Source organism: Asaia sp. VD9 (assembly GCF_037150015.1).
Taxonomy (GTDB): domain Bacteria; phylum Pseudomonadota; class Alphaproteobacteria; order Acetobacterales; family Acetobacteraceae; genus Asaia.
The window spans coordinates 1-57,671 of sequence record NZ_JBBCQM010000005.1; the positions used below are offsets into that span (position 1 = coordinate 1).

42 protein-coding genes and 2 tRNA genes are annotated in these 57,671 nt (G+C 60.0%); 26 read left to right on the forward strand and 18 right to left on the reverse strand.

Annotated features, from left to right (window positions below):
* Window positions 1-83: 83 nt before the first annotated feature.
* On the reverse strand, window positions 84-698 hold the full coding sequence (gene purN, locus WFJ47_RS07775; RefSeq protein ID WP_336762092.1) for a phosphoribosylglycinamide formyltransferase: 615 nt from the start codon (window positions 696-698) through the stop codon (window positions 84-86).
* Window positions 695-1,753 (reverse strand): phosphoribosylformylglycinamidine cyclo-ligase, encoded by a 1,059-nt coding sequence (gene purM / locus WFJ47_RS07780; protein ID WP_336762093.1) that lies wholly within the window; start codon window positions 1,751-1,753, stop codon window positions 695-697. Before purM ends, purN begins: the two co-directional genes overlap by 4 nt.
* Window positions 1,754-1,848: 95 nt before the next feature.
* Here purM and WFJ47_RS07785 point away from each other — a divergent pair, with 95 nt between their 5' ends.
* From WFJ47_RS07785 to WFJ47_RS07820, 8 genes are all read left to right on the forward strand, one after another.
* Window positions 1,849-2,580 carry an HdaA/DnaA family protein gene (locus WFJ47_RS07785; protein WP_336762095.1) on the forward strand — a complete coding sequence of 244 codons (732 nt, stop codon included), beginning with the start codon at window positions 1,849-1,851 and terminating at the stop codon, window positions 2,578-2,580.
* Window positions 2,581-2,681: 101 nt separating this feature from the next.
* A complete protein-coding gene (locus WFJ47_RS07790; RefSeq protein ID WP_408868632.1) occupies window positions 2,682-4,976 on the forward strand; it encodes an RNA degradosome polyphosphate kinase in 2,295 nt (764 codons plus the stop codon).
* Between the two features lie 13 nt (window positions 4,977-4,989).
* A complete protein-coding gene (locus WFJ47_RS07795) occupies window positions 4,990-6,483 on the forward strand; it encodes a Ppx/GppA family phosphatase (RefSeq protein ID WP_233582098.1) in 1,494 nt (497 codons plus the stop codon).
* A complete protein-coding gene (locus WFJ47_RS07800; RefSeq protein WP_336762098.1) occupies window positions 6,477-7,247 on the forward strand; it encodes a CDP-diacylglycerol diphosphatase in 771 nt (256 codons plus the stop codon). The genes WFJ47_RS07795 and WFJ47_RS07800 overlap by 7 nt, the downstream gene beginning before the upstream one ends.
* Before the next feature lie 980 nt (window positions 7,248-8,227).
* The gene (locus tag WFJ47_RS07805) at window positions 8,228-11,032 is read left to right on the forward strand and encodes an ATP-binding cassette domain-containing protein (RefSeq protein ID WP_336762100.1); all 2,805 of its coding nucleotides are present in this window, start codon (window positions 8,228-8,230) and stop codon (window positions 11,030-11,032) included.
* A complete protein-coding gene (locus WFJ47_RS07810) occupies window positions 11,029-12,090 on the forward strand; it encodes an ABC transporter permease (RefSeq protein WP_336762102.1) in 1,062 nt (353 codons plus the stop codon). Before WFJ47_RS07805 ends, WFJ47_RS07810 begins: the two co-directional genes overlap by 4 nt.
* A 108-nt stretch (window positions 12,091-12,198) precedes the next feature.
* Complete coding sequence (locus WFJ47_RS07815; protein WP_336762103.1) at window positions 12,199-13,224, forward strand: rhamnose ABC transporter substrate-binding protein; 1,026 nt, start codon at window positions 12,199-12,201, stop codon at window positions 13,222-13,224.
* Window positions 13,225-13,282: 58 nt separating this feature from the next.
* Window positions 13,283-14,377, forward strand: coding sequence for a LacI family DNA-binding transcriptional regulator (locus WFJ47_RS07820; protein ID WP_336762104.1), 1,095 nt, complete (start codon window positions 13,283-13,285; stop codon window positions 14,375-14,377).
* Here WFJ47_RS07820 and ruvX read toward each other — a convergent pair.
* Window positions 14,335-14,802, reverse strand: a complete 468-nt coding sequence (ruvX, locus tag WFJ47_RS07825; RefSeq protein ID WP_127102496.1) for a Holliday junction resolvase RuvX — start codon at window positions 14,800-14,802, stop codon at window positions 14,335-14,337. The genes WFJ47_RS07820 and ruvX overlap by 43 nt on opposite strands.
* A 74-nt stretch (window positions 14,803-14,876) precedes the next feature.
* On the opposite strand from ruvX, the gene gatC reads away from it, so the two are divergent.
* From gatC to WFJ47_RS07850, 5 genes are all read left to right on the forward strand, one after another.
* On the forward strand, window positions 14,877-15,164 hold the full coding sequence (gatC, locus tag WFJ47_RS07830) for an Asp-tRNA(Asn)/Glu-tRNA(Gln) amidotransferase subunit GatC (RefSeq protein WP_127102495.1): 288 nt from the start codon (window positions 14,877-14,879) through the stop codon (window positions 15,162-15,164).
* On the forward strand, window positions 15,164-16,642 hold the full coding sequence (gatA, locus tag WFJ47_RS07835; protein WP_336762107.1) for an Asp-tRNA(Asn)/Glu-tRNA(Gln) amidotransferase subunit GatA: 1,479 nt from the start codon (window positions 15,164-15,166) through the stop codon (window positions 16,640-16,642). Before gatC ends, gatA begins: the two co-directional genes overlap by 1 nt.
* A complete protein-coding gene (gatB, locus tag WFJ47_RS07840) occupies window positions 16,639-18,096 on the forward strand; it encodes an Asp-tRNA(Asn)/Glu-tRNA(Gln) amidotransferase subunit GatB (RefSeq protein WP_336762108.1) in 1,458 nt (485 codons plus the stop codon). Before gatA ends, gatB begins: the two co-directional genes overlap by 4 nt.
* A gap of 88 nt (window positions 18,097-18,184) precedes the next feature.
* Window positions 18,185-18,277, forward strand: a tRNA-Ser gene (locus WFJ47_RS07845).
* A gap of 1,260 nt (window positions 18,278-19,537) precedes the next feature.
* A complete protein-coding gene (locus WFJ47_RS07850; protein WP_336762109.1) occupies window positions 19,538-20,206 on the forward strand; it encodes a hypothetical protein in 669 nt (222 codons plus the stop codon).
* 847 nt (window positions 20,207-21,053) lie between these two features.
* Here the strand turns inward: WFJ47_RS07850 and WFJ47_RS07855 are convergent.
* Window positions 21,054-21,127 (reverse strand) — tRNA-Cys (locus WFJ47_RS07855).
* A gap of 191 nt (window positions 21,128-21,318) precedes the next feature.
* Here WFJ47_RS07855 and WFJ47_RS07860 point away from each other — a divergent pair.
* Both WFJ47_RS07860 and WFJ47_RS07865 read left to right on the forward strand, forming a co-directional pair.
* Window positions 21,319-22,788 (forward strand): TolC family outer membrane protein, encoded by a 1,470-nt coding sequence (locus WFJ47_RS07860; protein ID WP_127102263.1) that lies wholly within the window; start codon window positions 21,319-21,321, stop codon window positions 22,786-22,788.
* A 235-nt stretch (window positions 22,789-23,023) separates the two neighbouring features.
* Entirely contained in the window at window positions 23,024-25,711 is a 2,688-nt protein-coding gene (locus WFJ47_RS07865) for a valine--tRNA ligase (RefSeq protein WP_336762416.1), read from the forward strand.
* Window positions 25,712-27,255: 1,544 nt separating this feature from the next.
* Here the strand turns inward: WFJ47_RS07865 and WFJ47_RS07870 are convergent.
* From WFJ47_RS07870 to WFJ47_RS07885, 4 genes are all read right to left on the reverse strand, one after another.
* Window positions 27,256-27,768 carry an EVE domain-containing protein gene (locus tag WFJ47_RS07870; RefSeq protein WP_336762110.1) on the reverse strand — a complete coding sequence of 171 codons (513 nt, stop codon included), beginning with the start codon at window positions 27,766-27,768 and terminating at the stop codon, window positions 27,256-27,258.
* An 8-nt stretch (window positions 27,769-27,776) separates the two neighbouring features.
* Entirely contained in the window at window positions 27,777-28,151 is a 375-nt protein-coding gene (locus tag WFJ47_RS07875) for a VOC family protein (RefSeq protein ID WP_336762111.1), read from the reverse strand.
* Between the two features lie 88 nt (window positions 28,152-28,239).
* Complete coding sequence (locus tag WFJ47_RS07880) at window positions 28,240-28,713, reverse strand: WYL domain-containing protein (protein ID WP_336762113.1); 474 nt, start codon at window positions 28,711-28,713, stop codon at window positions 28,240-28,242.
* Entirely contained in the window at window positions 28,658-28,924 is a 267-nt protein-coding gene (locus tag WFJ47_RS07885) for an HTH domain-containing protein (protein ID WP_336762115.1), read from the reverse strand. The genes WFJ47_RS07880 and WFJ47_RS07885 overlap by 56 nt, the downstream gene beginning before the upstream one ends.
* 245 nt (window positions 28,925-29,169) lie before the next feature.
* On the opposite strand from WFJ47_RS07885, the gene WFJ47_RS07890 reads away from it, so the two are divergent.
* The gene (locus WFJ47_RS07890; protein ID WP_408868633.1) at window positions 29,170-31,542 is read left to right on the forward strand and encodes a TonB-dependent receptor; all 2,373 of its coding nucleotides are present in this window, start codon (window positions 29,170-29,172) and stop codon (window positions 31,540-31,542) included.
* A gap of 47 nt (window positions 31,543-31,589) precedes the next feature.
* Here WFJ47_RS07890 and WFJ47_RS07895 read toward each other — a convergent pair whose 3' ends face one another.
* The 3 genes from WFJ47_RS07895 to WFJ47_RS07905 all read right to left on the reverse strand — a co-directional run bounded on the left by WFJ47_RS07895 (window position 31,590) and on the right by WFJ47_RS07905 (window position 35,162).
* The gene (locus WFJ47_RS07895) at window positions 31,590-32,888 is read right to left on the reverse strand and encodes a DUF1835 domain-containing protein (RefSeq protein ID WP_336762116.1); all 1,299 of its coding nucleotides are present in this window, start codon (window positions 32,886-32,888) and stop codon (window positions 31,590-31,592) included.
* 217 nt (window positions 32,889-33,105) lie between these two features.
* Complete coding sequence (locus WFJ47_RS07900) at window positions 33,106-33,921, reverse strand: DUF1868 domain-containing protein (protein ID WP_336762117.1); 816 nt, start codon at window positions 33,919-33,921, stop codon at window positions 33,106-33,108.
* A gap of 170 nt (window positions 33,922-34,091) precedes the next feature.
* Complete coding sequence (locus WFJ47_RS07905) at window positions 34,092-35,162, reverse strand: hypothetical protein (RefSeq protein ID WP_336762118.1); 1,071 nt, start codon at window positions 35,160-35,162, stop codon at window positions 34,092-34,094.
* 300 nt (window positions 35,163-35,462) lie between these two features.
* Here WFJ47_RS07905 and WFJ47_RS07910 point away from each other — a divergent pair, with 300 nt between their 5' ends.
* The gene (locus WFJ47_RS07910; RefSeq protein WP_408868638.1) at window positions 35,463-36,596 is read left to right on the forward strand and encodes a porin; all 1,134 of its coding nucleotides are present in this window, start codon (window positions 35,463-35,465) and stop codon (window positions 36,594-36,596) included.
* Between the two features lie 95 nt (window positions 36,597-36,691).
* Window positions 36,692-37,072 (forward strand): hypothetical protein, encoded by a 381-nt coding sequence (locus tag WFJ47_RS07915; protein ID WP_336762121.1) that lies wholly within the window; start codon window positions 36,692-36,694, stop codon window positions 37,070-37,072.
* A 123-nt stretch (window positions 37,073-37,195) separates the two neighbouring features.
* Here the strand turns inward: WFJ47_RS07915 and ilvD are convergent, their stop codons facing one another.
* Window positions 37,196-39,046 (reverse strand): dihydroxy-acid dehydratase, encoded by a 1,851-nt coding sequence (gene ilvD, locus WFJ47_RS07920; RefSeq protein ID WP_336762123.1) that lies wholly within the window; start codon window positions 39,044-39,046, stop codon window positions 37,196-37,198.
* Between the two features lie 227 nt (window positions 39,047-39,273).
* Here ilvD and WFJ47_RS07925 point away from each other — a divergent pair, with 227 nt between their 5' ends.
* Both WFJ47_RS07925 and msrA read left to right on the forward strand, forming a co-directional pair.
* Entirely contained in the window at window positions 39,274-41,175 is a 1,902-nt protein-coding gene (locus tag WFJ47_RS07925; protein WP_336762420.1) for a CocE/NonD family hydrolase, read from the forward strand.
* 7 nt (window positions 41,176-41,182) lie between these two features.
* On the forward strand, window positions 41,183-41,728 hold the full coding sequence (gene msrA, locus WFJ47_RS07930) for a peptide-methionine (S)-S-oxide reductase MsrA (RefSeq protein WP_336762125.1): 546 nt from the start codon (window positions 41,183-41,185) through the stop codon (window positions 41,726-41,728).
* Window positions 41,729-41,992: 264 nt separating this feature from the next.
* Here msrA and WFJ47_RS07935 read toward each other — a convergent pair whose 3' ends face one another.
* The 6 genes from WFJ47_RS07935 to WFJ47_RS07960 all read right to left on the reverse strand — a co-directional run bounded on the left by WFJ47_RS07935 (window position 41,993) and on the right by WFJ47_RS07960 (window position 50,639).
* A complete protein-coding gene (locus WFJ47_RS07935) occupies window positions 41,993-44,572 on the reverse strand; it encodes a Hint domain-containing protein (protein ID WP_336762127.1) in 2,580 nt (859 codons plus the stop codon).
* Window positions 44,573-45,101: 529 nt separating this feature from the next.
* On the reverse strand, window positions 45,102-46,439 hold the full coding sequence (locus WFJ47_RS07940; RefSeq protein ID WP_336762129.1) for a nitrate/sulfonate/bicarbonate ABC transporter ATP-binding protein: 1,338 nt from the start codon (window positions 46,437-46,439) through the stop codon (window positions 45,102-45,104).
* Entirely contained in the window at window positions 46,436-48,139 is a 1,704-nt protein-coding gene (locus tag WFJ47_RS07945) for an ABC transporter permease subunit (protein WP_336762130.1), read from the reverse strand. Before WFJ47_RS07945 ends, WFJ47_RS07940 begins: the two co-directional genes overlap by 4 nt.
* A gap of 36 nt (window positions 48,140-48,175) precedes the next feature.
* Window positions 48,176-48,637, reverse strand: a complete 462-nt coding sequence (gene dut / locus WFJ47_RS07950) for a dUTP diphosphatase (protein ID WP_336762131.1) — start codon at window positions 48,635-48,637, stop codon at window positions 48,176-48,178.
* A 6-nt stretch (window positions 48,638-48,643) separates the two neighbouring features.
* Entirely contained in the window at window positions 48,644-49,846 is a 1,203-nt protein-coding gene (gene coaBC / locus WFJ47_RS07955) for a bifunctional phosphopantothenoylcysteine decarboxylase/phosphopantothenate--cysteine ligase CoaBC (RefSeq protein WP_336762133.1), read from the reverse strand.
* 7 nt (window positions 49,847-49,853) lie between these two features.
* Window positions 49,854-50,639: a class I SAM-dependent methyltransferase gene (locus tag WFJ47_RS07960; protein WP_127102250.1), complete on the reverse strand. Its 786-nt coding sequence runs from the start codon at window positions 50,637-50,639 to the stop codon at window positions 49,854-49,856.
* Window positions 50,640-50,669: 30 nt separating this feature from the next.
* Between WFJ47_RS07960 and mutM the strand changes: the two genes are divergently transcribed.
* From mutM to WFJ47_RS07990, 6 genes are all read left to right on the forward strand, one after another.
* Window positions 50,670-51,530 carry a bifunctional DNA-formamidopyrimidine glycosylase/DNA-(apurinic or apyrimidinic site) lyase gene (gene mutM / locus WFJ47_RS07965; RefSeq protein WP_127102249.1) on the forward strand — a complete coding sequence of 287 codons (861 nt, stop codon included), beginning with the start codon at window positions 50,670-50,672 and terminating at the stop codon, window positions 51,528-51,530.
* A gap of 134 nt (window positions 51,531-51,664) precedes the next feature.
* Entirely contained in the window at window positions 51,665-51,934 is a 270-nt protein-coding gene (gene rpsT / locus WFJ47_RS07970; protein WP_127102248.1) for a 30S ribosomal protein S20, read from the forward strand.
* Window positions 51,935-52,218: 284 nt separating this feature from the next.
* Window positions 52,219-53,628, forward strand: coding sequence for a chromosomal replication initiator protein DnaA (gene dnaA / locus WFJ47_RS07975; RefSeq protein ID WP_336762135.1), 1,410 nt, complete (start codon window positions 52,219-52,221; stop codon window positions 53,626-53,628).
* A gap of 70 nt (window positions 53,629-53,698) precedes the next feature.
* Window positions 53,699-54,823 (forward strand): DNA polymerase III subunit beta, encoded by a 1,125-nt coding sequence (dnaN, locus tag WFJ47_RS07980; RefSeq protein WP_336762136.1) that lies wholly within the window; start codon window positions 53,699-53,701, stop codon window positions 54,821-54,823.
* A gap of 21 nt (window positions 54,824-54,844) precedes the next feature.
* On the forward strand, window positions 54,845-55,951 hold the full coding sequence (gene recF, locus WFJ47_RS07985) for a DNA replication/repair protein RecF (protein ID WP_336762138.1): 1,107 nt from the start codon (window positions 54,845-54,847) through the stop codon (window positions 55,949-55,951).
* Between the two features lie 482 nt (window positions 55,952-56,433).
* Window positions 56,434-57,582: a hypothetical protein gene (locus WFJ47_RS07990; RefSeq protein ID WP_127102244.1), complete on the forward strand. Its 1,149-nt coding sequence runs from the start codon at window positions 56,434-56,436 to the stop codon at window positions 57,580-57,582.
* Window positions 57,583-57,671: the final 89 nt, after the last annotated feature.

Below are 57,671 nucleotides of genomic sequence, written 5' to 3' on the forward strand. Positions count from 1 at the left end.
CTTTGTTCGCGGAACCCATCAGGGCCAGCAGTCCAAAACCGACTGCGCAAACAGGCCGGACAGAAGACTGCTCCTGATCAACGTCAGTGTGTCATTTTTCTCTTGCAACACGGGAGCCATCCACAGAAGGACAGAAAGGCCGCGAGCGCTGCCGGATAAAGCTGATGCTCCTGTTCGAGCACACGCTTTGCCAGGCTATCGGCAGTATCCCCAGACAGGACCGGAACTTCCGCCTGCTGAAGGATTGGGCCTTCGTCAACCCCATCCGTAACCAGATGAACGGTGCAGCCATGACGGGAATCGCCCGCTGCGAGTGCCCGTTCGTGAGTGTCGAGGCCAGGGTAGAGGGGGAGGAGGCTTGGATGGATATTGAGCATGTGACCACTCCAGCGCCCCACCAGATAGGGGGTCAGGACACGCATGTAGCCAGCAAGACAGACCACCTTCACGCCGGCCCTGGTCAGCGCCTCGTCAATGGCCTTTTCATGTCCCGTGCGATCCTTCGGAAAAAGGCGGTGATCGATCGCCAATGTCGCCAGTCCCGCCTGACGCGCCGTTTCGAGCCCCGCTGCGTCGGGATTGTTGCTCAGCACCAGAGCGATGCGCGCCGGGTATTCTGACCGCGCGCACGCCTCGATCAGCGCGTTCATGTTGCTGCCGCGCCCACTGATGAGAACGGCAATAGGCGTTTTGTTCATAGGGCGAAATCGACCTTGCCATCCAGGGCATAGCGCGGACCATTGGCGGTGACATCGCCGATCCGGTAACCTTTCTCGCCGCGCTCGGCGAGGAGCGCTAGGACCTTGTCGGGCTCGGGCGTGATCAGCACCATGCCGATGCCGCAATTGAAGACCTTGAGCATTTCGTCATGGGCGACATTGCCTGTCGTGGCAAGCCAGCGGAATACCGGCGGAACGGGCCATGTATCGGCCTCGATCTGTACGCCCAGACCCTCGGGCAGAACGCGGGGCAGGTTTCCGGGCAGGCCACCGCCGGTGATATGGGCGCAGCCATGAAGCAGACCGGCATGATGCAAGGCCATGACCGTGCGGACATAGAGCGCCGTTGGGCGCAGCAGCGCCTCTGCCAGCGTGCTGCCTGGCTCGAACGGGGCTTCGCTGTTCCATTCCAGACCACTCATCGCCTTGATGCTGCGCACCAGGGAGTAACCGTTGGAATGCACACCGCTCGCGGGCAGCGCGATCAGCGTGTCGCCCTCTGCAATCCCCGCAGGGAGCAAGGCGGAGCGCTCGGCAGCCCCGACGCTGAACCCGGCGAGATCGTAATGCCCCGCCTCGTACATACCGGGCATCTCTGCAGTTTCACCGCCGACCAGGGCGCAATCCGTATCGCGGCAGGCCTGGGCGATGCCCTTGATCACGCGCGCGGCGTCCTCCACCGAGAGTTTTCCGGTCGCGAGATAGTCGAGAAAGAACAGGGGCTGTGCACCCTGCACCACGAGATCGTTCACGCACATTGCCACGAGGTCGATACCGACCGTGTCATGCTGCCGGCTCTCGATGGCGACCATCAGCTTGGTGCCGACGCCATCGGTGCAACTGACCAGGACCGGATCGGTGAACCCGGCTGCCTTGAGGTCGAACAACGCGCCGAAACCACCAAGCCCCCCCATCGTACCGGGACGATCGGTGGATTTTGCGGCGGGCTTGATCGCCTCGACCAGCGCATCGCCCGCCTCGATATCGACCCCGGAGTCCCGATAGCTAGCTGAAGGAGAGATTGGGTCGGTCATGCTGTCGCCTCGCTCGAAAAACCTGGCCGGTTGCGTTATCATCAGTCCTTCTAATGGAGCCGACCCGGCTCGGAAAGGACCGGAACGGCTATTGGATGGACAAAGAGGCGGGAAATGACGGATTGCTGCCAAAGGCCAGTGCCTTGCAGCTTGCTCTTGCGCTGCGGCCACCCGCCAGCGTCGCCGAGCGCCATTTCGTTCCGGCGGCTTCAAATGCACAGGCGCGCCATTGGCTGAACCAGACAGGCTGGCCAGACCGGCGGCTGCTAATCCACGGGGCGGATAGCTGTGGGAAGTCGCACCTGCTGCATATATGGGCCGCCCGTCGTCAGGCGCGCGTGCTCGATGCCGCGGGTCTCGATGTATCGGATCTGGCGGAAATCGCGGCGAACGCACCCTTGGCGCTCGCCCTCGATCATCTGGAGCGGGTAACATCGGAACGCGCGGTTCTTCACCTGCTCAATCTGGCGCGCGAGCATCGCATCACGGTACTGATGGCGACCCGATTGCCGCCCAACCGTATGCCGATCATCCTGCCCGACCTGGCCAGCCGTTTGCGGGCGGTAACGCTCGTCCCGATCATGCCTCCTGAAGATACTCTGCGTTTCGCCCTGCTGCTCCGCCTGATCGCAGAACGGCAGATGGTGGTTTCCAAGCCGATTTTGGACTGGCTGATGTGTCATCTGCCTCGAACCGGAGATGCCATGGTCGAGGCGGTGGAGTGTCTGGACCGCGCGACCCTCGCGCATAAGAAGCCCCTGACAATCGGGTTGGCACGCGAGGCTTTGTCTGGATTGCTCTTCGCAGAAGATGAAAGCCTCTCATGACCGGCTTGTGTTTATGATGATTAGGTGAAGGGGTTTGACGCGGGGTGTCTTCTGCGTCGATGCTGCGTTTACTCATTGGATAGAAACAGGAAACGCATCGCGTGACGTCGTCTTCGGAAAAGGATTCGGTCAAGGATCCAAAGGCAGCCCCTCTCAAGGCTGCCCGACCAGCCGGAAACAGGCGCCCTCGTGCCTCTCGCGCTACGCGAGCGGTGGCGCGTATTCCCGATCCGGGAATCGTCACCTCACCGGCGCGTTTCATCAACCGCGAATTATCCTGGCTCGATTTTAACCAGCGCGTGATCGAGGAGGCTGAAAACAGCCGTCATCCTTTGCTGGAGCGGCTGCGTTTCCTGTCGATCAGTGCCAGTAATCTCGATGAATTTTATTCAGTGCGTGTCGCCGGTCTCGTTGGTCAGGTGCGGGAAGGGCTGGTCGCACCCTCGGCAGACGGGCTGACACCTGCGCGTCAGCTCACCAGCGTGCGTCGCAGCGCCGCCAAGCTTTTCGCGGCCCAGCAGCGCATCTGGCGTCTGCTCCGTGGGGAGTTGGCTCAGGCGGGGCTCAGGCTCTGCACGCGAGAGGAACTGACCGAGGCCGAACGCAAAAGCATTGCGGCCAAGTTCGAGGACGAAATCTATCCGGTTCTCACCCCGCTTGCCATTGACCCTTCCCACCCCATGCCGTTCATCCCCAATCTGGGCATGGCGCTGGCGCTCCGACTGATCGACCCGACCATTCCCGGTTTTTCAATGGATGCGCTCATCCTTCTGCCGCAACAGATCGACCGATTCATTCGTCTCCCTGCTCCGCATAGAGAGGAGCCCGAAATCCGCCCCGATGTGCGTTTCGTGGCGTTGGAAGATGTCATTCGCCTGCACATAGATCGTCTGTTTCCCGGCATGGAGATTGCTGAGGGCGGAGTATTGCGCATCATCCGCGATTCCGATGTGGAGTTCGAGGACGAGGCGGAGGATCTGGTTCTTTCCTACGAGACCGCGCTCAAGCAGCGCCGACGCGGCGTGGGCATCCATCTCGCACTCGACGCCTCCATACCGGAGAGCATGGGACGAGAGTTTGCCGAGGAACTCGATGTCGCCAAGGATGACGTCGTCGTGCAGCCCGACATGATCGGCGTGGTCGATCTGAAGCAGATGATTGTTTCGGATCGCCCTGATCTGCTGTTTAAGCCCTATAAGGCGCGCTTCCCCGAGCGTATTCGCGACTACGACGGTGACTGCTTCGCGGCCATCCGCGCCAAGGATATTGTGGTCCATCACCCCTTCGAGAGCTTCGATGTGGTGGTGCAATTCCTCAAGCAGGCAGCGCTCGATCCCAATGTCGTTGCCATCAAGCAGACCCTCTATCGCACGTCACGCGATAGTCCGATCGTGCGCGCGCTGATCGAGGCGGCAGAACTCGGCAAATCGGTCACGGCCATGGTCGAGCTGCGCGCGCGCTTCGATGAAGAGGCCAATATCCGTCTGGCCCGGTCCCTCGAATCGGCGGGGGTACAGGTCGTTTTTGGCTTTACCCATCTCAAGACCCACGCGAAGCTCAGCCTCGTCGTTCGTCGTGAGGCGGGGGGGCTGCGTTCCTACGCGCATTTCGGCACGGGGAATTATCATCCGATTACCGCGCGTATCTATACCGATTTGTCATTCTTTACCTGCGACCCCCAACTGGCCAGCGATTCGGCCAAGCTGTTCAACTATATGACAGGCTATGCGACCCCGGTGGACATGGAGGCACTGGCCTTTGCGCCCATCACGCTGCGCGAAACGCTGATGGATCTGATTGATGGCGAGATCGCTCATGCAAAGGCAGGGCGTCCCGCAAAGATCTGGCTGAAGATGAACTCGCTGGTCGACCCCTCGCTTATTGACGCGCTGTATCGCGCCTCGCGCGCCGGGGTGAAGATCGTCGGCATTGTGCGTGGCATTTGCTGTCTGCGCCCAGGCGTGCCGGGTCTTTCGGAGAATATCGAGATACGCTCGATTGTCGGGCGCTTTCTGGAACATGCGCGCATTTTTGCCTTTGGCAATGGGCACCGCATGCCATCGCACAAGGCGAAGCTGTTCATTTCCTCCGCCGACTGGATGGGACGCAACATGGACCGCCGGGTCGAGGCCATGGTTCCGATCTTCAATTCTACCGTCCACGCCCAGATCCTGGGTCAGATCATGACCATGGATTTACGTGACACGCTTCAAAGCTGGGTGCTTTCCTCGCGGGGGGATTGGCATCGTGTGTCTGCCGGGGCTAATCCCTTCTCGGCGCATGAGTATTTCATGCACAATCCCTCGCTTTCCGGGCGTGGCTCGGCGGCCAGGGAGAAACCGCAGGACAAGGATGCGGGTCGTCGTGAACGGCCCGATCGCATCCGCGAAGATTGAGGAAACGGGTAGAGTGACGGGTTCTGACGCACCGCAAGGCCATCATCGCGCGGCCATTGTCGATCTTGGATCGAACTCGGTTCGACTGGTTGTATTCGAGGGTGTCACCCGCAACCCCATCCCGATCTTCAACGAGAAGGCGACACTGCGTCTTGGGCGCGGTCTGGAGCAGACGGGCCGTCTGAATGAGGAAGGGTTGCGCCTTGCTCGCGACGTGATGAGCCGCTTCAACGCGATCGCTCGCGCCATGGACGCTCATCCTTTCGAGGTGCTGGCGACCGCGGCAGTACGCGATGCCAGTAACGGTCGTGAATTTGTCGAGACCTTGCATGAATGCATGCCGGATGTGCCCATCCGCATTCTTTCGGGTGAGGAAGAGGCTGATTACGCTGCCACGGGTGTGCTATGCGGCTTGCCGGATGCCGATGGCGTCGTGGCCGATATTGGCGGTGGCTCTCTCGAACTCATCCGCGTGGCCGGGGGGCGGCATCACGAGGCCTGCACCAAGCCGCTCGGCGTGATACGCCTGTCCGACCGCTCGGGTGGTGATCTCAAGCGCGCGCGTGAGGTTGTCGAGGCCGATCTGGACGATGTCGACTGGCTGCCAGCGCTCAAGGGCAAGCCGCTTTATCTTGTAGGTGGGGCTTTCCGCGCACTGGCACGGCTGCAGATCGCGCGCACGCATTATCCGCTCAACATCGTTCACCTTTACACGCTGGGTGCTGACGAGGCGCGGGAGATGGTCACCTGGCTGATCGATACGCCGCGCAAGATGCTGGAGAAGGTCCCGGGCTTTCCCCGTAAACGCCTCGATGATGTCCCGTTTTCGGCTACCGTGCTGCGTCGCTTGATGCGCATCGTGCAGCCATCCCAGATCGTCTTCAGCGTCGATGGCCTGCGCGAAGGCTGGTACATGCGCAAGGTTGGGCAGGCAGTGGCTGCGCTCGATCCCTGCCGTGCCCTGGCCGATGAGACCTCGCAGCGTCTGAGCCGCAGCATGGAATTGCCGGGCGATCTCGTACGCTGGACCGCCCCGCTTTTCGCGCATGAAACACCCTCCGAAACCGCCCTGCGCGACATGGCGTGCCGCATGTCCGATATTGGCTCCTTCGACCACCCGGAATATCGCGCCGCCCAGACCTATCTGCGCGTGATGCGGATGCATGGTGTCGGGTTCGATCATCAGGCACGCGCCTTCGTGGCCCTCACTCTAGCCGTGCGCTACGAGGCCGATCCCGCGGATCCACTGATGGAGGTTTCGCGACGGCTTCTCGCACCCGATGATTGCGATCGTGCCGTCCAGCTCGGTTTCGCGCTGCGTCTGGCCTATACAATCTGTGGTGGTACTGCCGCATTGCTCAAGAACACCTCACTCAGTATCGAGGATGGCGTGCTCTGGCTGAGCCATGATTCACAGAGCAGCTTTGCTGCCGGTGGCGGAGTAAAGCGCCGCCTCGAAAGACTGGGACAGAGCATGACTCTCGCTGCGGCGACACGTTCGTGCTGAAGAGCCTCGTGTGTCTGGCCCTGTCATGCATGTTGGGTGCCGGCAGTGCCCATGCTGCATCTTCCGGGGTCGTCATTCACAAGGATCACGATCCGGATGTGCTTTGGAAGCTCGTTCATCAGAAATGCGCGCATGGACTCAAGCCCTGTGCGGTCTATGACGACAAGCGCGGCATTGCACTCCTGCATTCGATCGAGGGGAAGGGGCAGTATCTGCTGATCCCTACCGAAAAGGTCACAGGGATGGAAAGCCCGGCACTGCTAAGGTCCGACCAGCCCAATTACTTTGCTTCGGCCTGGGCCTATCGCGAGCGCGTCGGGCGGGATTATCATCAGACGATCCCTGAATCCCGGCTTTCTCTCGCAATCAACTCGCAGAAGGGGCGCTCACAGAATCAATTGCATATCCATCTTGATTGTCTCGAGCCCCGCATGCGCGCTTTGCTGGACCGGGACGCGGCTCAGATCGGGCCGTCCTGGTCGGATCTGCCTGAGGCGTTCAATGGGCATCGCTACCGCGCACTCTATCTGGCGACACTGAACGGATCGCCTTTCCGGATCCTGGCAGCTACGCTGGCTCATCCCGAGCGGGATATGGGTGATCATACGCTTGTCCTCGCCCCGCTGGGCTCAGGCTTCGCGCTCCTCGATGACGTGGCGCAAGGGGATGACCGTGCTTCCGGCGAGGAGGTTCAGGACCATGCCTGTCATGGCATCGCCGCTTCTGCGAACGACGCATACGCGTCTTCGCATAACCAGCTATAGGCTCCAAGGGTAGCTCACCCATCGCGTGAGAAAAGGCCGACTAACGGTCTCTATTTCCCTAATATTCGCTCCCGGCTTGGGTGCTCATGCCCCGATGCCGAAAAGCCCGGCATGGCGAAGGGGCTTGTCTTCAGTCTTTCTGTTGGCGAGGCCCGTCGTTACCCCAGCATCGTTTCCCAGAGTGCCTGACCAAGCCTGATGTTCTGCGGAGTAATCGTGCTCGTTGCGTCTTGTTGAATGCCGTCTCGCGATGATCTGGTGAGGTCACGACAGAGAACGGCTTGGTAACCTGTCGAGCATGGCTTTTGCTCGCGTTCTACACACAGGCATACGCTGAGATGCGTGCGTCTCAGAATTATAACATTCTTTTGTTAGATATGACGTCCTAACCGCACTCAGCAAGGCTTTTTGGTCGGCATCATGCAGCCCAGGAGACGCGTGCCCGGAAGGGGATAACGGCTCTCTCCGCTTTAAGTCCCGCTCGTGATTCCATCTGGAATGGCTGGCTTTTCGGGTACCTGAGCCAGTTGCAGGCCGTGCATGCGGGACTGAGGCTGTCCAAAGCACACTCGAATGCTCGGCTTGAAGTCGATTATCATTTAAATCAGATAATATACTGATTATAAACATTTACTATAGTTTTCATCCTCCATGACGCGGCACTCGGCCTGAGCCGATGAGCAACGCAAAGGGCGTTACCTTCGTCCCCGAGGGCACATCCCGGCTGCAGCGCGCGGTAGAGCGCACAGGGCATGTTTGTCCTCACCGAGTGGCGCTGATGGTTCAGACTTCCTCGGGGATCCATACGCGCCGCGAGCTTCAGAAAATAACGCATCGATGATAATGAGAAACAAATAGTTGTGATTCTTTCAGGCAAGCGCTTGCGCAAGCGCTTCGATCTCCGTAGCGTCCAATTCTGTTCGGTGCAGGAACGGCTTTCGCCCTGTGTGCCGGGATCGGCCTCTGATCGGAGTTTCGTGATGGCTGACGTCGAGGTTGGAGCCAATTCTGAGATGGGAGATAGGGCGGGGACACCGCCCAGTATCTCTCCTCAGGGCATATATGATTCCCAGCAGGAAGCGGGAGGCGCTCGGATACCTGAGGTGGCTGCGGCGCTCTCTGGGGTGAGCAAGGTCTTTGGTGGGGTGATCGCTCTCGCCCATGCGGATTTTTCCCTCTACCGCGGAGAAGTGGTCGCCCTGCTGGGTGAAAACGGCGCCGGCAAGAGTACCTGCGTCAAGATGCTCGCCGGCGTTCACCGGCCTGATACGGGGAGTGTGCGGATCGGGGATGAGGATATCGTCCTGCGTTCTCCGCAGGACGCCTTGGCCCGCGGGCTGGCAGTCATGCACCAGCATCCCGGGCTGTTTCCAGATCTGACGATCGCCGAGAATATCGCCATCGGGCATATGCCGCGCACCGCGTTGCACACGCTCGATCGCACCCGTATCGACAGCGAGGCCGCGCGCCTGCTGAAAATCGTAGGGCTGGACGCGCCGCCTGACCGTCTTCTGGGTCTTTTGCGCTCCTCGGAGCAGCAGCTCGTCGAGATCGCGCGCGCCTTATCAGTGAATGCCAAGGTGCTCATCATGGATGAGCCCACGGCCTCACTCTCTCGTGGCGAGGTCGAGAAGCTTTTCGCAGTCGTGGATGACCTCAAGCGTCAGGGCGTGGCAATGATGTTCGTCGGTCATCGCATGGAGGAAGTCTATCGTATTGCCGATCGCATCGTGGTGCTGCGTGACGGGCGTCAGGTCGGGGAGGGACCGGTCGCAACGATCGACCCTGATACGGCCGTCCAGCTCATGATCGGGCGCGAATTGCAGAATCTTCACCCATCGCTTTCCCCGCCCGGTCAGGACGAGATTTTGCGCGTCGAGGGTCTATGCCGTCAGGGTGTCTTCGCTGATGTGTCGTTTGGTCTGCGCAAGGGGCAGATTCTGGGCTTTGGCGGGTTGGTTGGGGCGGGACGGACCGAGGTTGCACGCGTGCTGTTCGGGATCGACCGTGCCAGTGCGGGTCACATCGTGCTGGACGGTCGCGAAATCACTTTCGCAAGCGCAAGCGAGGCGATGAAGGCAGGGATCGCCTATGTTTCGGAGGACCGGCTTGGCCAGAGTCTGGTCATGGATTTTTCCATTCTGGACAATGCAGCGCTTTCGGTTCTGCCTCAGACCACGCGAAACGGATTGGTGAGTAGGGATAAGACACTCGATCTTGTCGCGCACCCTCTGGAGCGCATGCGACTGCGCTTTTCTTCCTATGATCAGCCTGTGCGCACTTTGTCGGGTGGCAATCAGCAAAAGGTCGTGCTGGCCAAATGGCTTGCAACCGGGCCGCGTGTCCTGATTCTGGACGAGCCGACCCAGGGCATTGACATCAACGCCAAGAGCGAGGTGCATGCCCTGATTGCCGATCTGGCCCGTCAGGGCATGGCTATCATTCTGATCTCATCCGACATGTCCGAATTGCTGGGCATGTGCCATGATGTTGCGGTGTTCCGCGAGGGGCATCTCTCTACCATCATGCCACGCGAGCTCGCCACGCAGGAGGCCGTTCTTCTTGCCGCGACGGATGCTGGGGCCGCGCGGCCGGTCATATCGGAACCCGATATGCCCCTACCACGAATTTCCGGCGCGGCGGAGAGCCGCGAGCCCTTGGCAGAATATGCGATAGAAGACAGCGCAGCCATTGTCGCCGCACGACGCGACCCAGCCACGAACCCACGTCCTGCGGGGCGGCATTGGCTGCTGGGGCGTGAGCTCGGGCTGCTCGCAGCCATTCTGGCGGTGATCATTCCCGCTGCGCTGATCAACCCGCGTATGCTGCAACTCGCCAATATAGAGACGGTTGGGATGGATCTGGCCCTGCTGATGATCGCATCGGCTGGCATGATGCTCGTAATGATCACGCGTAATATCGATCTTTCCGTGGCGTCGGTCATCGGGCTTTCGGCCTATATGGCGGCAGACTCGCTTCGGCTTTTCCCCCATATGCCCGTAGCTCTGGCGGTGATGATTGCCTGTCTGGTCGGGGCAGGCTGCGGTCTCGCCAATGGTCTGGTCGTGGCCTATGGCAGGGTTCCCTCGATTGTAGTGACGCTGGGAACACTCTCGCTTTATCGCGGCGTGAACAGCCTGATTGCCGGGGGGCGCCAGATCAGCTCCGAGCAGGTGCCGCAATCCTGGCTCGATATGACGGGTGCCCATGTTCTCGGTGTTCCGGGTATTCTCGTTCTGGCGGCGCTGGTCATGGCCGCTCTGGCGTTCCTCCTGAAACGCAGCTCGACGGGCCGCGAGCTTTTCGCCGTCGGCTCCAACCCGGATGGGGCCAGTCTGATCGGTATCCGGCGCGAACGCCTCGTGCTGATGGCCTTCATCGCCTCGGGACTCCTGGCAGGTCTCGATGGCGCTCTCTGGGCGTCACGTTATGCCGTCGTCGATGCTCGCGTCGCCTATGGGTACGAGCTGACCGTGGTGGCTGCTGTCGTCGTAGGCGGCACAGCGATCAGGGGCGGTGTCGGCACGATCACAGGTGTCATTCTTGGCGCACTCCTGCTCCTCGCCATACAGAACGGTCTGACACTGGTTCGCGTCAATCCGCTCTGGCTGCAAGGGGTTTACGGCCTTGTCATCGTGCTGGCCATCGCGCTCGATGCCTTCGTCTCCCGGCGGGCCACTCGTACGGTCACGCACCGCGCAGCCCAACAGGGACCCGACAGAAAACAGACCCCACTAGCGTCGTCCTCTCTCCCGACATCCGCACAGATCGGAGCCGTATCATGAGTGCGTCCCTTTCCCTGCAGGGCAGGAAAGCCGGAGCTGTACGCTCCCCGAGATTCTCTCTGCGCGATTTTGCGAGCTGGGATACGGGGCTTGGCATTATCACCCTCATTGCGCTTCTCCTTGCGGTGGTTTTCGTGCCGCGCTTTGCAACCAGTTTCAATCTGTCCCAGGCCATCGCCCTGGTTTCCGAAAAAGCCCTGATCGTCCTGCCTATGGCGCTGTTGATGATCGTGCGCGAGATCGACCTGTCCGTGGCCAGCATCCTGGCGTTGACGAGCTGTATTCTGGGCGTGCTGCTTCAATCAGGCTGGCCACTCATGGGCGCTATACCGGTTGTGCTTCTGGCAGGCGCTCTCTGCGGTGCGCTCAATGGCTGGCTGGTCACCCGGCTTGGCCTGGCATCGCTGCTGGTCACGTTGGGAACGATGGGGCTGTATCGTGGGCTGGGCTACGTGCTTCTGGGCGCGAACTCAGTGAATGAACTGCCCGATGCATTGACGGATTTCGGTATCGCGCCGTTGTTCACCGCCGCGATTCCACAGACGATCCTGCCTTTCCTGATCCTTGCTCCGATATTCGCGATCGTCCTGCATCGTACGGCCATCGGGCGGCGCATCTATGCGATCGGTGGTAGTCCCGAGGTGGCCCGCTATTCAGGCATTCGCAGTGACCGGCTGAGGCTGTGGCTGTTCACGCTCTCCGGTCTGGTCTGCGCCATTGCCGGGATCGTTTTCACGGCGCGCCTCTCGAATGCGCGCGCCAATAACGCACAGGGTTTCGAGCTAGAGATCATCACCATGGCCCTCCTAGGCGGGATCAGCGTCTTTGGTGGGCGCGGTCGCCTGTCGGGCGTGATCTGGGCGGTGATTCTCGTGGCCCTGCTGCGCGATGTGCTGGGTCTGGAAGGGGTAGGGGGGAATGCACAGGGCATTTCCATCGGGCTGCTCCTGATCCTGTCGCTGCTGCTTGGGGGCGTATTTCAGACGCGTCTCGATGCGGCACGGCGCCGGGCCCCACCGCCGCCACCCGAGGTGGTACTGCCAGAGCCCGCATCTTAGGTCGGGCCTGGCGCCGGGCCTTCAGAGCGCATTGATCAGCCGCCCGTCTCTAGGCCCGTTCAGGACATTTCTCTCTCTCGTTCCCGCTCTGACAAGGTTCAGAAGATCATGTCTCTTTTCTCTTTCCGTACCGCTTCACGTATGGCCTGCCTCTCGGGTGTCGCCGCTCTGGCCCTCGCGCTTGGGGCCACGGCACAAGCCGCCGAGTGCCGCAAGGGCCCGGTGACGGTCGGGTATATTCCCAAGCTCGATACTGATCCCTTTTTCCAGTCCGCCAATACGGGAGCGCAAAAGGCGCAGAAGGAGATCGGCGGCAAAATCGTGCTGCAGGCGCCTTCGGAGGCGACTGCCGAGGCGCAGATCGCGTTCATCAATAACATGGTGACGCAGGGCGTGGATGCCATCGTGATCTCGGGGAATGACGCCAACGCCCTGGCGCCAGCGCTAAGGCGCGCCCAGGCCCAGAATGTCTGGGTTCTCACCTACGATTCAGACGTGGCACCCAAGGCACGCTCGATTTTCATCAATCAGGCGCAATCGGAACTCCTGGGTCAGAGCATGCTCGAAAGCCTGGGCAAGGCGATCAACTACGATGGTGAATTTGCCATCCTGTCTTCCACTCCCACCGCGACGAACCAGAATCGCTGGATCGCGAACATGAAGCAGACCATCGCAAGCGACCCGATATTTGCGAAGATGAAGCTGGTCCAGGTCGCCTACGGGCAGGAGAGCGAACAGATCAACCAGCAGCAGACTCTCGCTCTGGTTCAGGCCTTTCCCAATCTCAAGGGCATCATCGTCCCGGCGGGGATCGGACTGCCTGCGGCCGCACGCGCCCTCGATCAGGCCGGGCTGTCAGGAAAGATCAAGCTTTCCGGCCTCGGTCCGGTGAGCCTCGTCAAGAAATACGTCAAGGACGGTTCACTGGCCGATGTGTGGTGGAACGTGCCTGACCTTGGCTATCTCTCCTATTACGCGGCTCAGGGTCTCGCGCAATGCACGTTCAAGCCAGAGGCCGGTGCGACCTTTACGGCGGGGCATCTCGGCTCGTACACGGTCGGGAAAGACGGGCTCGTCCTGCTTGGTCCGCCCAAGGTAGCAACGCCCGCCAATGTGGATGAATTCCCCTTCTGAGACGGGGAGGGCGGCCCCGGTCCTGCGGTATCGGGACGGGGCACGCCTTTGGACGGGAGTGACCGCCCTGGTTACGATGTCGGATGTAGCCCGCCGGGCCAATGTGGCGGTTTCAACGGTCTCTCATGTCGTCAACAATACGCGCCATGTTCAACCGGAAACGCGCGCCGCCGTTGAAGCGGCCATAGCCGAAACCGGCTATGTGCCCAACAGCCTCGCCAGGCAGCTCGCGCGTGGTGGCGGGCAGACCAACACGATTGGCGTGGCGCTGGCGGCGGTGTCCAATCCCTATTTCATCGATCTCGTGGGGGCGATCGTCCGCGGGCTATCGGCGCGGGGTAAGATGGTCTTTCTGGCCGATACGGCCGAGGACCCCGCGCGCGAGATCGAGATCATCAGATCCTTCCATCGTCGACGCGTCGACGGAATCCTGCTGGCCCCTGCGGGCGTCAGTGCTCCCTGGCCCACGCTGGATTATCTTGCCCGCAACAAGATACCGAGCGTTCTGGTCGACAGGCTGATTGCTCCGGCTTTCAGCCAGGCCGGATGCGATAATGCTCTTGGGATCACTCTCTTGTATGATCATCTGCGCCGTCGCGGGCACGAGCGCATCGCTCTCGTGGCAGGGCAGCCCCTCATTGCTTCAACCACGCAGCGTGTGGCGGCATTTCGGGCCTGTGCGCAGGCGGCGGGCGCCCCTGTGACGGGACTTATCGTGACCGGGACAAGCGATGTTGCGGCCGCACGACGCGCCACCTGCGCGCTGTTGGCTGCGCCGAAGCCGCCCAGCGCGATCATGGCAGGAAATAATCATGCGATGATCGGGGTGATGCAGGCGATCCGCGACTATGGGCTGACGGTGCCCGAGCAGATGGCGGTGGTCGGGTTTGATGATTTCGAATGGGCCGATTGCTTTCAGCCTCGTTTGACCGTGGTTCGTCAGCCGGTCGAGGCAATTGCCGAGGCCGCGCTCACCCTGCTGGATCAGGCAATGGAGACACCGGCCGCGCCGCCGCAGACGCGCATCTTCGCCCCGGAGCTCATCCTACGGGATTCTTGCGGCGCGCCTATAAAGCCATTCTCCCCGGAGAGCGCCCGGGTGAGGCAGGCTCATTCGGGTTTGGTCGCATCCAGCCAAGATTGCAGTGTATAGGCTGCTGCCATCTTGTCCACGACTTCGGCGCGACGCTTGCGCGTCATGTCAGCCTCCTGGATCAAGAAGCGATTGACCGCGCTTGAGGAGAGCCGCTCATCCCAGCAGCAGGCGGGAAGGTCAAGGCGGGTGGAGAGCTCCGTCATCCAGTCCTGGGCCGAGCGGGCCGCAGGGCCGAAACTGCCATCCAGTGAAAGCGGCAGACCACAGATCAGCCCTCCGATCCCTTCCTTGCGCACGATGCGCCCGATCTCCTCGGCGGTTTCCCCGAATTTCTTCCGCTTGAGACTCAGATAAGGCGAGGCAAGCATGAGCGTGACATCGCTCAAGGCGAGGCCGATCGTCTTCTGGCCTGGATCGAGCCCGAGCAACCGAGCACCTGAGGGGAGGGCGTCGCGCAGGGCGTATGGATTGAACAGAGTCATGGGAAGGCGTTATGATCTCGCGAAATTCTGGACACTCGGGATTATCCGCTCACTTTCAGGAAAGTCGATCCTTTATGTCGTTGGAAACGCGCACAGTCAGGCGCATAGCAAAACTGGCCCGAATTGGCCTCAGTGATCAGGAATGCGAGGCGATGCGCCAGGAGCTCAGCGGCATCCTGGGCTGGGTCGAGCAACTGAACGAGGTCGATATCACCGACGTGCCGCCCATGATCGGCACCGGCCTGGCTACGCCGCGTCTGCGGGATGATGTCGTGACCGATGGCGACAAGCGCGACGCCGTGTTGTCCAACGCCCCCGACTCTGTCGGCCCTTATTTCACTGTGCCGAAGGTGGTCGAGTGATGCATGATCTGACCCTGGCCTCCGCACGCAAGGCGCTGCGTGAGCGCCGCCTCTCGGCGATCGACCTGACCGATCACTTCCTGGGCGCGATCAAGAAGCTCGATGGCGACATCAACAGCTATGTGACCGTGACCGAGGATCAGGCACGTGCTGGCGCACGCGCTGCCGATGCGCTTCTGGCCACTGGCAATGCCCCATCGCTGTGCGGCCTGCCGCTCGGTATCAAGGATCTGTTTTGCACCAACGGTGTCCGCACAACGGCCTCGAGCAATATTCTGCGCGATTTCGTGCCTCCCTATGAGAGCACGGTCACGTCGAATCTGCTGGCCGACGGCGCCATCTTCCTGGGCAAGACCAATCTCGACGAGTTCGCCATGGGCTCGACGAACATGACCTCCGCTTTCGGTCCGGTGACCAATCCCTGGCGTCGCAGGGGCTCGGATGTGAGCCTGGTGCCGGGTGGCTCCTCTGGTGGCTCGGCTGCGGCGGTGGCGGCGGGGCTCGCCCTTGGCACGACAGGCACCGATACGGGCGGCTCCATTCGTCAGCCTGCTTCCTATTGTGGCATTACGGGTATCAAGCCGACCTATGGCCGCTGCTCGCGCTTTGGCACCATTGCCTTCGCGAGTTCGCTCGATCAGGCCGGGCCGATGGCGCGCACTATGGAAGATTGTGCCATCCTGCTCGAATCCATGGCCGGTTTCGACCCCAAGGACAGTACGTCCGTCGATCGCCCCGTTCCGCGTTACGAGGACGCACTCGAGCGCGGCGTGAAGGGGCTCAAGGTCGGTATTCCGCGCGAGTATCGCCCGGACAGTTTGCCCGAGGACATTGCAGCCCTGTGGGATCAGGGCATCGCCTGGCTGCGGGATGCAGGGGCCGAGGTCGTCGATGTCTCTCTGCCGCACACGAAATACGGTCTGCCGACCTATTATATCGTAGCTCTGGCAGAGGCTTCGTCCAATCTGGCCCGCTATGACGGTGTGCGTTTTGGCGAGCGTGTGGATGCGGCCTCGCTCGACGAGCTGTATGAGGCGACGCGCCATGCCGGGTTTGGCGAGGAGGTGCGACGTCGTATCCTGATGGGGACGTATGTGCTGTCTTCCGGTTATTACGATGCCTATTATCTGCGCGCCCAAAAGGTTCGCACGCTCATCCAGCGTGACTTCCTGAACGCCTTCGAGACGGTCGATGTGCTGCTGACGCCCACGGCGCCCTCTGCGGCCTTCGCCCATTCCGAGCGCCCGACGGACCCGGTGCAGATCTATCTGAACGACATCTTCACGGTTCCCGCCAGCATGGCCGGCGTTCCGGCCTTGTCGCTGCCCGCCGGGCTCGACCATGACGGTCTGCCGCTCGGTCTGCAGCTGATCGGGCGCTATTTCGAGGAAGAGACATTGTTCGCCGCCGGACGTGTCATGGAAAAGGCAGCGGGCTTCACGCACAGACCCGCCCTGCATGCGGGAGCGTTCGCATGAGCAGCTATCACATCGAAGGCACCACAGGGACCTGGGAGATCGTCGTCGGTCTCGAGGTCCACGCACAGGTCATCAGCCACGCAAAGCTGTTTTCGGGCGCCTCGGCCGAATATGGCGGTGAGCCGAATACCCATGTCAGCCTGATCGATGCCGGCTTTCCGGGCATGTTGCCGGTCATCAATGCCGAGTGCGTCGCGCAGGCCGTGCGCACGGGTCTGGGGCTGAATGCCGAGATCCATCTGATGAGCCGGTTTGATCGCAAGAACTATTTCTACGCCGATCTGCCGCAGGGGTATCAGATCAGCCAGTTCGCGCACCCGATTGTGGGTGAGGGCAAGGTCGAGATCGAACTTGTCGATGGCAGCGTGCGCCATATCGGCGTGACGCGTCTGCACCTTGAGCAGGACGCAGGCAAGTCGATCCATGATCAGGATCCGACGCGCTCCTTCATCGATCTCAACCGCGCCGGTGTGGCGCTCATGGAAATCGTGAGCGAACCGGATATCCGCTCGCCGGAAGAGGCTGGCGCCTATCTGCGTAAGCTGCGCCAGATCCTGCGCTATCTCGGCACCTGTGACGGGAACATGGAAGAGGGCTCGATGCGCGCCGACGTGAACGTCTCGGTGCGCAAGGCGGGCGAAGAGTATCGCACGCGCTGCGAGATCAAGAATGTGAACTCGATCCGCTATGTGATGCAGTCAATCGAGATCGAGGCGCAGCGCCAGGTCGAAATCTGGGAGGCTGGAGGCACGGTCGATCAGGAGACACGGCTTTTCGATCATGTGCGTGGCGAGACGCGGTCGCTGCGATCCAAGGAAGACGCCCATGATTACCGCTACTTCCCCGATCCGGATCTGCTGCCGCTGCTGATCGAGCAGGACTGGGTAGACAGCCTCAAGGCCGCCCTGCCGGAATTGCCCGAGGCCAAACGCGAACGTCTGGAAAAGACCTATGGCGTGTCCCGCTATGAGTCCGGCGTGCTCGTGGCCGAGCAGGCGATTGCCGACTTTTATGAGACCGTGGCGCAGGGCAGCGATGCCCGTCTGGCCGTGAACTGGATGCTGGGTGACTTCTTTGGGGCCCTCAATCGCACCGGGGCGAGCATCGAGACGAGCCCGGTCAAGGCTGACGGGCTGCGCGAGCTTTTGGCGCTGATCACGGATTCGACCATCAACGGCAAAATCGCAAAGGAAGTGCTCGAAGACATGTTCGAGACGGGCGAGTCCGCCTCGGCCATTGTCGAGCGCAAGGGGCTGCGTCAGGTCACGGATACGGGGGCCATCGAAGCGGAGATTCGCGGTATCCTTCAGACCCATGCCGACAAGCTTTCGGAGTACAAGAGCGGCAAGGATAAGCTGTTCGGATTCTTCGTGGGACAGACCATGAAAGCCATGAAAGGCAAGGCTAATCCGGCCATGGTGAACGAGCTTCTGGTCAAGCTGCTCGCTGAGTAAAAAATCTGCCGAAGGGGGGTTTGACGTGCGGTTCAAATCCCCCTAGAAGCAGTTCTGCAAACGCCGTGAAAACTGCGTCCCTCTAGGCGGAGGGGTGGCCGAGAGGCTGAAGGCGGCGGTTTGCTAAACCGTTGTACGGTGTCAAGCCGTACCGTGGGTTCGAATCCCATCCCCTCCGCCATTTTCCTATAACGACATAATCGCTTGTATTCGTCGATAGTGAGTCAGCTGGCCTCGAGGCTGCGGCCTGACGATTAACGTTATTCGATGCCTTAACAGGGCTGGATAAATGCGATTTCCTGCCAGCTATGGAGCAGGAATAGATCGTCTGAAGGCGGATTGTTGGTACGCTCGTCGCCTAAGAATTAAAAGAATCCTAAAATCGCGCTTCCGCTAGGTCTTTACTAGATAAGCCGATTTTTTGGGACGACCAGGAGGCCTCCCCCGAAACAGTTTTCGGGCGAAAAGAATGGGTTATTCTCCGGACCGTCCAGTCGCGATGGCCTATTTGACACCCGACCGATCGCGATTTTGAGGCTCATACCGATAATTCTACCGACTATAGGTTCGAAGCCAGAACATGAAGGGGATAGGGGGATCAGCTTGAGTAGGTGAACCTTGGACGTCTTTCATAGCGTGTTACGATCTGCCACCAATGATCATGTCCTCTTCCCGTAGCCGTGAGACGATCAGCGCATTCGCATCTCCGGTTGTTCTAATTCATCGCGTTCCGTTGGCCTTGCTGCCGCGGGACGCTGGCGCTGATGCTCTCTCCTAGAGGAGCCCCGGAAACAGTCAGAGACATTGCACCATCAACTTACTGACAGCTGCTCGCCGATAACAAACGCCAGATCTCGGATCGCTCGGAAGCGAGCGCGAAAAGGACGTAAGGCTAGGGACCCTAAGCGTTTCTCGAAGCACTCCGAAGTTAACGGCAAGCGGAATGCCTGATGTCAGCAGTATCGTGATGACATCACAGCTGACCTCGGCGCGGCGGATGGTGGATACCCAAAAGTCGCCGCCCACAATGTACTGAAAGCTCGGCCGAAGACAGGTAGAGCCTCCGGCCCGTAGTCTCCGCGCAAGATATGACAACGTCTTGCTATAAATCATCAATGCCTTGCGTAATGTAGAGGTGATCGACCGGCGCGACCCATGGCGATCGCTTGATAAGGTGGGATACGCTATCCATGAATAGGTCGACTGGTTCATCAGCTGCCGCATCCTTGACCCGATCTGTAACACCACGCTCTTTTGGGGCCGAACGCTGGTTTTGCGCTGCTATGGACCATATCCTCTTGGCTACTTAATCTGTGCGAACCTATCTCCGCTAATTTCGGAGTGGTTCACCTCTGGCTTACGCAGATGACGTCAATCGTTCTGCGAAACCTGCAACCTCGTTGATAGGTACCAAGTCCCGTAAGGCTTTGTGGAGACTGTTATGGATATCTCGAAGTTCGAGAGTATAGGTGACAACTGTGAGTTCGGTTTCCTGAAGCGATCTTTAGGCAACGAAGACGGTGGCCTTTTGAGGTGGGCCACGTCTCCCCCAAGAGTGCTGATCGAAGGCCTGCGGCATCGATTTGAAGGATTATATGCTTACGAAAATCTTACTCCCTATTGGGATAACGTCGTACTCGATTCACGCTATGGATTCCGATTTCACTCGCAAATGATCTCAAAAGATAAGCGCTGGCTGCAAAGTGAGGCCGAGCGTCAGGAAATCTACATAGGTGAAAAGCAGAAAATCGATTATCTCGTGCGTAAGTTCTTAGAGCGATTAGCGGATCGTGAGGTTATCTGCGTCTACAAAACTAACGACAACATCTCATCACGTGATGCCAAGGATTTGGCAGAGGCGATCAGGAGTATTGGCCCGGCAGGCCTCATGATTGTGCGCTCGACGACAAAGCGCATACTGACCGCGAGGGTTTTACGTAGAAGAGACTATCTCTGCGGATACATCGATCATTTTGCCCCATATGGTAAAGCCGACGATATCTCGCCAGTCTGGGCAGAGCTTGTTCGCGATGTGTCCCGTATGAAGTCGGGGCGCGGCGTGAACCCACTCGAGAACCTCTATCTCAGACTGCTTGCCTCTCTCGGATAGGGGGCGGGCCAATAAGTGACGGAAAGCGTAATTGCACCCAGCCCCTCTAATGCGGTCTCAAGACAGTACGGAGGACGCATTAACGACTTTCACATTTTTCTTGATCCTATCTCCCAAGATGAATGCCCGATCTTTGTGATGATGTGTCGACGGTTTGCGCCGTTTCCGCGCGCTGTTTGTCGCGCCTTGAGAGGTTTCAGATATCCCCAAGGTGTCCAATCGCGAAATATAATGCGCATGGTTATCGGGGGGGAGCATCGATATCTTGCTCGTCTGCATTTTTAGTGGTTATTCCGGCGACCAATTTACTTTCTTAGCCGCGCTCTGACGAATCTATACAATGCGACGTGATGTCCGACGCTATTGCCATAGGGAGATATCTGCGTGATGCGGCGCTTACCTGAAATGGGAAGGCAAAGCCTGATATGAGGTGCGATAATTCGATGAGACAGAGCAGATATCCGATTTACGGGACGGATGATCGAACGTTATCACAAAGTGCTCCCCTTCACACTCGCAGCGATTAGTCCCGATTTGTTCGATCGTAGGACAGCGTCACCCGATTCTGCGCCTCAAACGATCGACCCGTGTAAGAGAGTGATTTCCCCAGTCACAATGCGCGGTGACTGCACCCTGATAGGGCCTGAACCACGAGCTTCGCGAACGTCAGACCACGATCTTCGTGACATCCTGACGCATTACTCGATGGGACGTAATGCTGAGCTGCACATATCTCGGGATAGGCCCCAGGGAGTATACATCGTCCTGCCGAGACGAAACGCCTGAGGGGATAACGCTTCGAAACACCCCCCGTGAGGGTGACAATCAGGGGTCTGCGAAGGAAACATGGAGGTCCGGGCGGGAATCGAACCCACGTACGCGGATTTGCAGTCCGCTGCATCACCATTCTGCCACCGGACCGGCTGGTGTAGGGGCTATATCTCTTTCTGCGCGTCTGCGGTCAAGGGGGTAGGGCGCACAACGCGAAGAAATAAGAAGAAATTTCCGATTGCAGTCAGATATGGCATAGGGAGGGAGCAGGAGGCCTGAAACCGGACGATGGACACCATTGTCACGTTATTGCAGTGCCGTCGTCAGTCGAAAGGGCATCCATGAAGCGGGATCAGTTTAAGGCCTATACTTCTCTGGGCGTGGGTTTGATGGTCGTTCTCAAGAGCACGACTGTTCTGGCCCAGACCTATGACGGCAAGGGCTCTCCCGAATTCATTCCGCATACCCTTCAGGAAGCGCTCGCAACCGCCTATCTGACGAACCCGACCTTGCAGCAGGAGCGGGCGAAGCTGCGCGCAGCTGACGAACAGGTACCGACTGCGCTCGCCGGCTGGCGCCCCAAGATCCAGGGGCAGGCGGGGCTGACCTATTATCAGGGCAATAACGCCTACGGTGCTCAGGGGCCGGAGCCCGGCTCGAATTTCGGCACACCGGCCTATAACCGCAGCTATGCCACGCCCGGCTATCAGGGCGGTGTGACGGTCAGCGAGTATCTCTATCAGGGCGGCAAGACGACCGCTGCCACGCATCAGGCGGTCAATACCGTCATGGCTGAACGCGCCCAGCTGATCCAGACGGAGCAGGAAGTATTCACCGATGTTGTGAACGCTTATGTCGGGGTGATTCGTAGCGAGCAGATCCTGCAGATCAACATCAATAACGAGCATGTTCTCGAAGAGCAGCTCAAGGCCACTCAGGACCGTTTCCAGCAGGGTGAGATCACCCGCACGGACGTTGCACAGGCTCAGGCTGCTCTTGCAACCGCGAAGGCGACCCGCCAGCAGAGCGAAGGAACGCTACGCGCTTCGCAGGCAACTTATCTGCAGGTTGTTGGCGTCCCGCCTGCGCCGAATCTCGTGGCCCCGCAGCCGCTCAAGCTGCCGATCGAGGAAGAAAAGCAGATCGTCGCTGAGGCGATGAAGAATAACCCGACGATCATCAATGCGCTTTTCGTCGAGGCCCAGCAGAAAGACAATTTCTCGGTCCAGCTCTCGGCCATTCTGCCCAAGATCTCCGCTACGCTCGGTTATTCCTACGTGAAGAACCAGGGCTACGGTAAGATGATTACCGACAATAAATACGGCACTATCAATTTCGATGTCCCGATCTATCAGGGCGGGTCGGAATACGCAGCGGTAAGGCAGGCGCGCCAGCAATATCTGGCGGCACGCCGCGCCGTTGATATCGCGCGTCGTGGCGCTGCCCAGACCGCCTCATCGAACTGGCAGCAATTCCGCTCCTATAACGACTCGATTTCGAGCAACAGGACCGCCATTGCCGCAAACGTCATCGCGCTTGACGGTGTGGAGCGCCAGGCCATTGTGGGCACGAGTTCCACACTTGAAGTGCTTCAGCAGCAACAGACCCTGCTGCAGGCGCAGACGGCCTTGGTGCAAAATCTCAGCGGTCTCGTGCAATCTTCCTATGCCATCGCCGCGGCAATGGGGCGACTAACGGCATCCGATCTGAAGCTGAACGTCCCGCTCTACGACGAGAAGGCGTATTACAATGCCGTCAAGGACCGCCTGTGGGGCATCAATGATTACGCCGTTGGCCAACCGGGGCGCTGACTCAACCCCTAGGTAAGCGGTAACGGCAGACGTGGTCACGGCTTGAAACTTCGGCGCCGGCTGGCCATACGCTGTACTGAAGATGACCGTAGCCATGTTTCGCGTCATACCCGCTCTGAATTCCGGCCCTGCTGTGCAGAAACGGCGATCAGGGCAGGGGGCGAGAGCAGGATCGGTACAGGACGACCGGGGCGGTGCAGCGCCGTCTCGTGGCAAGACAGGTGACAGGAAGACGATGCTCGAAAAGACCTTTGACCCCGCAGCGTGCGAGGCGCGCCTTTATGCCCAGTGGGAACAGTCCGGTCTTTTCGCGGCGCATCCCGAGCAACCTGGCACATCTTTCTCGATCATGTTCCCCCCGCCGAATGTCACCGGGACGCTGCATTTCGGCCATGCGCTCGATTTCGTGCTTCAGGATATCCTGATCCGTTCGAAGCGTCTCGAAGGGTGCAACGTGCTTTGGCAGCCCGGCACAGACCATGCGGGCATTGCAACCCAGATGGTTGTCGAGCGTGTGCTCGACAAGGAAGGCCTGAGCCGCAAGGAAATGGGGCGGGAGAAGTTCCTCGAACGGGTCTGGGCCTGGAAGGAGCAGTCGGGCGGTCAGATCATCCAGCAATTGCGCACACTTGGCGCCTCGGCCGATTGGGAGCGCGAACGCTTCACCATGGATGAGGGGCTGTCGCGCGCCGTGCGTGATGTGTTCGTCACCCTGCATCAGCAGGGGCTGATCTATCGGGCGAAGCGCCTTGTGAACTGGGATCCAGCATTCCGCTCCGCCATCTCCGATCTTGAGGTCGAGAACCGCGAGACCAAGGGCTCGATGTGGTATCTGCGCTACCCTGTCGAGGGCGGCGGCATGATCGTGGTGGGGACGACGCGCCCGGAAACCATGCTTGGAGATACCGCGGTCGCGGTTCATCCGGAAGACGAACGCTATACCGGACTGATCGGCAAGTTCGTCACGCTGCCCCTGACCGGACGCCGAATCCCCATCGTGGCAGATACCTATTCCGACCCCGAGAAGGGCAGCGGGGCGGTCAAGATCACGCCGGGTCATGACTTCAACGATTTTGAGGTTGGCAAACGCCACGCCCTGCCTATGCCAAGCATCCTCGACGAGGCCGCTGCCATCTGGCTCGATGAGATCACCAGCGAGCTGCAGGACATCGAGGGGCTGTCCTCGATCGCCTTCGTGCGCTCTCTCGAAGGCAAGGATCGTCTCGAGGCACGCAAGTTGATCGTCGAGGAACTTGAGCGCCTCGAGCATATCGAGAAGATCGAGCCGCACACGCTTCAGGTGCCGTACGCCGAGCGTGGCGGGGCGATTGTCGAGCCGCGATTGACGGAACAGTGGTATTGCGATGCCGCTACTCTCGCCCAGCCCGCCATCAAGGCCGTGGAAGAGGGCCGAATTCGCTTCGAGCCTCAGCAATGGGAAAACACCTATTTCGCCTGGATGCGCGATATCCAGCCCTGGTGCATCAGCCGTCAGCTCTGGTGGGGCCATCGCATTCCTGCCTGGTATGGCCCGGAAGGCAGCGTGTTCGTCGCGCGCAGTGAGGAAGAGGCATTCGAACAGGCGCGTGCGCAATTCGGCGCTGAGGTCAGTCTCACCCGCGACGAGGATGTGCTCGATACGTGGTTCAGCTCTGCACTCTGGCCTTTCACGACGCTGGGCTGGCCCGACAAGACGCCCGAACTCGCCCGGTACTATCCGACCAGCGTACTTGTGACAGGCTTTGACATCATCTTCTTCTGGGTGGCCCGGATGATGATGATGGGTCTGCATTTCATGGATGACGTACCCTTCCATACGGTGCTGATCCACGGTCTGGTGCGTGACGAGCGCGGCCAGAAAATGTCCAAGAGCAAGGGCAATGGGCTCGACCCGCTCGATCTCGTGGCAGAATTCGGTGCAGATGCCACGCGTATGGCGATCTGCGCTTTGACCGGTCCCGGTCGTGACATCAAATTTGGCCGCAAGCGCGTCGAAGACTACCGTACTTTCATCACCAAGATCTGGAATGCTGCACGCTTCTGCGAAATGAACGGCGTCAAGCCGGTCGAGGGGTTCGATCCCTCTGCGGTCAAGAGTGTTCTGGGGCGCTGGCTCTTAGATGAAGCGTCAAAGGCTGTCAGCGCAGCCCGTGGCGCCCTGGATTCCTACCGCTTCGACGAATACGCGGGTAGCTGCTATCGCTTTGTCTGGAACGTGTTCTGCGACTGGTTCCTTGAACTGGCCAAGCCCGCCTTTGCCGCCGAAAACACGCCGGAACAGGACGAGATTCGGGCGGTTGCCGCCCATGTGCTCGGTATGATCCTGCAGATCATGCACCCGGTCATTCCCTTCGTCACAGAGGAACTCTGGCAGTCCTTCGGTTTCGGCGGCAGCGTTGCGCAATCGGCATGGCCCGCTCTGCCGCAGCCTCAAGGCGCAGGTGAGGCGTCTGCGGAGATGGATTGGGTGATCCGTCTGATCAGCGAAATCCGCACGCTGCGTTCGGAAATGAACATTCCTCCGGCTCAGATGGTGCCGGTGCTTCTGCGTGATGCGACTCCAGAAACCCTCGCGCGTGCCGAGAGCTGGGCTGCGGTCATCGGCCGCATGGCGCGTGTGGCCTCGGTCTCACCCTTGGCGGGTGAACCGCCCAAAACCGCAGCGCTGACCGTGATCGACGAAGCAACGCTCGTTCTGCCACTCGAGGGGCTGATCGATATTGCTGCCGAGATCCAGCGCCTGGAGAAGGAAATCGATCGTCTGGGCAAGGAAATCGACAAGGTCGAGCGCAAGCTGGGCAATGCCGATTTTGTTGCGCGCGCCAAACCGGAAGTCGTTGACGAGAACCGTGATCGTCTCACGAGCTTCACCCATGATCGCACTCGGCTACAGGCAGCCCTTTCCCGTCTCTCCGGCGTCTGAGATGAATGGGGCGTCCTCCATGGGACGCCCCTCTGGTCCCGAGGTGAGGCGCCCCGCACGGATCTTGGGAAGGCCGCGAATGGCGCTTTGATTGATTTGGCGCCGCTCGTCAGGACCGTTTCAGGCTCATGCTTTTCCACAAGTAGTAAGATTCATTTCCGAGGGCCTTTTTTGAACCTGCGATGATTCCCTCTCGGGAGAGAATTTCAACCGTCACTCGAGGCTGATCACACCGTTTGAGCCCGGCATGTCGACGGAATGGGTTCAATCTGCCGTCGTTATGGGGAGAGACGGCGCCTAGATGCCCACGCCTTTCCTGATTTATGCAGTGGAAAATGATCTGTCGCCCGCCCTGCGTCATTCGTGATCCGGAATGTGGCCGTGCAGCCGGTCCGTCCAGGGCTGTCGCCATGCAGGGGCAGAAATCTGATGACACGGTGTCGACGCTTCGCACCACCCCAAAACCTGCGGCTCCGCGTGGGGCGTTGAATGGACGCCGTTTCATTTGTTGCCGCCTCTTTCCTGCATTCCATCCATAAGCCCCCTCGCAGAGCGCCTACGTCCCTGATGCATTGTATTGCGGCGTCCTGAAACATGATTTGAGCCCGAGACCGTCGACCCGGCGTGCTTCGGGGACTCCGAACTTGCCTTTCGCAAGGGGAAAAGCAGTGTCGCGAGATGGCTTGACGACAAACCGAGCCAGCTTCGAGACTTCGTAATTTTCGCAGAGTGGCGGGCGCTGAAGTCTCTTTTCTGCGAACAGGACAAGGAAAACCGCACCTCATCGTCAGGCCTGCCTAGCGGCTTAACCGAGTATCAGGTGCACCGCGTGTAACGGATCGGGATCGAAAGGTAATAGGGCGGTGAAAGGATTTTCGAAAACCTATGCTCAGCATCGCACCACGTCTGATGCAGACGATGCGGTCTGAACCGCTCCCTAGGCTTGACGAGCTTGGCCCAGAGAGAGTCTTCAGTGAAGCCGATGGCGCCTCGGGCAATTCGTATATCCCGCCAAAGTGAGTGCGATCATTTTCGTCGAAAGGCTGCGGTAATTCGAGTGCAGCTTCTGGCTCGATCGAAGAGTCGCTGGTCATGCTGGAATGGGCAGCCCTGGGCGTGCGGGCTCGCACAATCAGTGCCACACCGCACCAAAACTGACGCAGCCAGCAACACAATTTGTTTCCCTCCGAGCGGTTCAGGCGGCAATCTCCGCACCCACTGTCAGTATCGATCGCATGCCTGTCCGCTCTAAGGCGCGCAGGACCGGACGGACTTCGATTTTGGCGCAATGTTCGCGGAACGTTGTCGGACGTGTGGCATAGCCAATAAGATCGATGATAGTGCACCCACCCCGCCTGGCTAGTAGCGCCAGTATCGCGTTGGGCGCCGCCTAGACTGCAATCAACGCGCGACCGGGCTGGCGTAGCTACGCGCCCGCCATGGCAGGGGGCCGCTTAAGATGACGCCTGCCTAGCCACGGCGCGCCCAAAAATCGATGGGCAAACCAGGAACCAGTGTCGCCAAGCTCTGCGCTGAACTCGGTATCAACCGCTGGACCCTTCATAGGTAAGGCACGCGAACAGGGGGAGATCAGGCCTGTCGGCGTGAAACTCATGGCGCGCAAGCTGCGCTTGCCCCGGAAAATTGGCGATCATCTCCGTCGCGATCAGCGCTGCATCTTCGTCATCGATCTCAAAAAGGCCGAAACGAAATCGATATCCCCAGTTCGCGCCATTACCAGCAAAGGAGAGCCGACCCAGCAACGGTCTGATTGAGGTTTCTCGCGCAGCCTGCCACTGCACATCGCGCCTCCAAGGCCGGAAACCCTCGCTCATCTCGACCTGATAAGGCATCGTATCGACGACAGTGCCAATCGCGGTGAACGCCTGGAGACGATCCTTTCCTCCAAAACGTGAAACGGGCGAGTAGTAGATAACACGATCACCTGGCGAGATCTGTCGAAGGGGGGCCGCCTTTCCGTGGCAGACCTGCATGATGCCGAGCGATTTACCGCGTTCAACATGCTCGGCCGAGGCGACAGCGATCCAGTGGCGCATGGCTCCGCTCACTTCTCATCTGCGACTGCGTAGACACGCAGCCGATGCCCATCGGGATCGAGCGCAACGAAACTGCGTCCGAAGCCGAGATCGGTGGGCGGGAACGCGACTGCCGCGCCCTTGGCAATCCAATCGGCATGTGCCTCGTCAATTTTTGCGGCGCAGCTAACCTTGAAACCAATCTCGCAGCCGCCCCCTCCTGTGGTGGGTGTCGGTTGTACGCCGCCCTTGCTCCATACGCCAAGCGTTAGCCCGGAGGGCAGGAGGAAGAGCGCAACGGTCGGACTGGCTTCAAGCGGTTTGATTCCAAGCAGATGGGTATAAAAAGCCGCACTCGCCTCCGCGTCGGCGACATAGAGAAATAAAGTATTGATCTCTGCCATTTTGGTGCTCCGGTCCGGAAGTGGACGAAGCAGAGGCTACTCCACCCTACTGCCAGATTCCGGCAGCAGGATGCGCATGTCGCCAAATCTATCGGATCCCCTCGGCTTCACGCCACTCTTTGAGTAGTGCCTGACGACGTCGGGGATACCGCGCGTCGATCAGTGTGGCCGAGACGATTCGATCGGTGCGGAACTGCCTGAAATCCTGCCGCAGCTCGCACCATCCAAGAAGAACGCGCACAGACTCGAAAAATGCGAGCGCGAACGGCCAGACGATACGCTCCGACGGCCTGCCGGTAGCATCGCAATAGTGAAGCGACAGCTTGCGTTCCGCACGGATTGCCTCCCGAAGCAAAGCTGGCTCAACCCTGTCTGCAAGGATCGTGGTTCCGGGCCCGACCAAAAGAGCCGACGTATCGAGTTCGTTCCGAAGGTGAGCGGGCAATACGGTCGCAATACGGGTCAGTGCGCTTCGCGCCGCATGTTGTAGCGGATTATCCGCACGATCAGCGACCCAGCGCGATCCGAGCACCAGCGCCTCGATCTCCTCCGGCGTGAACATGAGGGGGGGGCAACAGGAAGCCGGGTTTCAGAACGTAGCCGACACCGGGCTCGCCTTCGATTACGGCTCCCAGCGCCTGTAAGCTGACGATATCCCGGTAAAGCGTCCTGATGCTGACACCGACCTGCTTTGCGAGCACCTTCCCGCTTACGGGACGGCGATGTCCGCGCAGGACGTGAAGCAGATCGAAAAGACGTTCGGAGCGTGACATGCTCCACGCATACAGCCACGCCTTCCTGCCAGAAAGTGGCGGCAAATTTGTCAGACACTGCATGGGTCGCTTTACGCACGCTTTCAACCAATCTCTTATTCGTCCCCGTGAGGAGCGAGAAATCTGGTGTCGCACATTGGCAACACAAAGACATAAACGCATTGACTGCGATTGCGAGCGGATTGCACCGATCAAAAGCGGAAGATAGGAACCATTCTCAATTGCAGAATGATTACCCTGTCCGAATGTGGAGACCGCTTTTGTCCAAGAAATGGGTCCGCCCTGCCTATCCCGTGTCCCTGCTTGCCGGGATGACGCTTGCCTGTACCACGGCGCATGCGCAGCCCGTGCAACAGGATGACGATGTCCCGCATCGTGACAAGGTGAAGGGCACGGCTCGACCCGACATCAAGGCAAAACAGCCCGATACCGCTGATGCCGTGTCTGGCAAGGGAGGGGAGGAGCATCTGCTGGTACGTGGCACCGGCATGAATATTCTTCATGAGCCGATCGGGCTGGGGCGTATGCCTGAGGACATCATGCACACGCCGCAAACCGTCAATGCGGTTCCCCAGATCTTGATGCAGCAGCAGAACGTGAAGTCGCTCGATGAGGCTCTACGCAATGTCCCGGGCATCACGGCCTCTGTCGGCGAGGGCGAAGGCGGCATGGCGGGCGACCAGTTTCTGATACGTGGCTTTGCGGCTCAGAACGATATCTATGAAAATGGTCTGCGCGATTTCGGCGTCTATACACGGGACAGCTTCGATTACGACCATATCTCGGTCATCAAGGGCCCGTCCTCCGAGGTGTTTGGTAATGGCACGACGGGTGGTGCCATCAATATCGTAACCAAGGTCGCCCATCTCGGGGACAGCTATAACGCGCAGTTCTCGGGTGGGTCCGGCGAGTATTATCGCGGTACACTCGACGTCAACAAGCAGATCGGTGAGGCCTCGGCCATACGCATAACCGGCATGGGCAACGAGAATAACGTCGTCGGACGCGACAACATCTACTCGCACCGATGGGGCCTCGCCCCCTCTATCGGCTTCGGGCTTGGACGCCGCACAAGCTTCACCCTCGAGTATTTTCATCAGTCGGATAATCGTATCCCCGATTATGGCGTCCCGATCGTCACGAAGCCGGGCGGCACGATTGGTCGTCCCGCGACGGAATATGGACTGAACCGTCATAACTGGTATGGCACGAATTATGATCAGGATGTTTCCAATGTGAACATGCTGACTGCGCGCCTCAATTCCGAAATCAGCCAGCATCTGACGATTTCCGATGATCTGCGCGGCGGGTTGTACGATCGCTATTTTTCGGCATCGCAGCCGGGTTGCGATGCGACCTGCCAGAAGCTGTTTTTCACGAATCCTTCGGCCGCACAGGTCAACAGGCGTGGACATCTGGGCGGGCCCGAACCCTATCAGCAGAATGACTGGTCCGTGCAGAATGTGTTTTCGGCACGTGCCAATTTCCGCACGGGCTTTATCCGTCATCAGATCATCGCTGGCTGGGATGTCGAGCATATCTATGACCGTCGAAAGAACTACGCGTATAATTTCAATGGGCAGAACGGTACGCGCACCGATACGACGAGCCTGATCAATCCCTCGCATGTTCAGCCGGGTCTGCTGCTCGGTGGTTTCGGGCAATATCAGTACGACCTGGTCAATCTTTCCGGCGGGGCAGGGCGCAAACTCTATAAGACCGGGGATGCCACCGACGTGGGCGCGTTCTTCTCAGAGCAGATGTGGCTTGCCCCATGGTTCTCCATCCGCGGCGGGTTTCGCTGGGATCACTGGAACAGTCATTATTCCGCTACCGAGGGGGCGACCGCTTCCGATACGCGCCTGTCCCAGCAGCAGAACACCATCAACCCGACCGTCAGTCTGATGTATACGCCCAGCGACAACACGATGGTCTATTTCAACTGGGCGCGCTCGACCACGCCGCTTGGACTTTACGTGACCAATAGTGCCGAGCCGCTCAAAAGCTCGACCCAGGGATTCAAGCCGGAAAAGGCGAGTCTGTATGAAATCGGGGTCAAGCAGCAATTCCTGCATGGCCGACTGGGCGCGACGGCCTCGCTGTTCCGGCTGGAGAAGGGCAATGCCCTGATGACCGATCCCTCTACCGGAAGTGTGTCGTCGTCGAGCGACAGCCAGCGCAATCAGGGCGTGGAACTCAGCCTTTCGGGCCAGATCACCCGCAACTGGAGCCTGATCGGCACTTATGCCTATTACGATGCCACGACGACGGGCTCGCTGACACCGGCCGATATTGGCAAGCGCATCCAGTATGCGCCCAAGAACATGGCGACGATCTGGAGCACCTATACGATCGCGCCCGACAAGCCCTGGAACCTGACCTTCGGCGGCGGTCTGACCTGGCGTGACTCGGTGTGGCTTGACGCAGCCAACACAGCGCGCGTGCCTCATACGACGGAATGGGATGCCATGATGTCGCATATGGTCGGGCATCGCTGGCGTCTGGCGCTCAATGGCTACAATCTGGCCAATCGTCTGAACTATTCCAATCTGTTCAGCGACCGCGCCACGCCTTCTGTCGGACGCACTTTCCTAGGCAGTATTTCCTTCACCTACTGACGTTGTGGGTTGCGCCGGGATTTTGATTCCGGCGTGTCCGTACTATTTTATCGCCGGGTCGGGGAATCGTTTTCGCGGCGCTCGATTGTCTCTTCTGCCTCGTTCCAGACCCAGTCAGGAGCGCCGTGTCCGATCCTGACGCCTCCGAGCCAGCGTTCTGCCGGGCCAAGAGAGTGCCATTGCCGTTTCCCGGCGAGAACGTCTCTGCCAGAATCGGTGAGGGAGACTTCATCCTCTGCCCAGTTGTTGTTGTCATGACCCGGCTCAATGACGATCGCGGCCTCTGTAGAAGAGCTGAGCGTTTCGAGCAGATCGCGAAACATCAGATCGGCAAGCCACGGCAGGGGTTCAGCCTGTTGCGTGAGTGCTCGAAAAACGGCCCCGGCCGTGCGTGGTCGATCGGCTACGAGTTGCAGAACAAGCCGCTGTGACAGGGCGAGCCCGTCATGCGCCCAGGGATATTCGCGGGCAAACCTCGCGAGCGCACGCCCCAATTCGGGAAGAGGATCTGTCCCCTCGTGGGCAAGGCGCGACAGCGCGCCGGGATCGGGAGCAGAGATCGCGGCCCATGCCGCGCAACCTCTGTTCAGCGCGGCGGGCGAGACGGGCTTACGCTTCTCCCATAGAAGGATCAGCGCCTCGGGCGGAAGCTGCCCAAGGCCGATGAAACGCGCCGCACCGGGATAAGCACCGGCAGAAACCAGATCGAGATGACGCGGTCGATGGTGGGCAAGAACCGCAAGGATGCGCGCAAGGATAACCTGATCGTAAAGATCATGCTCGAACCACAATACCACACGGTCATAGCGTGCCGCCTGGGCTATGGCGTTCTCTTCGAGATGAAGTCGGGTCGAAATCGCCGTACGGTCGAGACCGACATAGCGCCCGACAGAGCCAGCAATGTAATCGGCCCTCAACTCCAGCCAGTCCGGTGTCCGGACTATGGGGCCGCCGCATAACGGATCGGTGTAACTCTGAAAATCCCCTTCGAAACCCGCCTCTCTGAGGGTCGGTTCAATGTCTGTTCCGCACCGCAGATGAAGAGTGGCCAGTCGCTTATCAGGGGCAGGTCTTCCTCGGTCGATACGGGCCCTGGTTGCGATAGATGCCTCGATATGGCGCAAAAGGCGGGGCCAACTGGCGAGACCCAGCTCTCGGGCTATGACGCATTGTGCATCGGCCAGCCGGACGCTGGAAAGGGTTGTCGGCCTCGGGTGAAACCGCGTCAGGCGCCTGGCAGCTTCAGGGTCCTGTGCCTGCAAGGCTTCGAGAAGTTCCTTCGCCCTTTTGCGCTGTTGAGTGAGGTTCAGGCGAAATGCGGCGTAACGGCTCGAATGATCGGACATATTCCGGCCCTTTCCTGAGCCTGTGTCCGCCTGTCAGGCCAGAAAGGGAGGGAGTATGAAAAGCGTATCTGTACTGCTCTGGCGCGGGCGCAGCCCTTTCCGCGGACACGGCGGCTTCGACAGAGCCGGTGCGTAATACTTGCTCAGGGCATTGCCCGAAGTCAATCAGGGGCGCGCTCACCGTCAGACGGCGTGTCGCATGGCGGGTTGGGCGCAATCAGATTTTGCGCTGCAGGGGGAGGATCGGCAGGAAGGCAAACATCGTCTCGAAACTGCAGAAAACTGGCGGCGGGATGGTGATGACTCCCAGCTTCTCAGCGTATTCGCGACGCCAGCCATGCACCCGCCGCCGCAGCACGTCTTTTTGCGAGCGTGGGATATGGCGAATTTTATAGCCATAGGTCGCATGGAACATGAATGTCATCAGGTTGTCGGGATGAAACCCGATGGCCTCAGCGAGTTGACGGCGCAAATCATAGAGAGCTGTGGCCATGGCGGCATTGGCCGGGCGCAGGGGGACCCCGACGAGCGGCGCATGAAAGCGATCCGCGTCGATTTCCATCTCGATCTTTTCCGGAAAATCGAAAGTGGTGGACGCGATGCGCTCGCGCAGGATCGGTGTCGTTTGCGCAAGCGTCACGGAAGGGGAAATACCTGACGGCCAGTTGTTCTTGGCTTTCTGCTCCGGATCGACCCCACCGAGGATGGTCATGTGATAGCTCGATGGTGGGGTCGGGACGATATGGTCCGACCAGTCGCGGCGTATCAGCGCATTCATCTCGAGCATGGCGACGGATAGGGGGTGCGTCTCAGCGAAGGGGCATATCGTCGTATTCCCTGGCCAGAGCCGAGGCTTGCCTTGTGCATCGAACTTGCCCTGGCGGTCTCCGCCGCCATCTGGCATGGGGGGGCCATCGCAGCTCGGCTCTTTATCCTCTGGGGAGGCCGGGGCAGCGCCAGTCAGAAGCGAAGCCCCCAAACCTAGCAGGAGGGTACGCCTGCGTGTGGCAGGTGGGGCAGGGAAGCGGTGCATGGAAGGTATTCCGATGGGCTGGGGCGCTTTTGCCCGCGGCGGGTAACGAGGAAGTATCTCCATGACACGAAATATCACTTTTGTGCATGACAGCTTCACTAAAGATCTGTGAGAAAATAGGGTCTCCGCCTCGGCAATCGTGCCGAAGCAGCGCCTTCCTCAGGGGCGGCTCAATTCGTCCCGGACTGCTCAGCTGTTGCCTGTCGGGGTGTGTCATGCACTGTGGCAATGCCTTCATGGGAAGCGTCGAAATGCAGTCCCAGATCAGGCTGGTTCACTTGCGGTGTCGCGGGTGCAAACAGGAACTTTCCATGATCGAAATCGATCAGCGTGACGTCATGACGGAAAAAGCTCGCGCCCAGAGCCCCCTCGTCGAGATTTTCCAGCACGAGGAATTCTGTCGCACCAAGGTCGCGCGAGCCCAGGCGCAGGCTTTTGAAGCTATGGCGCACCCCGCGCTCCATCGTCCCGAACTGCGTGACCACGGGCTGATCCTTTCCCAGATCCGCTGCCGTAGCCAGTGTGCCGAGCACCATGTCCCTGGGCAGGGCGCTGCGCACAAGGTCCGGGTCCAGCCTGATGCGGACGGGGTGATCATCGATGAGTGCCGTGATGCGAGCGTCCGCGTCCAGATCGATCACCACCGGTTTGTGGGTGAAGAGGCCCTGAGGCCCTGCTGCGCATAGTGGCGCATCGCGCCAGACAAGCAGCCCGAGTTTCTCGTGCGGTACGTCTAGCATGAGCATGAGCCTGAAATGCTGGAGCAAGGGGCGCCCGATAACACCCACCAAGGGGCGGCCCTTCACCAATCTGATCGGCGCGTCCTCCAGGCGTTCGGCAAGCAGGTCGTGAAGGACGATCGGTCCGATCTCGAGCGTGTCAACTTTCGTGATCTCTGTCAGCGTAACGGCATGATCCTGGGCGATCATCCTGTGTGTTGGCCCCTGGGCGAACCAGATCGCCCCCGCATTCCGGACAAAGAGATGGCCGAAGAGCGGGCTCACCACCATGGCAGCGTCTTTCCCCTCGATACGCACCGGAATCACCGGTGCATCGTCCGGCCCGCCAAGGAGCGGCAGGGTCGTGGCGCTCTCGACACAGGTTTCCGCCAATGAAGCCGCGAAACGGGCACGATCTCCTGACAGAGTCTGCGTCTCAGCCTGAGCAGAGGGGAAACCGCATGGGAGCAAACCGCATAGGGAGAGTATCAGCAGAAGAAGCGACGGCTTGGGGCGAGGCATGGGTGTGCTTCTCCTTCGCAAGAGAACGGTGCTTTCAGCCGACGCAGCGCGCCCATTCGGACAGGCCATAGACGAGACGACCGTCTCTCCGGACGGCTCACCTTGCTCATTGTCAGCATAGACGGAGTCGGCAATCGCTCCTGGCATAAGTAATTCTACGCATTTATTCGGAATGATCCCAAACCGTAATGTTTCCTCAGTTTCCGTTAACGCCTCGGGGCGATCAGGAGGATGGGAGACATGCAAAAGGGACGGGCTCGTACCCGCAAAGGTCCGATCGCGCGGCGGAGCGGCGTCATGATGGTCGCCATAATGGGCGCTGGCCTGTGCGCGATGCCGGAGGCCGAAGCATCGGTCACGGTCAATCTTGGGCCGGAACAGTCATTCACGATGGGGGTAGGTGTCAGGGGGCAGTATATGACTGCTGATCCATCGACCCCGGATGATGGCAGTGCGGCCGCTGCCAGCGATCTGCGTATCTACATGGGCGGCCAGATCATCAAGACCGTCAAGGCCACGCTCAATCTGGAGCGCATCCGCGACGGCAACTGGAACGTGCTCGACGGTATCCTGCAGATCGAGCCGTTGAAGGGGCTCAATCTCTGGCTTGGGCGCATGTTACCCGGCAGCGACCGATCCAATCTCGACGGACCCTATTTTCTGAGCACCTATGCATTCCCAATCGTGGCGCAATATCCCGGCATGTGGTCAGGCCGCAATGACGGCGCAACCCTCTGGGGCAAGCTCGCCCATGACAGGTTCCGGTACATGGCGGGCATCTATAAAGGGCATAACTGGGTCGATGGGGGTTCTGGAACAGGTCATAATCCGCTATTCGCTGGGCGTCTCGAGTATAATTTTCTCGATCCGGAACCGTCGCCTGCCTATTACACGGCAAGCACCTATTACGGTAAGGCCGATATCCTGGCCATTGGCCTGGCGGGGCAGTATCAGGTCAATGGCGTCGGCACAGCGTCCCTCAAGGGCGATTACAAGGCCTGGAATATTGATGGGCTTTTTGAAAAGCGCATTGGCAAGAAAGCACGCTGGGGCGTTTATACGCTCGAGGCCGCCTATTATCAGTACCATACCGATGGTGTGAAAGATGTCGCCCCCGGCTTTGGCAATCGCAACCCGGATTATGGCAATATCGGCGGTATCAACAGCGGGACGGCGTTTCTGGTCAGCACCGCCTATCTGATCCCGTGGCGTGTCGGGTGGGGGCGGATACAGCCCCTCCTGCGCTATCAGCAATTCCGATACGCTCATGACCTGTACGGACCAGGCAACCCCAAGACGCGTCAGCTGGATGCAGGCGCGAATTATGTGCTCGACGGACATAATCTGCGTTTCACGCTCGATTATGCCCGGTACACGCCAGCCGGGGCGGCGCAATCCAACGCCTTCCTGCTCGGCATGCAGCTTCAATATTAAGGGGGGCTCACATGATCTTTCGCTCTTATGCTCGCAAGGGCCGCCGCACCCTTTGCCCCGCGAAGCGCGTATGTTTCGGGAAGGGCGCGTTTCCCATGATGGGGGTTCTGATCCTGTCGGTCGTTGTTCCAGCCGCGCGGGCTGTGCCGACCCAGCCAACGCCGTCAACGAGCATTGCAACTCACACCGATCCGGTCGATTGCGCCCATATGCTGTCAGCCGAGGCGCGGCTGATCCATCGTATCAATAAGAGACGGCATGAGCCGCGTCTGCCCGCCAACGCGCCGGGCTATGCTGGTCTGGCGGTTCGGCTGGACCCGATGCCCGGTCTGGGGATCATGCAGGGCGGCCTCTGGACCCCCGAGGCGGGCTGGGAGTCCGATAAGGAAGTGGCCGAAACCCTTGAGGCGCTAGAGAGCCAAAGGCACAGGCTGCATGACTCAGAAGTCACAGCCCATTGTCCTGTCGCACCCTGATCAGGCGTTCAGGCGGTTTTGGCGCCCCGGTAGATATTTTGCAGGTAGAGCGCGAGGGATCCCGCTCTCGACGGCTCTGCCCTTGCGCGGCCTTGGGCTGCGCCCAGGGCCGCGATGAGCGCCTCAGCCCCGGCGCGTGATCTGGCTCAGATCGCGCACGGCGCCGTTGGCGGCGCTCGTGGTCAGCAGACCATAGGCACGCAGGGCCGGAGAAACCTCTCGGATACGGTCAGGCGTCCAGGCGGTATCGCCCCTGGCTTCCATCGCAACGCGGCGCGCTTCGAGCACGTCATCCGCGATGACGGCACGCAGAACGCGGTTCGGGATATCAATCTCGATCTGATCGCCTTCTTCGATCAGGCCGATCAATCCACCCTCAGCGGCTTCGGGTGAGATGTGACCGATCGAGAGGCCCGAGCTGCCTCCCGAGAAGCGGCCATCCGTGATCAGGGCGCAGGTCTCGGCAAGGCCTTTCGATTTCAGATAGCTGGTTGGGTAGAGCATTTCCTGCATGCCCGGTCCGCCCTTGGGGCCCTCATAACGAATGACCACCACATCGCCATCCACGATCTTGTTCGCCAGAATGCCCGATACGGCGTCTTCCTGGCTTTCGAACACACGCGCCCTTCCCGTAAAGGTCAGGAGGCCATCCACCACACCTGCCGTTTTCACGATGGCACCAGCCTCGGCGAGGTTGCCGTAGAGGACAGCCAGGCCGCCATCCTGCGAGAAGGCGTGAGCACGGTCACGCAGCACGCCGTGTTTGCGATCTGTATCAAGCGCATGATAGCGGCTCGATTGTGAGAAAGCCTGGGTGGTGCGCACGCCTCCCGGTGCGGCCAGAAAGCGCGTGCAGGCTTCCTCGTCGCCCTCCAGGATATCCCATTTCATCAGGGCGTCCCTGAGGCTCGGCGCATGGACGGTGTGGGCGCTTGTGTCGATGAGTTCGCAGCGTGCGAGCTCGGCCAGAATGGCTGGAATGCCGCCTGCGCGATGCACGTCTTCCATATGCACGTCGTTCTTTGCAGGGGCGACCTTGCATAGATTGGGCACCTTGCGAGACAGGCGGTCGATATCGGCCATTTGGAAATCGACCCCGGCCTCACGTGCGGCCGCGAGAAGATGCAGAACCGTGTTGGTCGAACCACCCATGGCGATATCGAGCGTCATGGCGTTCTCGAAGGCTGCCTTGGTCGCAATGCTGCGCGGCAGGGCCGTGGCATCGTCCTGCTCGTACCAGCGACGGGCCAGCGACACCACGAGACGCCCGGCTTCCAGGAACAGCTCGCGCCGGTCGGCATGGGTAGCCAGAAGGCTGCCATTGCCGGGCAGGGAGAGACCAAGCGCCTCGGTCAGGCAGTTCATGGAATTGGCGGTGAACATGCCCGAGCAGGATCCGCAGGTCGGGCAGGCAGAGCGCTCGATGGCTTCCGATTCTGCATCCGACACCTTCGGATTGGCGGCCGCAACCATGGAATCAACGAGGTCGAGCTTACGATTGATCTCGGGACCATCCAGCTTGCCGGCCTCCATGGGACCGCCCGAGACGAACACCACCGGGATGTTCAGACGCAGCGAGGCCATGAGCATGCCCGGCGTGATCTTGTCGCAATTACTGATGCACACCAGCGCATCGGCGCAATGCGCGTTGACCATGTATTCGATGGAGTCAGCGATCAGCTCTCGCGACGGCAGGCTGTAAAGCATGCCGCCATGGCCCATGGCGATGCCGTCATCCACTGCGATGGTATTGAACTCGCGCGCAATACCGCCAGCTTCCGCAATCGCCCCGCCAACCAGCGACCCCATATCCTTGAGATGCACATGACCGGGGACGAACTGGGTGAAGGAGTTCGCTACTGCGATGATGGGCTTGCCGAAATCCTTGTCCGTCATGCCCGTCGCGCGCCACAGGGCGCGGGCACCGGCCATGTTGCGGCCGTGGGTGGTGGTACGGGAACGATAGGCAGGCATGACACGGATCCAAAGCTGCTGGGGAGGGAGGGCGTGTTGCGCATGAAATGCAATGGCAACACGGCTGGGAACGCATTTTTATTACCCTGTGCGAAATAACGTGGCCAATCGCTTGCCGCAAGGGGAAGTCTGTTCAATCATCGCGCCGCTTGTCATTGAACCAGAGGAAAAACCGCGTGCGCGTAGGCCATTTGACCCGATCCCTGCTTCTTGTGACCTCCTGTCTGCTGGGGACCTCGCAGGCCCTCGCCCAGGGAGGAAACGGTCTTCCCGTCACGCCCGATATGGTGCAGCGTGGCTCCGATATTCCGGCTCACGTCCAGATGCCTGAGACGGCACGCGACTATGTCAAGCAGGATGTCATGATCCCGATGCGCGATGGGGTGAAGCTCCATACCGTCATCGTTATCCCCAAGGCGGCGAAAGACCACGAAGCGCCGATCCTGCTGACACGCACGCCTTATCACGCTTCCGAGCGCGCCGACCGCGTGTCGGGCGCTGCCGAAATGCGCAATGTCCTGCCTCAGGGTGACGGGGTTTTTGTCGAGGGCGGCTATATCCGTGTCTTTCAGGATGTGCGCGGAAAGTACGGGTCGGAGGGCGATTATGTCATGACACGCCCGCCTGTCGGCCCGTTGAACCCCAGCAAGACCGATGACACGACCGACGCCTGGGACACGATCGACTGGCTGATCAAGAACGTGAAGCAGAGCAACGGGCGTGTGGGTATGACCGGGTCGTCCTATGAGGGCTGGACTGTGGTCATGGCGCTGCTCGACCCACATCCCGCGCTCAAGGTGGCCGCCCCTGAGAGTCCCATGGTCGATGGCTGGATGGGTGATGACTGGTTCCATTACGGCGCATTTCGCCAGGGTAGCTTCGACTACTTCACCATGCAGATGACCAAGAAGGGGGAGGGCGACGGCATTCCCCGCCAGAATGCCGATGACTACACGAATTTCCTTGAAGCGGGATCGGCAGGGGATTTCGCGACCAAGGCCGGGCTCGACCAATTCCCGTGGTGGCAGCGTACCAAGGCTCACCCGGCTTATGACGCGTTCTGGCAGGATCAGGCGCTCGACAAGCTCCTCGCACGACATCCGCTGACCGTACCGACCATCTGGGAGCAGGGGCTCTGGGACCAGGAAGACATGTGGGGGGCGATCCATAGCTGGATGGCGCTGCGCAAGGATCACCCCAAGGTGCCGAATATTCTCGTCATGGGGCCGTGGCGTCATAGCGGTGTGAATTATGACGGCTCGACACTCGGCCCGCTCCATTTCAATGGCGATACGGCGCTGTGGTATCGCAGCCATGTCATGCGCCCGTTTTTCGATCAGTATCTCAAGCCGGGCAGCGCCAAGGTCAATTTCGACGACGCGATCATCTATAATACGGGTGATAACCGCTGGGATCATCTGCGCGGCTGGCTTGGTAATTGTGGCGAGAGCTGCATCGGCACAGGCGAGCGCCTCTATCTGCGCGAAGGCAACGGGCTGAGCTTCGAACGCGCGAAGCCCGGAACGGATAGTTTCGTGTCCGACCCGGCCCATCCGGTGCCGTTCATGACACGGCCCTACAGCTTTGCGGATGGCGCGCGGTGGAAGCCCTGGCTGGTGAGCGACCAGCGTTTCGCGGAATCCCGCCCCGATGTGCTGACCTATCAGACGCCCGTTCTCGACCACCCGGTGCGCGTGTCAGGGGTGCCGACGGCCGATCTGTTTGCAGCCACGACCGGCACCGATGCGGATTGGGTTGTCAAGGTGATCGATGTCTATCCGGGCGTCACCGCCGACCGACCCGAAATGGGCGGGTATGAACTGGCGGTGTCCATGGATATCTTCCGCGGGCGCTATCGTCATGATTTCGCGCATCCCGAGGCGATCCCCGCGAACAAGGTCGAGGAATACAAGTTCACCCTGCCTGCAGTGAATCACGTCTTCCTGCCCGGGCATCGCATCATGGTGCAGATCCAGTCGAGCTGGTTCCCCCTTTACGATCGCAACCCCCAGACCTATGTCTCGAACATCTTCGATGCCAAGGCAGCCGACTACAAGAGTGCCACTCATTCCATCGCGCATGGTGGGGCGCAGGCCAGCAGCATCTATCTACCTGTCGTGAACCAGTGAGGCGAGCGTGAGCGAGGCAAGTCTGGAAAAGGCCCTGATCGGGGGCGGGTGTTTCTGGTGCACCGAGGCGATCTTCACCGGGTTGCGCGGCGTCAAATCCGCGCAGCCCGGCTATGCGGGCGGTCGACGCGAAAACCCGAGCTATGAGCAGGTCTGTAGCGGCGCGACAGGTCATGCCGAGGTCGTGGAGGTTGTATTCGATCCGCGTGAGATCGATTACGGCGATATTCTTCGCGTGTTCTACACCACCCATGATCCGACGCAGCTCAACCGTCAGGGAAATGACGTGGGCACGCAGTACCGATCGGTGATCTTTGCGCTCGACGCCGCGCAGGAGGCGACTGCCCGCGCCGTAACGAAGGAGATCGCCGAGTCCGGTATCTGGTCTGATCCGATTGTCACCGAAATTGCCGGATCGGCCGTATTCTGGGAGGCGGAGGAAAAGCATCACGACTATTTCGCCCGCAATCCCGAGACCGCTTACTGCAGCGCCGTGGTGGCCCCGAAAGTGGCAAAGGCGCGCAAGCTTTATCGCGATCGTCTCAAGGCCTGAACAAGCGGCGAGGCCAGGAGGGGGCGCCACCTGGCCTCGGGAATAGAGGTGTGAAAACCCGTCAGGCGAGGCGCGCTATACCAACGCGATAGCGCGCCATGAGGGATTGTACTGCGGAACGGCCAGGTCTCCCGCCCCGGGAGGAAAGCATCGGCCCCTCTCTTTACCGTTAGACGCGATGCCAGAAACCGTTTCGGATTGCCCGAAAGGGTTTTGGCATTTCCTCACGGCCGTGAAGAGAGACCGAAGGGCGGGCGCAGGGCCTCAGGCCTGGCGCCGCATCGGGGGCGTTTCGATCTCGTCAATGAGATAGGGTCCTGCGGCGCGTATCTCGATCGCGATCAGGGCCATGCTGTTTGCTGGACGCTCACCCAGAGGTAGCCAGCCATTTCCGTTCGTCCAGCGCGCAGTCTCCCCATCTGGGCGCGCGTGCCAGCCCTCGAGACGTTCCTCTGTCAGATGGGTCAGAACAGGCTTGCCGCTCTTGCTCTCGAAGATGGCGATGTCGCCCACCAGCACGCCCAGTCTGCGCCTGTCATCCACGAAAGGACCGATCACGTCGCAGGGACGGCTTGCGAAGGAGCAGATCCGGATGGCTATGGTGCCGGCGGGCAGCATGAAGATGACCTGCTTGTTCTGATTGCGCAGGGGGCGGATGATCGAACCATTATCTGCGATCAGATGCAGATTGCTGTCCGATGTCGTATGCGGGGTGAACGACGCCAGGGGCAGGCCATGCGTGTCGCATAGAGCCCTCAAGCGCTCATGGATAGGCTCGACGATTTCCCTCTCGACGCTGAGTGGTGCCGCAGAATCCTCTCCCCAGGTAAGATGGCGGGAGGCCAGCATCGTAATGCCGTCATGAGACTGCAGACGCCTGCGGTTTCCTGTGTCGAGATAGCTCTCGGTCAGTGCACCGATGGCGATGATGACGGAATGTGTTTCGGTCTCGATATGATGATAGGTATAGGCGGTGATCGCCCTGTCGTAGTGGATTGAGCGCCCGTTCACCAGCATACGCGCCGGAATGAATCTGCCGTCCAGGAAGAGACAGTGTTCCGCTGTCACCAGCAGGTCCTCGAAAGGATGATGGGCGCCGAGTGCGTCTTTCTTGATACGGACAGGATAGCCTGCCTCGTCGTCGGGCAGGTCGGTGCGGACGATACAATGGGCCGTCCCGGCCCAGGACAAGGGACGAACTTCGTTCACACCATCGATCTGCACGATGACGTCCTGACCGATGCGGAGGTTCTCGACGGCCACGCGGCCTTCTGGCGTCTCAATGAGCGTACCAGTGAGGAAGCACACATCGATGACACCTCCCTGGTTGATCATGAAACTGCCACGCCCATCATAGGTCGGGTTGGTGATCACTCCCCCATTATAGACGATGACCTGTTGAGCGCCGTTGCCGACCTTTATGGCGCTGCCGTTCAGGGTGCCGGCCACATCTCCCGGCTCGGAAAAGCTGTCATTGATAGAGCTCCCCCAGATATCAGCATATTCCGAGAAATATCGGTTGTCCTGAGAAATACCTCCGGCGGAGACGACCAGATAGCCGTCATAAACGTTCGAATTCTCAATCACGCCGCCACTGAGCACATTGATATGAATGCCCGTCGCGTTATCGGCAGCAGTAAGGCCGGAGACGATCGCTCCCGAGGTGACGGTCAGCGTTGCACCGCCTGTCAGGTTTACCGGGCCACTCACGACCGTCGTGCCGCTCATATAGCGCGTGACGCCGTTTGCACCTGCGGAAGCCGTCCACATTCCGCCAGATATCGTGCTGGCGCTGTTGCTGAAGGCATAGAGGCTCTTGGGCTTTTCGAGATAGCCACCTGCATCGACCACCGGATTGATTCCGGCGACCGTACCACCCGATACGGACCCACCGGATTTGACGTTGAGTGTCGCCGCTCCGTTGCCGATCTTGATGGGCGCACCATTCAGGGTGCCGTTGACGCTGCCGGGCTCCTGGAAGAAGTCGTTGGTCGAACTGCCATAGAAATCGGCATATTCAGAATAGTAGAAATTATCGTGCGAGTAGCCCCCCGCCGAGACGACGAGATAGCCGTCATAGACAGATGAATGCTCGATGATACCGCCACTGAGTACGTTGATATGGATACCTGTCGCATTATCGGCAGCGGTCAGGCCGGAAACGACAGCGCCGGAGGTGATCGTAAGCGTTGCGCCACTGGTCAGATTGACGGGGCCGGACACGATAGTCGTGCCACTGACATAGACCGTGTTTCCTGTCTGGTCACGCGTGGCAGACCAGAGACCTCCGGAAAGGGTGGGCGCGTCGTTGACGATGGTGAAAGGGGCTACGCTCTCGCCAGGGCCAATATAGCAGCCATTGGCGGTATTGACCGTGGTATTGGACGTGGTGGAGCCAAGCAGCGATCCACCATTGGCGACGTAAACCGATCCGACATTATTGCCCACCGTGAACGGCGTGCCATTGAGCGTACCCTTGACGTTGCCAGGCTCCTCGAAGGTGTCATTCACCGAAGAGCCGTAGATATTCGTTACCTCCGAATAGTAGTGGTTGTGCTGCGATATGCCGCCGGCCGACACGGTCAAGAACCCGTCGAACACCGTCGAATGCGCGATGGTGCCGCCGCTGCTGACTGTAATCGTGATGTCGCTGCCATTATCCGCCGCAACGAGCCCCGACACCACTGCGCCGGAAAGCACAGCCAGGGAACCGCCAACAATGTTAACGGGTCCGGAGATCATTGCTCCACTACTGACATAGAAGGTTTGAGTCCCGCTGAGTACGGCACTCCACGTTCCAGAGATATTCGGAGAATTATTGATGATGGTGTAGGAGTCAGCCACGAATTTGCTCCGCGTTATGTTTGTTAATGGCGATCATACAAAGAAAATTTTATCTGTAAACTAATTATTGACGCAAATATCTCGATATTTACTGAAGTTTGTTTTGTAAAAACTTTTATGTATACCAGTATGGGAACGGTCTGGTTGCCAGCGCGATCGTCATCGCTGTGCGCGATTGAGGCACCTCGGATGAGAAAGAGGAGATCGCGTGAACGGTGTGTTCCGGGCGAAGCGCAGCGCAAGGGCGTGGCGGTGTTTACCCGGGGGAGACAGGACGTAACGTTCTGTTCTGATTTTTCCCCGGGGTCACAAGGATCTTGCGCGCCTGTCCGCGTGCCGCGTCAGATCGCCCGCCGGTAGGAACGGATCGAGGAGGTGCTTCGCGCATGGTACCTCCGGAAAGGTTCCGGGGATTGCCCACCCTGTCGCTCAGAGGCGCTTGCAGATTTGCCGAGGCATGTTGTGCCCACGACCCCTAGATAGCGGCAGCAAGAGCGAAGCGGATGCCTCGGCAAGGGCTCACGCGTTGTCAGTAACTGCCGTTCTCGCGATCAAGCATGAACTGATCGGCTTCCTCATCAAAATCGAAGAGTTCGGTGTAACGTGCCCAGTTCGTCGCGGTCATGAGCGTCTGTTCGGCATAGCTTGGAGACATTGTGGCCTCCAGCTCCTCACGGAAGCGATCGGCACCCGTGCGGTGACCGGATCGTTCGTCCAGCACGGCCCGTATGGAACGGATGAGCGGGATGTGATGCAGCAGGGCGGCCCGCATGATCTCGCGTCGTTCGTCCTGGTCGGCCTGCACGAATCGTGCGCCCGCTTCGGTCATGAGGATATCCCCGTCTTCCAGTTCTGCCAGTTCGAGAAGTTGGAGCGACTCTCCGAGCGGAAACAGATCGTCCAGCGCCATCTGGAGACGCTCGGCCAGATGTGGCAAGTCGGCCCGTCCGTTGAGCGGCGCTGCGGCCAGTGTTTCCAGTAGCCCGACCAGCACATTGATCGGGATCGGTGGTAGCACGAGCGCCATGGGGTTGGGGGGCGGTGCGGCAATGCCGGTTTCCAGACTGGCCTCGGACACCAGAGGCGCGCGACGGGTCATCAGCGTATAGATGTGATCCACGAAATGCCTGAATTCGGCGTCGTCACGGTTACGCGGGTGGGGGAACGGAACCGCGAGTTCATGCGAAACGCGTCCCGGATTGGATGAAAAAAGCAGGATTCGATCGCACATCAGAACAGCTTCTTCCACGTTATGTGTCACAAGCATCATCGCGCGTGTCGGCAATCGCTTTTCTGACCAGAGTTCGATCAGATCGGTCCTCAGATTTTCCGCAGTGAGCATGTCGAGCGAGGCAAAAGGCTCATCCATCAGCAGCAGATCGGGCTGCATGACCAGGGCTCGGGCCAGCCCCACGCGTTGCTGCATGGCTCCCGAGAGCTCTTTGGGAAGGGCATTCTCGTAGCCATTGAGCCCGATCAGATCGATGATCTCGTCGCAACGTTGCTCGCATTCGAGGCGGGGAAGTCGTTTTGCCTCAAGACCCAGAACGATGTTTTGCTGAACGGTCAGCCAGGGGAAGAGTGCGAAAGACTGAAACACCATCGCGATATCAGGCGTGGGACCAGAGAGAGGCTTGCCTTTCCAGATGATCTCGCCGGCACTTGGCGCCGTGAGACCCGAGGCGATCCGAAGCAGAGTGGATTTTCCCGAGCCCGAGCGCCCGACCAGCCCGACGATCTCACCCGCATGGAGGTCGAAACTGACATCCTCCAGCACAGGGAGATCTGTACTGCTCTCCTTTTGATAGACCTGAAGGCAATGGCGGATCGAGAGCAGGATCTCCTGCATGACGGACTCCATGGTCATTTGAGAGAGGTCTGGATACGGCGCCTGATCTGCATCCGCAGGGGATGCCATACCAGGAACTCGCCCAAGGCAATGCAAAGGGTCAGAACGGCCGCGCCCAGCACGACGCGAGGCAGGTCGCCAATCTCGATCGCCCGCGCCACATAGGCGCCGATACCGCCGCCATCCTGGCTCTGCAGTGCCCAGGAGGATCGCTCCGCGAGGATAAGCATGGTCCATCCAGTGGCGGAGGCCATACTCACAGCGTCGAGGAGCGCAGGTGCCAGACCCGGGAGCAGTACGCGGCTCCACCAGAGCCAGCCACGGATCTGCAGGTTTCGTGAGGCCTGAAGCAGGTCGGGCGGATAGCTTCTCATACCGCGCAGGATTTGCGCCAGCAGAAGCCACTGAATGAAGAAAAAGCACAGGACCAGTGGCCAGATCATCCTGGTAACGCCAAGAGCGACCATCGCAAGGCACAGAACAGGAAAGAGCGCATTTTTGGGATAAAGTGTCAGGAAACGGGCGAGTCTCCTTGCGGGTCCGGCACGGCGCGCTGAAAGACCCAGCCAGACCCCCACCGGCACCCAGAGCGCCATTGCCAAGATCAGCGCCAGCGTCATGCGTAGCGCCGAAACAACGCTCTGTTCCGCGACGATCAGCAGGTCGCGCAGGTCGAGCGCATGGTGCCGATAAAAGAACGCCACCACGATCAGAAGCAGGAAGAGGACCGAACTGAGGGTGAGCCATCGTGAGGGCGCGCGTGTCAGAGGGGCCGGGCGAAAGCCCGTGCCGCCCAGCCTCAGATCCCCCAGCCAGGCGAGGCCGCGCCTCAGTGTCTCGCCAGCGCGTTTCAGCGCGCGGGTGCGCCGCCAGAATCTGAGCATCCAGGGATCCGCAGCCTGATCGAAGATCGGCCTCAGCCGGTAGCGGTCGGCCCAGATCTGCCAGGGGAAGACGAGGCAGGTATCATAGAGAAAGGCGAGCACACCGATGAGTAGGGCTGCAACTGCCGTCTGCCAGAATGAGCCCATGGCGGCGGCCTGCGCTGCGTGGGTGCCAAGACCCGGGCGGGACGGGAGCGCGCCATCGACCGGAAGCATCTCAGCCGCAATCAGCAGGCACCAGGCGAGAGGCATGGCGCGGGCAAGGGCAGTCACGCTGTCTGGAATGGCGTAAGGGGCCTCGAGCCGCCACAGGCGCTGCCAGCTTGTAAGGCCCAACGCGCGGGCTGCTTCGTCGAGCGCCCTCGGGATGCTCGCCCAGGCAGAAAGCGCTGCGCTGGCGACGGGTGCGGCCAGACAGAGTGACGTGACACCGATGGCGGAAGCCTCAAAGCCTAGCAGATGCAGGAAAGGCAGGAGGCAAAGAAGGGGCAGCATGTGCAACCCGCCAAGGGCGGTACGCATCCCCCCCCCGACGAAGGGAATCTTGGCGGCGGTAAGCGCCATGATGGCGCCGATCAGCACCCCGAGAAGGGTCGCCCCAAGCATGCGCAGGAGGCTGTGGCCAATATCTCCCATAAGGACGCCAATCCCGGCGAGCGACCTGAAATGGGGCGCCATGAGGGGGTGGTGATGAAAGGGGACGAGATGAACCGGCAGGAAGCGGGAGAAAATGGCAAGAGCGGCTACCACGACCAGCGTGCCGACGAGCGATGCCGTCAGCCCCGTTTTTCTGTCCGGCCCGCGTGTGCCGCGTCGCGCCCGTAATGGCGACATGCTCTCCTTCCTCGCGCCCGTGGCGTATCGCTCGTGTCAGGGGGTACGGGCAATACCCGTGCTACCGAAGCCACCAGCGCCGCGCGCGGTTTCATCCAACTCGGAAACCTCGACCCATGTCAAACGAATGACGGGGGCCAGCACGGCCTGAGCGATCCGCATGCCTCTGGTGATGACGAAATCCTCATCACTCGTATTGAGAATGATGATCCCGATCTCTCCCCGGTAATCCTCATCGATCGTGCCTGGCGTGTTTGGCAGTGTAATGCCGTGCTTGAGTGCCAGTCCCGATCGTGGGCGTATCTGCAGCTCATAACCAGCCGGTAGGCCGATTTTCAGACCTGTCGGGATCAGCGCGCGCGCACCGGCCTTGACGATCATGTCGATGTCGATGGCTGCAAGCAGATCCATGCCTGCAGCCCCGCTGCTGGCATAGTGAGGGAGGTCGAGCCCCTGGGCGTGAGGAAGCCGGACGAGTTCGACGGGGAGCGGTGACATGAAGTCCTACCTCGGGGATGAAGAGAGATGATCGGCGATAAGACCGGCCAGCTTTGCCGCGATATCGACCTTGGGCATCGAGGGCCAGGGCTGGGCGCCGGTTTCGGTAACGAACAAGATGCGGTTATGATCCCCGCCGAAGATACCGGAATCAGCTCCGACATCATTGGCCAGCAACCAGTCGCAGGCTTTGCGGGCACGTTTGGCGCGAGCATGGGCTTCGAGTGTTTCCGTCTCCGCCGCAAACCCGATGACGAGGGCAGGGCGCGCGGGGCCGGGGCTCGCAAGCGTAGCGAGGATGTCGGGATTTTCGACCAAAGCGAGGCTGGGCGTCGCGCCCTCCTGCTTCTTACGCTTGTGCTGCACGGTATCGGCCACACGCCAGTCGCCGACGGCAGCTGCACATATGACAACATCGGCAGGCAGGGCGGCCCCACAGGCCGCCAGCATCTCCTGTGCGGTCTGGACCGGTAAACGGGTCACGCCGGCGGGACAGGGCAGGGACGTAGGGCCACTCACCAGGGTCACACGGGCCCCGAGGCGGGCACATGCGGCCGCAATGGCGTAGCCCTGCTTGCCCGAGGAATAATTGGCGATGAACCGTACCGGATCGATCGGCTCATGGGTCGGGCCTGCTGTCACGAGGACATGCCTGTTGGCAAGTGGCCTTTTCGGAAACAAAGCGGTCTCGATCGCTGCCAGGATCGTTTCGGGCGCGCAGAGCCTGCCTGGTCCGTACTCACCGCAGGCCATTTCCCCCTCGTCAGGACCGACAAATCGGCAGCCATGGCGGTGCAACCGCTGCAGATTCTCCTGCGTGGCAGGATGCTGCCACATCCGCACATTCATGGCCGGGGCAAGCAACACGGGCGTATCCGTTGCCAGGAGCAGGGTTGTCGCGAGGTCGTCGGCAAGCCCATTGGCGAGACGGGCCATGAGATTGGCCGTGGCGGGGCAGACCACGATCAGATCGGCACTGCGTGACAGTGCGATATGATCCATCTGACTATCCTCGGCCAATGAAAGCAGCTCGGTATGGACCGTATTGCCCGAGAGCGCCTGAACTGAAAGCGGAGTGACAAAATGCCTGGCCGAGTCAGTCAGGACACATTCGACCGCGATGTCACGCTTGCGCAGCAGCCGGATCAGTTCCAGCGATTTATAGGCGGCGATACCACCGCCAATGATCAGGATGACCCGCGCGCGCATGGTGCGATCAGAGCTTCCAGCCCGAATGGATGGCGGCAATGCCACCAGACAGGTTCTGATAGCCCACCTTTTCGAGTCCGGCGGTGCGCATCATCTCCGCCAGGACATCCTGCTCGGGGAAGGTGCGAATGCTCTCGGCCAGATAGCGGTAGCTTTCTGCATCCTTGGCGATGATCTGGCCCATTTTGGGCAGAACCCCGAAAGACCAGGCGTCATAGACAGGGGCGAGCGCTGCCACCTGCACGCGAGAAAATTCCAGGCAGCAGAATTTTCCACCCGGACGCAGCACGCGGCGCGCCTCGCGCAAAACAGCATCCTTGTCCGTGCAGTTGCGCAGCCCGAACGCGATCGACACGCGGTCAACGCTGCGGTCCGGCAAGGGAATGGTTTCTGCGTCCACCACCGAGAATTCGATATCGCTCAGATAGCCTTTACTGGCCGCGCGTGTGCGCCCGACTTCGAGCATGGCGGCATTGATGTCGGTCAGAAGCACCGGACCACCGTTATTCTTGAGCCAGCCAAAGCTGATATCACCCGTGCCGCCTGCCAGGTCGAGAAGCTTGAGGTCGCGTCGCGGTGCGAGCGTATTGATGAAGATACGCTTCCAGACGCGATGAATGCCGAGCGACATCACATCATTCATGACATCATAACGGCCGGCCACGCTGTCGAACACGGCGCGCACCAGTGGCTTCTTCTCTGCTTTCGGAACAGAGCGATAGCCGAAATCGGTTGTCTCCTCCCTCTCGCCATGGGCTGATTCGGGATGGGGAAATGATGCGTTGTCGGTCATGTCTCTCTGGATATAGTGTCAGCACCCAAGATGCCAGAGCTACCAGAAGTTGAAACGATCCTGAATGGGTTACAGTCGGCGCTCGCGGGGCGCCGCATTATCAGCACCGAGGCGCGGCGCGGGTTGCGATGGCCGGTACCCGACGATCTCTCCATAAGGGCCGATGGCAAGAAGATCCGCGCAGCGAGCCGTATCGGGAAATATATCCTGATCGCCCTCATGCGCGGGCCTACCATACTCATCCATCTGGGTATGAGTGGGCGCATACGGATCACGGCCGGACGGGCACGTTATCAGCCCCAAAAGCACGAACATGTCACACTGACTCTCGATAACGGGACGCGTATTGGCCTCGTCGATCCGAGGCGTTTCGGTTGCTTTCTGCTGCTCGAATCAGGTCGCGAGCGTGAGCATCCACTCCTGCGGGCCCTGGGAACCGATCCCCTCGAACAGGATTTCGACGCGCGCTACCTCTCGGACAAGCTCGGCCGCAAACGGGCGCCCATCAAGACAGCGCTGCTCGATCAGCATGTGGTGGCGGGGCTCGGCAATATATATGTGTGCGAGATTCTCTATCGCGCGCATATCAATCCTGAACGCCTTGCGTTGTCCCTCGATCAGGAGGAAATCGAGCGACTGGCCGCGGTGACCCCCGATGTCCTGCGCGAGGCGATCGGTGCCGGGGGCTCGACTCTCCGAGATTACGTGGACGCGCAGGGCAAGCCTGGGGCGTTTCAGGAATTGCATCGTGTCTACGGGCGTGAAGGGGAGCCCTGTCCGGACTGTCCAGGCTATCCGGCCTGTGCGGGAATACGGCGTCTGGTACAGTCGGGACGCTCCAGCTATTACTGCCCACGCCTTCAGCCGCCACTTTCTTTAGAGGACGCTTGACTGGCAGAGTGAAACTGGACTAAAGGCGAGCCCTCCGCTGGCTCTGCGTCTCTTACGGGACGATTGGCCGGTATGCTTTATCGTCGTCGCAAGGCGACCTAACAAGCCGAACAGAACAGGGCTGAAGAGTAGAAATGGCTAATACCGCCTCTGCGCGCAAGCGCATCCGTCAGAACGAGCGTCGCCGTGAGCGTAACGTTTCCCGCATGTCCCGCGTCCGCACCTTCGTGAAGAAGGTCGAGAGCGCCATCCTTTCGGGTGACAAGTCTGCTGCCAACGATGCCCTGCGTGCCGCTCAGCCGGAAATGCAGCGCGCTGTCGGCAAGGGCGTTCTGGCCGCCAACACGGTCAGCCGCAAGCTGTCGCGCCTCTCCGCGCGCATCAAGGCTCTGGCTTCGGCCTGATCAGATACTCGGGCGGGCCCATGATTGGGGCTGTCTGGTCTGAGCCTCAAGAAAGAACGGGTGTGGTCACGCGACCATGTCCGTTCTTTTTTTTCGCCGGTGGTCCAGCTTTCTGACCTGCCGGTTGAGCTTGCCTCCCGCGACCCGTTTGCCGTATCCTGTCCGCCCTTTAATCAGGCCTCAGGTCGGTCGAATGCAATGGTTCGTGCTGGCTCCTGTCGTGTCTTTTCTTGCAACTCGGGGGAGTGATGGCAGACGAAGGGTCTCATACGGATCTTCCTGCAATGACGGAGACGGTATCCTGCACGACGGGAACCGAACCGGCTCTGGCCTCTCAATGGGTCAAGGTGCGCGAAAGACTGCGTGTCGAGGTTGGTGACGTCGAATACCGTACCTGGCTTCAGCAGATCGTCCTTGGCCCGCTTGAGGAGGACGAGATCACGCTTTTCCTGCCCACGCGCTTTCTGCGTGACTGGGTGCGCGGGCAGTATGGCGACCGTCTGCAGGAGTTGTGGCGTAACGAGAATCGCGCCGTTCACCATGTCGAGCTGCAGGTGCAGCGCGTGGGCGACGCACTCGCCGCGCCGGTTGCCGTCGAGGCGGCTGCACCAGTCGTTGAAGTCGAGGCGCCAGCGTCTCCCGCCGTTGCCGTGCAGGATGCCCGCCACGATCTGGCGGCGCCTCTCGACCCCCGGTTTACCTTCGACAGCTTCGTGGTGGGCAAGCCGAACGAGTTCGCCTATGCGTGCGCCCGTCGCGTCGCCGAGAAGCCTTCGAGCCCCGGCTTCAATCCGCTCTTCCTTTATGGCGGGGTCGGTCTGGGCAAGACCCATCTGATGCACGCCATTGGCTCTGAGCTGACGAGCGGGGGGCGTGTATCGGTGGCCTATATGTCCGCCGAAAAGTTCATGTACCGCTTCATTGCGGCCATTCGTTCACAATCGACCATGGAATTCAAGGAGCAGCTCCGCTCGGTCGATGTGCTCATGATCGATGATCTTCAGTTCCTGATCGGTAAGGACAATACGCAGGAAGAGTTCTTCCACACCTTTAATGCCCTGGTCGATGCCGGTCGCCAGATCGTGGTGAGCGCCGATAAATCGCCCTCCGATCTGTCTGGTCTCGAGGACCGCCTGCGTACGCGTCTTGGCTGCGGCATGGTGGCCGATATCCATGCGACGACGTTCGAACTGCGGATTTCCATTCTGGAGGCGAAGGCCCAGGCTTCTGGTGTGGCAGTGCCGGCGAAGGTGCTCGAATTCCTGGCGCACAAGATCACCTCGAATGTGCGCGAGCTCGAGGGGGCACTCAATCGTCTGATCGCGCATGCCAATCTTTTTGGTCGTCCGGTCACGCTTGAGAGCACGCAGGACGTGCTGCACGATATCCTCAAGGCGCATGATCGACGCGTGACCATCGAGGAGATCCAGCGCAAGGTTTCCGAGCATTGGAACATCCGTCTCACGGATATGTCCTCAGCCCGTCGCGCGCGCGCCGTCGCCCGCCCACGTCAGGTCGCGATGTACCTGGCCAAACAGCTTACGAGCCGCTCTCTGCCGGAAATCGGACGCAAATTCGGTAATCGTGATCATACTACGGTCATGCACGCCGTCTCACGCGTGCAGGAACTCATGGAACGCGACGTCGCTTTCGCAGAAGACGTGGAATTGCTCCGTCGTATGCTTGAGGGCTGATCTTTGCCGCAGCATACGGCTCTGCTAGACTGATTTTTTGTTATTCGGGTGTTCGAGGGTCTACGATCATATGAAATTCCAGGCTGACCGCACAACGCTGATCCGTGCCCTTGCCCATATCCAGAGCGTTGCGGAAAAGCGCAACACCATCCCCATCCTGGCCAATGTGATGCTTTCGATCGAGGGTAATCTGCTGCGCCTGACCGCCACGGACATGGAAATCGCGGTGGTAGAGGAAGTAGCGGCCGAAGGGGCGCGTGATGGCGCAGTCACGGCTCCCGCCAGCGTTCTCTATGAGATCGTGCGCAAGCTGGCCGATGGCTCGATGGTTGAACTCGATCATGGCGGTGGCGATGCGCCTCTTGCCCTGCGTGCCGGACGCTACGCGACGAGCCTCAATGTCCTGCCGGTCGAGGATTTCCCCTCTATGGTCGCGGGCGATCTGCCGCATGAGTTTTCCATTCCCGCCGCGGTCCTGCGTGGCTTGGTGGATCGGACGCGTTTCGCGATCTCGACGGAAGAGACACGCTACTACCTCAATGGCATCTATTTTCATGTCGCCAAGGACGGGGATGCGCCCAAGCTGCGCGCGGTCGCCACGGATGGACATCGTCTGGCGCGCGTCGAGACCGATCTGCCGTCAGGGGCGGGTGATATGCCCGGTGTGATCATTCCGCGCAAGACAGTGGCGGAGCTTCGCAAGCTGCTGGATGAAGGGGCTGGGGCTGTTCAGGTCAGCCTTTCCGATACTCGTATCCAGTTCCGCGTGGGTGCGGTCATGCTGACCTCGAAGCTTATCGACGGGACTTTCCCCGAATATGAGCGCGTCATCCCGAAAAACAACGACCGTTTCCTGAAGGTGAACAAGCAGGCCTTTGCAGACGCCGTCGCCCGTGTTGCGGCTATCAGTCAGGAACGTTCGCGCCCGGTCAAGCTTGCTGTGCAGACCAATCTGCTGACACTCTCCGCGATCAGTCCCGATCAGGGGATGGCAAAGGAAGAACTCGATGAAACGAGCGTTTCCTATGACGGGCCGTCTCTCGAGATCGGGTTCCAGGCGCGTTACCTGAATGACATCACCGATCAGATCGATGTCGAGGCAGAGTTCGCCTTTGCCGATAGCGCGGCACCAACGCTTGTGCGCGATACGAATCTGCCGACAGCACTTTATGTGCTGATGCCTATGCGCGTCTGATCCAGGCGTCGCTTTCTCCCCTTGCAGATCACCAGGCTCGTCCTCACCAATTTCCGTAATTATGAGCGTCTGGCCTGGGCGCCCCAAAGCAGTCTTGTTGTCCTCACCGGTGAAAACGGTGCGGGGAAAACGAATCTGTTGGAAGCACTCTCTCTCCTGTCTCCCGGCAGGGGGCTGAGGGGCGCTTCCAACGGCCAGATACAGCGTCACGATGGGGGGGCTTGGGGCGTCGTCGCGAAGCTCAGTTCAACGTCTGCACCGACACTCGATCTCGCAACAGGCGTCGACCCGGGTAATTCTGCGCGTCGCGTCTTCAGGGTGAATGACACACCCATACGCAACCAGACCGAAGCGGCCTCATATTTCGCCAGCACCTGGCTCACCCCGCAAATGGACAGGCTTTTCACGGATCCTGCGTCCGGGCGCAGGCGTTTCCTGGACCGACTGGTTCTCGCGCTCGATGCGAACCATGCCCGTGAAAGCGCGGCGCATGAACGCGCAGTTACGCAGCGCAATAGACTCCTCGCGACCCGACCCGATCAACATGCATGGCTTGACGGGATTGAGGATAGCATCGCGCGTCATGCCATCGCTCTGACGGCTTCCCGTCTGGCGCTTACTGAGGCAATGAATTGCGCTCCGCTCGAAGACGGTACGGGGTTTCCCGTTGCCCGCCTGCGTCTCGTCTGCGAGTTGGCGGAAGCGCTTTCTGCACAGCCCGCTCTCGCCGTCGAGGATGGGCTGCGCGCAGGGCTCAAAGCGTCGCGTCGCGGAGATGCAGAACGGGGGTCGACCTCTCTTGGGGCGCACAGAGCCGATCTTTTACTGGAGGATGCGCGTTCCGGACGTCCTGCCTCGGTGTCGAGCAGTGGCCAGCAGAAAGCGATGCTGGTGCATGCTATTCTCAACCATGCTGCACTCACATCCCAGCGCTTCGGCGCCAAGCCCGTCATCCTTCTGGACGAGCCGATGAACCATCTCGACGCCCTTCGACGGGAGGCGCTGCTTCGGTTTCTTCGCGAAAATCGGATCACTGCTTTCATGACCGGGACAGATCGCGAGCAATTTGCGACCTTGGGTGATGCTGCCGAATATCGGCGCGTGGACGCCGGGCGACTGCTGGACTGACGAGTCATCGCCCGTCAGTAGCGGCATCAAACGCGCAAGAGGCCGAATCAGCGTGGCTTCCCGTCTCTAAATTGTAACAGTTCTGATACAAAAGATCAGCCACTCAGCGCTCCTCGAGGCGCCTCTGGGTTGTCGAGGCCGAGATGGGCAATACTCGTTGACGCTATCAACAGATAGAGTTTTCCTTGATTACTATATTCGGGCAAGATTGACGGTTAATACCGATCATTCTTCTTTCCAGACTCCGGCATTCGTTCCAGGTTAAATCTCCTGCACGCAATAAATACGAAAATCCCACGATATGGGATGTGGTTCTGACTGAGCGTTCAGTTATTTATTATAAATAACGGGAATATCCCCTCTGATCGACGCTGTCCGGCATCAGCAACCGGTTAACCCCGGCATTATATTGTTACTTATCGTCATGGCGTTGCCCCGTACATAAGGTGACAATTATCGTTCATGTCGCAGGAGGGGCTCGTTTGAAGATCGCGTTTCTGTACGTCGCCGAGCCCTATCAATGTTATCATGTCGCGGCGGTGTCTTCTGCGCTCGCTCAACTCCCCGGAATAAGCGTCACCGAGTTCGTCAGCTTTCCCGAAACGGCGCACCATCTTGATCAGATCCGTCTGAACAACGGGCTTTCTGGCAGGATCGAGCGTGGCACGCTCAGAATGCCCACACGTGCCCAGATCCTGCGCCGTCTTCGCAGGCTCGATACCGAGCGTGAAGTCGTGATGCGGGCAAATGTGGGTCAGCTCGAACAGTTCGATGCGGTAGTGGCCACCGAGTATTCAGCCGGTTTGCTGCGGGAGATGGGGCTGAAGCGACCGGCTCTCATTCTGATACAGCACGGGGCAGGGGATCGCGAAGTCAATGACGAGCATCTGATTCGCCATTTCGATCTTTCCCTTGTGTCGGGTCCCAAGATTGCAGAGTCTTTCCTCGCGAAGAAGCTCGCGACAGCGGCGCAGACACGCATCATCGGTTACCCTAAATTCGATGCTGTCGGCGCGGAGCGTTTTGCGCCGCAGGAGAGCATCGGAAACAAGCCCATTGCCTTGTATAACCCGCATTACAAGAAGGGCCTGTCCTCCTACGGGAAGTGTCTCGCGCCTCTGGTCGATGCCGTGAATCGGCTCGACCATTATGAATTGCTGATCGCCCCGCATGTGAAGATTTTCCACAAGGATTTCGGGCGTCGTCGGCGCCAGTTCCAGAAGGTTGTTGGTGGTCGTGTCAGGCTCGATACGGCATCGTCCTCCATGCTCGATATGACCCATACGGCTAGCGCCTCACTCTATATCGGTGACGTCAGCAGTCAGGTTTACGAGTTTCTGGTCACGCCGCGCCCCTGCGTCTTTCTGAATCCTCACGGTGTTGCCTGGCGGGACAATCCGCATTTTCGCCACTGGTCTCTGGGCGATGTAGTCGAGCGTGAGGAGGATATTCTTCCGGCCTTGGCTCAGGCGCAGTCCAGACATGATTTCTACAGGGCGCGCCAGGAAAAGGTCATTCACGACACCTTCGGCCATCAGCCGCGCCGAGGCGCGGCAAAACGGGCGGCGCACTCGATCCGTGAATTCCTTTGTGGCGAGCCTGTCCTCGCCGCTGTGTCTGTCGCCGCCTGATCGCCGCCAGGCCGCAGTAAGAGTTGCTGTGTTGCAGCGGCATGGGAGTCTTGCGACGCAGGCCAGCGGGAAGTGTTGTCAGCCCTGTT

Excerpts from the sequence above, each read along its gene's own strand:
- purN (WP_336762092.1), bottom strand. The coding sequence starts at position 698 with ATGAACAAAACGCCTATTGCCGTTCTCATCAGTGGGCGCGGCAGCAAC.
- purM (WP_336762093.1), bottom strand. The coding sequence starts at position 1,753 with ATGACCGACCCAATCTCTCCTTCAGCTAGCTATCGGGACTCCGGGGTC.
- WFJ47_RS07785 (WP_336762095.1), top strand. The coding sequence starts at position 1,849 with ATGGACAAAGAGGCGGGAAATGACGGATTGCTGCCAAAGGCCAGTGCC.
- WFJ47_RS07805 (WP_336762100.1), top strand. The coding sequence starts at position 8,228 with ATGGCTGACGTCGAGGTTGGAGCCAATTCTGAGATGGGAGATAGGGCG.
- WFJ47_RS07810 (WP_336762102.1), top strand. The coding sequence starts at position 11,029 with ATGAGTGCGTCCCTTTCCCTGCAGGGCAGGAAAGCCGGAGCTGTACGC.
- WFJ47_RS07815 (WP_336762103.1), top strand. The coding sequence starts at position 12,199 with ATGTCTCTTTTCTCTTTCCGTACCGCTTCACGTATGGCCTGCCTCTCG.
- ruvX (WP_127102496.1), bottom strand. The coding sequence starts at position 14,802 with ATGACTCTGTTCAATCCATACGCCCTGCGCGACGCCCTCCCCTCAGGT.
- gatC (WP_127102495.1), top strand. The coding sequence starts at position 14,877 with ATGTCGTTGGAAACGCGCACAGTCAGGCGCATAGCAAAACTGGCCCGA.
- gatA (WP_336762107.1), top strand. The coding sequence starts at position 15,164 with ATGCATGATCTGACCCTGGCCTCCGCACGCAAGGCGCTGCGTGAGCGC.
- gatB (WP_336762108.1), top strand. The coding sequence starts at position 16,639 with ATGAGCAGCTATCACATCGAAGGCACCACAGGGACCTGGGAGATCGTC.
- WFJ47_RS07850 (WP_336762109.1), top strand. The coding sequence starts at position 19,538 with ATGGATATCTCGAAGTTCGAGAGTATAGGTGACAACTGTGAGTTCGGT.
- WFJ47_RS07860 (WP_127102263.1), top strand. The coding sequence starts at position 21,319 with ATGAAGCGGGATCAGTTTAAGGCCTATACTTCTCTGGGCGTGGGTTTG.
- WFJ47_RS07865 (WP_336762416.1), top strand. The coding sequence starts at position 23,024 with ATGCTCGAAAAGACCTTTGACCCCGCAGCGTGCGAGGCGCGCCTTTAT.
- WFJ47_RS07870 (WP_336762110.1), bottom strand. The coding sequence starts at position 27,768 with ATGCGCCACTGGATCGCTGTCGCCTCGGCCGAGCATGTTGAACGCGGT.
- WFJ47_RS07875 (WP_336762111.1), bottom strand. The coding sequence starts at position 28,151 with ATGGCAGAGATCAATACTTTATTTCTCTATGTCGCCGACGCGGAGGCG.
- WFJ47_RS07880 (WP_336762113.1), bottom strand. The coding sequence starts at position 28,713 with ATGTTCACGCCGGAGGAGATCGAGGCGCTGGTGCTCGGATCGCGCTGG.
- WFJ47_RS07885 (WP_336762115.1), bottom strand. The coding sequence starts at position 28,924 with ATGTCACGCTCCGAACGTCTTTTCGATCTGCTTCACGTCCTGCGCGGA.
- WFJ47_RS07890 (WP_408868633.1), top strand. The coding sequence starts at position 29,170 with ATGTGGAGACCGCTTTTGTCCAAGAAATGGGTCCGCCCTGCCTATCCC.
- WFJ47_RS07895 (WP_336762116.1), bottom strand. The coding sequence starts at position 32,888 with ATGTCCGATCATTCGAGCCGTTACGCCGCATTTCGCCTGAACCTCACT.
- WFJ47_RS07900 (WP_336762117.1), bottom strand. The coding sequence starts at position 33,921 with ATGCACCGCTTCCCTGCCCCACCTGCCACACGCAGGCGTACCCTCCTG.
- WFJ47_RS07905 (WP_336762118.1), bottom strand. The coding sequence starts at position 35,162 with ATGCCTCGCCCCAAGCCGTCGCTTCTTCTGCTGATACTCTCCCTATGC.
- WFJ47_RS07910 (WP_408868638.1), top strand. The coding sequence starts at position 35,463 with ATGGTCGCCATAATGGGCGCTGGCCTGTGCGCGATGCCGGAGGCCGAA.
- WFJ47_RS07915 (WP_336762121.1), top strand. The coding sequence starts at position 36,692 with ATGATGGGGGTTCTGATCCTGTCGGTCGTTGTTCCAGCCGCGCGGGCT.
- ilvD (WP_336762123.1), bottom strand. The coding sequence starts at position 39,046 with ATGCCTGCCTATCGTTCCCGTACCACCACCCACGGCCGCAACATGGCC.
- WFJ47_RS07940 (WP_336762129.1), bottom strand. The coding sequence starts at position 46,439 with ATGACCATGGAGTCCGTCATGCAGGAGATCCTGCTCTCGATCCGCCAT.
- WFJ47_RS07945 (WP_336762130.1), bottom strand. The coding sequence starts at position 48,139 with ATGTCGCCATTACGGGCGCGACGCGGCACACGCGGGCCGGACAGAAAA.
- dut (WP_336762131.1), bottom strand. The coding sequence starts at position 48,637 with ATGTCACCGCTCCCCGTCGAACTCGTCCGGCTTCCTCACGCCCAGGGG.
- coaBC (WP_336762133.1), bottom strand. The coding sequence starts at position 49,846 with ATGCGCGCGCGGGTCATCCTGATCATTGGCGGTGGTATCGCCGCCTAT.
- WFJ47_RS07960 (WP_127102250.1), bottom strand. The coding sequence starts at position 50,639 with ATGACCGACAACGCATCATTTCCCCATCCCGAATCAGCCCATGGCGAG.
- mutM (WP_127102249.1), top strand. The coding sequence starts at position 50,670 with ATGCCAGAGCTACCAGAAGTTGAAACGATCCTGAATGGGTTACAGTCG.
- rpsT (WP_127102248.1), top strand. The coding sequence starts at position 51,665 with ATGGCTAATACCGCCTCTGCGCGCAAGCGCATCCGTCAGAACGAGCGT.
- dnaA (WP_336762135.1), top strand. The coding sequence starts at position 52,219 with ATGACGGAGACGGTATCCTGCACGACGGGAACCGAACCGGCTCTGGCC.
- dnaN (WP_336762136.1), top strand. The coding sequence starts at position 53,699 with ATGAAATTCCAGGCTGACCGCACAACGCTGATCCGTGCCCTTGCCCAT.